39 protein-coding genes and 1 tRNA gene (1 of these 40 running past the window's edge) are annotated in these 57,671 nt (G+C 55.0%); 23 read left to right on the top strand and 17 right to left on the bottom strand.

What is annotated here, in order from left to right; translation table 11 throughout:
* The 3 genes from ACR3ZL_RS08125 to ACR3ZL_RS08115 form a co-directional block, all read left to right on the top strand.
* Position 1, top strand: a 1-nt sliver of a protein-coding gene (locus tag ACR3ZL_RS08125) for a 2-oxoacid:ferredoxin oxidoreductase subunit beta (RefSeq protein WP_473648380.1). The gene continues 1,010 nt to the left of window position 1, outside the view; only 1 of the gene's 1,011 nt is visible here; its start codon lies beyond the left edge, outside the window; only part of the stop codon is in view: it crosses the left edge, with 1 base visible at position 1.
* A 246-nt stretch (positions 2-247) separates the two neighbouring features.
* Positions 248-1,189, top strand: coding sequence for a cysteine synthase A (gene cysK / locus ACR3ZL_RS08120; protein ID WP_486173358.1), 942 nt, complete (start codon positions 248-250; stop codon positions 1,187-1,189).
* Between the two features lie 113 nt (positions 1,190-1,302).
* On the top strand, positions 1,303-1,491 hold the full coding sequence (locus tag ACR3ZL_RS08115) for a hypothetical protein (RefSeq protein WP_473648382.1): 189 nt from the start codon (positions 1,303-1,305) through the stop codon (positions 1,489-1,491).
* A gap of 47 nt (positions 1,492-1,538) precedes the next feature.
* On the opposite strand, the gene ACR3ZL_RS08110 is transcribed toward ACR3ZL_RS08115, so the two are convergent.
* Together ACR3ZL_RS08110 and ACR3ZL_RS08105 are read right to left on the bottom strand one after the other, a co-directional pair.
* Positions 1,539-3,071, bottom strand: coding sequence for a glycoside hydrolase family 88 protein (locus ACR3ZL_RS08110; RefSeq protein WP_473648383.1), 1,533 nt, complete (start codon positions 3,069-3,071; stop codon positions 1,539-1,541).
* Between the two features lie 34 nt (positions 3,072-3,105).
* Positions 3,106-4,572, bottom strand: coding sequence for an alpha-L-fucosidase (locus ACR3ZL_RS08105; RefSeq protein WP_473648384.1), 1,467 nt, complete (start codon positions 4,570-4,572; stop codon positions 3,106-3,108).
* 246 nt (positions 4,573-4,818) lie between these two features.
* Between ACR3ZL_RS08105 and ACR3ZL_RS08100 the strand changes: the two genes are divergently transcribed.
* From ACR3ZL_RS08100 to ACR3ZL_RS08090, 3 genes are all read left to right on the top strand, one after another.
* Entirely contained in the window at positions 4,819-6,141 is a 1,323-nt protein-coding gene (locus ACR3ZL_RS08100) for an SGNH/GDSL hydrolase family protein (RefSeq protein WP_473648385.1), read from the top strand.
* A gap of 2 nt (positions 6,142-6,143) precedes the next feature.
* Positions 6,144-8,528 carry an SGNH/GDSL hydrolase family protein gene (locus tag ACR3ZL_RS08095; RefSeq protein ID WP_473648386.1) on the top strand — a complete coding sequence of 795 codons (2,385 nt, stop codon included), beginning with the start codon at positions 6,144-6,146 and terminating at the stop codon, positions 8,526-8,528.
* Between the two features lie 503 nt (positions 8,529-9,031).
* Positions 9,032-10,456, top strand: coding sequence for a GDSL-type esterase/lipase family protein (locus ACR3ZL_RS08090; protein ID WP_486173357.1), 1,425 nt, complete (start codon positions 9,032-9,034; stop codon positions 10,454-10,456).
* A gap of 162 nt (positions 10,457-10,618) precedes the next feature.
* On the opposite strand, the gene ACR3ZL_RS08085 is transcribed toward ACR3ZL_RS08090, so the two are convergent.
* The 5 genes from ACR3ZL_RS08085 to ACR3ZL_RS08065 form a co-directional block, all read right to left on the bottom strand.
* On the bottom strand, positions 10,619-12,127 hold the full coding sequence (locus ACR3ZL_RS08085; RefSeq protein ID WP_473648388.1) for a sulfatase: 1,509 nt from the start codon (positions 12,125-12,127) through the stop codon (positions 10,619-10,621).
* On the bottom strand, positions 12,124-13,653 hold the full coding sequence (locus ACR3ZL_RS08080; protein WP_473648389.1) for an arylsulfatase: 1,530 nt from the start codon (positions 13,651-13,653) through the stop codon (positions 12,124-12,126). The genes ACR3ZL_RS08085 and ACR3ZL_RS08080 overlap by 4 nt, the downstream gene beginning before the upstream one ends.
* Positions 13,650-14,366 carry a hypothetical protein gene (locus ACR3ZL_RS08075; protein WP_473648390.1) on the bottom strand — a complete coding sequence of 239 codons (717 nt, stop codon included), beginning with the start codon at positions 14,364-14,366 and terminating at the stop codon, positions 13,650-13,652. The genes ACR3ZL_RS08080 and ACR3ZL_RS08075 overlap by 4 nt, the downstream gene beginning before the upstream one ends.
* A 12-nt stretch (positions 14,367-14,378) precedes the next feature.
* On the bottom strand, positions 14,379-15,320 hold the full coding sequence (locus ACR3ZL_RS08070; RefSeq protein ID WP_486173356.1) for a glycoside hydrolase family protein: 942 nt from the start codon (positions 15,318-15,320) through the stop codon (positions 14,379-14,381).
* A 325-nt stretch (positions 15,321-15,645) separates the two neighbouring features.
* A complete protein-coding gene (locus tag ACR3ZL_RS08065) occupies positions 15,646-16,383 on the bottom strand; it encodes a PAS domain-containing protein (RefSeq protein WP_473648392.1) in 738 nt (245 codons plus the stop codon).
* Between the two features lie 242 nt (positions 16,384-16,625).
* Here ACR3ZL_RS08065 and ACR3ZL_RS08060 point away from each other — a divergent pair, with 242 nt between their 5' ends.
* The 3 genes from ACR3ZL_RS08060 (at position 16,626) to ACR3ZL_RS08050 (ending at position 22,211) form a co-directional block, all read left to right on the top strand.
* Positions 16,626-19,799, top strand: a complete 3,174-nt coding sequence (locus ACR3ZL_RS08060) for a DUF1553 domain-containing protein (RefSeq protein ID WP_486173355.1) — start codon at positions 16,626-16,628, stop codon at positions 19,797-19,799.
* Between the two features lie 95 nt (positions 19,800-19,894).
* Positions 19,895-21,340 carry a DUF1501 domain-containing protein gene (locus ACR3ZL_RS08055; RefSeq protein ID WP_473648395.1) on the top strand — a complete coding sequence of 482 codons (1,446 nt, stop codon included), beginning with the start codon at positions 19,895-19,897 and terminating at the stop codon, positions 21,338-21,340.
* Positions 21,341-21,377: 37 nt separating this feature from the next.
* Entirely contained in the window at positions 21,378-22,211 is an 834-nt protein-coding gene (locus ACR3ZL_RS08050) for a phytanoyl-CoA dioxygenase family protein (RefSeq protein WP_473648396.1), read from the top strand.
* Here the strand turns inward: ACR3ZL_RS08050 and ACR3ZL_RS08045 are convergent.
* The 4 genes from ACR3ZL_RS08045 to ACR3ZL_RS08030 form a co-directional block, all read right to left on the bottom strand.
* Complete coding sequence (locus ACR3ZL_RS08045) at positions 22,208-23,161, bottom strand: alpha/beta hydrolase family protein (RefSeq protein ID WP_473648397.1); 954 nt, start codon at positions 23,159-23,161, stop codon at positions 22,208-22,210. The two genes, ACR3ZL_RS08050 and ACR3ZL_RS08045, sit on opposite strands and share 4 nt — an antisense overlap.
* A 146-nt stretch (positions 23,162-23,307) precedes the next feature.
* Positions 23,308-23,817, bottom strand: a complete 510-nt coding sequence (locus ACR3ZL_RS08040; RefSeq protein WP_473648398.1) for a P-loop nucleotide/nucleoside kinase family protein — start codon at positions 23,815-23,817, stop codon at positions 23,308-23,310.
* Positions 23,818-24,028: 211 nt separating this feature from the next.
* A complete protein-coding gene (locus tag ACR3ZL_RS08035) occupies positions 24,029-26,770 on the bottom strand; it encodes a tetratricopeptide repeat protein (protein ID WP_473648399.1) in 2,742 nt (913 codons plus the stop codon).
* Between the two features lie 445 nt (positions 26,771-27,215).
* Positions 27,216-31,028, bottom strand: coding sequence for a circumsporozoite protein-membrane associated protein (locus tag ACR3ZL_RS08030; RefSeq protein WP_486173354.1), 3,813 nt, complete (start codon positions 31,026-31,028; stop codon positions 27,216-27,218).
* Positions 31,029-31,438: 410 nt separating this feature from the next.
* Between ACR3ZL_RS08030 and ACR3ZL_RS08025 the strand changes: the two genes are divergently transcribed.
* From ACR3ZL_RS08025 to ACR3ZL_RS08015, 3 genes are all read left to right on the top strand, one after another.
* Complete coding sequence (locus ACR3ZL_RS08025) at positions 31,439-32,590, top strand: helix-turn-helix domain-containing protein (RefSeq protein ID WP_486173353.1); 1,152 nt, start codon at positions 31,439-31,441, stop codon at positions 32,588-32,590.
* A gap of 147 nt (positions 32,591-32,737) precedes the next feature.
* Positions 32,738-33,763: an aspartate-semialdehyde dehydrogenase gene (locus ACR3ZL_RS08020; protein WP_473648402.1), complete on the top strand. Its 1,026-nt coding sequence runs from the start codon at positions 32,738-32,740 to the stop codon at positions 33,761-33,763.
* A 5-nt stretch (positions 33,764-33,768) separates the two neighbouring features.
* Positions 33,769-34,071 carry a P-II family nitrogen regulator gene (locus ACR3ZL_RS08015; RefSeq protein WP_473648403.1) on the top strand — a complete coding sequence of 101 codons (303 nt, stop codon included), beginning with the start codon at positions 33,769-33,771 and terminating at the stop codon, positions 34,069-34,071.
* A 73-nt stretch (positions 34,072-34,144) separates the two neighbouring features.
* On the opposite strand, the gene ACR3ZL_RS08010 is transcribed toward ACR3ZL_RS08015, so the two are convergent.
* Both ACR3ZL_RS08010 and ACR3ZL_RS08005 read right to left on the bottom strand, forming a co-directional pair.
* Positions 34,145-36,475, bottom strand: coding sequence for a transglutaminase-like domain-containing protein (locus tag ACR3ZL_RS08010; RefSeq protein WP_473648404.1), 2,331 nt, complete (start codon positions 36,473-36,475; stop codon positions 34,145-34,147).
* Between the two features lie 171 nt (positions 36,476-36,646).
* Complete coding sequence (locus tag ACR3ZL_RS08005; protein WP_473648405.1) at positions 36,647-37,597, bottom strand: hypothetical protein; 951 nt, start codon at positions 37,595-37,597, stop codon at positions 36,647-36,649.
* 375 nt (positions 37,598-37,972) lie between these two features.
* On the opposite strand from ACR3ZL_RS08005, the gene ACR3ZL_RS08000 reads away from it, so the two are divergent.
* From ACR3ZL_RS08000 to ACR3ZL_RS07980, 5 genes are all read left to right on the top strand, one after another.
* Positions 37,973-38,650, top strand: coding sequence for a hypothetical protein (locus ACR3ZL_RS08000; protein WP_473648406.1), 678 nt, complete (start codon positions 37,973-37,975; stop codon positions 38,648-38,650).
* 284 nt (positions 38,651-38,934) lie between these two features.
* On the top strand, positions 38,935-39,633 hold the full coding sequence (locus ACR3ZL_RS07995; protein WP_473648407.1) for a metal-dependent hydrolase: 699 nt from the start codon (positions 38,935-38,937) through the stop codon (positions 39,631-39,633).
* 20 nt (positions 39,634-39,653) lie between these two features.
* Positions 39,654-40,712 (top strand): histidinol-phosphate transaminase, encoded by a 1,059-nt coding sequence (gene hisC / locus ACR3ZL_RS07990; RefSeq protein ID WP_473653371.1) that lies wholly within the window; start codon positions 39,654-39,656, stop codon positions 40,710-40,712.
* 7 nt (positions 40,713-40,719) lie between these two features.
* Positions 40,720-41,307, top strand: coding sequence for an imidazoleglycerol-phosphate dehydratase HisB (gene hisB, locus ACR3ZL_RS07985; RefSeq protein ID WP_473648408.1), 588 nt, complete (start codon positions 40,720-40,722; stop codon positions 41,305-41,307).
* Positions 41,273-41,551, top strand: a complete 279-nt coding sequence (locus ACR3ZL_RS07980; RefSeq protein WP_473648409.1) for a hypothetical protein — start codon at positions 41,273-41,275, stop codon at positions 41,549-41,551. The genes hisB and ACR3ZL_RS07980 overlap by 35 nt, the downstream gene beginning before the upstream one ends.
* Before the next feature lie 32 nt (positions 41,552-41,583).
* On the opposite strand, the gene hisG is transcribed toward ACR3ZL_RS07980, so the two are convergent.
* The 3 genes from hisG to ACR3ZL_RS07965 form a co-directional block, all read right to left on the bottom strand.
* Positions 41,584-42,444 (bottom strand): ATP phosphoribosyltransferase, encoded by an 861-nt coding sequence (gene hisG / locus ACR3ZL_RS07975; RefSeq protein ID WP_486173352.1) that lies wholly within the window; start codon positions 42,442-42,444, stop codon positions 41,584-41,586.
* 1 nt (position 42,445) lies between these two features.
* Positions 42,446-42,802 carry a phosphoribosyl-ATP diphosphatase gene (locus tag ACR3ZL_RS07970; RefSeq protein WP_473648411.1) on the bottom strand — a complete coding sequence of 119 codons (357 nt, stop codon included), beginning with the start codon at positions 42,800-42,802 and terminating at the stop codon, positions 42,446-42,448.
* Positions 42,803-43,262: 460 nt separating this feature from the next.
* Positions 43,263-44,282 carry an RDD family protein gene (locus ACR3ZL_RS07965; RefSeq protein WP_473648412.1) on the bottom strand — a complete coding sequence of 340 codons (1,020 nt, stop codon included), beginning with the start codon at positions 44,280-44,282 and terminating at the stop codon, positions 43,263-43,265.
* Positions 44,283-44,592: 310 nt separating this feature from the next.
* On the opposite strand from ACR3ZL_RS07965, the gene ACR3ZL_RS07960 reads away from it, so the two are divergent.
* The 5 genes from ACR3ZL_RS07960 to ACR3ZL_RS07940 all read left to right on the top strand — a co-directional run bounded on the left by ACR3ZL_RS07960 (position 44,593) and on the right by ACR3ZL_RS07940 (position 49,727).
* Positions 44,593-45,558, top strand: coding sequence for an ABC transporter ATP-binding protein (locus tag ACR3ZL_RS07960; RefSeq protein WP_473648413.1), 966 nt, complete (start codon positions 44,593-44,595; stop codon positions 45,556-45,558).
* A gap of 3 nt (positions 45,559-45,561) precedes the next feature.
* Positions 45,562-46,845, top strand: coding sequence for an ABC transporter permease (locus tag ACR3ZL_RS07955; protein ID WP_473648414.1), 1,284 nt, complete (start codon positions 45,562-45,564; stop codon positions 46,843-46,845).
* Positions 46,846-46,997: 152 nt separating this feature from the next.
* A complete protein-coding gene (locus ACR3ZL_RS07950; RefSeq protein ID WP_473648415.1) occupies positions 46,998-47,387 on the top strand; it encodes a hypothetical protein in 390 nt (129 codons plus the stop codon).
* Positions 47,388-48,206: 819 nt separating this feature from the next.
* A complete protein-coding gene (gene rho / locus ACR3ZL_RS07945) occupies positions 48,207-49,562 on the top strand; it encodes a transcription termination factor Rho (protein ID WP_473648416.1) in 1,356 nt (451 codons plus the stop codon).
* 82 nt (positions 49,563-49,644) lie between these two features.
* Positions 49,645-49,727, top strand: a tRNA-Ser gene (locus ACR3ZL_RS07940).
* A 132-nt stretch (positions 49,728-49,859) separates the two neighbouring features.
* On the opposite strand, the gene ACR3ZL_RS07935 is transcribed toward ACR3ZL_RS07940, so the two are convergent.
* Positions 49,860-51,128 (bottom strand): OmpP1/FadL family transporter, encoded by a 1,269-nt coding sequence (locus ACR3ZL_RS07935; protein ID WP_473648417.1) that lies wholly within the window; start codon positions 51,126-51,128, stop codon positions 49,860-49,862.
* Between the two features lie 528 nt (positions 51,129-51,656).
* Here ACR3ZL_RS07935 and ACR3ZL_RS07930 point away from each other — a divergent pair.
* On the top strand, positions 51,657-57,590 hold the full coding sequence (locus ACR3ZL_RS07930; protein WP_486173351.1) for an ATP-binding protein: 5,934 nt from the start codon (positions 51,657-51,659) through the stop codon (positions 57,588-57,590).
* The last annotated feature ends 81 nt before the right edge of the window (positions 57,591-57,671 follow it).

Raw genomic sequence — 57,671 nt, 5'->3', positions numbered from 1 at the left:
AGCGTCTAACGCCAATCAACCGACGCGGCGACCTCTGCCTGAACTTGGCATCGCGGCACGCCAATACAGTGACGTAGCGTTCGATCGCTCCAACGCCAGAACAGTCTTTGAAGAAACGAAACGACGAAGAAACTAAGCAACTCGGTCGGATGACTGATCGTTGACAAGAGGATTCGAGCGGCCATGAAGGCTCGCCCGACATCGGTCATCCGGTATTCGAATATCTAAGCTCCTAAGGAGATTCACCATGCCCCGTGGAAAAACGTACGACAACATTACTCGCGCGATTGGTGACACGCCGATGGTGCAGATCAATCGTCTTGTCCCTGCGGGCGATGCGACTGTGTTTGCGAAATGCGAATTCTTCCAGCCGCTTAACAGCGTGAAGGATCGTATCGGCGTGGCCATGATCGAGGCCGGTGAACGTGACGGACGGATCAACTCGACAACCCACATCATCGAACCAACCAGCGGTAACACCGGCATCGCACTCGCTTTTGTGTGCGCCGCCAAAGGTTACAAGCTGACTCTGACGATGCCTGAATCCATGTCGGTCGAACGACGTGCTTTGTTGCGTGCAATGGGCGCGAACCTGGTACTGACGCCCGCTGGCGACGGGATGAAGGGTGCCATCGACACGGCACAAAACTTGGTCGACAAGACCGACAACGCGTTCATGCCACAGCAGTTTGAAAACCCGGCCAACCCAGCCATCCACGAAGCCACGACGGGTCCGGAAATTTGGGCCGATAGCGGTCAAAAGATCGATGCGATTGTCGCCGGCGTCGGAACCGGCGGAACAATTACAGGCGTCGCCCGATTCCTTAAGAGCGTAAACCCAGACTTCAAAGCCTACGCTGTCGAGCCGACTCATTCGGCCGTTATCAGTGGCGGATCGCCGGGCAAACACCGCATTCAAGGCATCGGTGCCGGCTTCATCCCTGGCAACTTGGACACATCCATCATTGATGACGTCATCCAAGTCGAAGACGAAGACGCTTTCGCATGGGGCCGCAAACTGGCCAAAGAAGAAGGCATCGTCGGCGGAATCAGCAGTGGTGCCAACATGTGCGCCGCCGCAGCACTGGCCGCCCGTCCAGAAATGAAGGGCAAACGAATCGTCACTGTGATGTGCAGCCTCGGCGAACGCTACCTGAGCACCCCGCTGTTCGGCGACTTGGCTCTGTAGAAGACGGAATCCATAGGATTCCTAGTTTGGCTGCCTCATAATGGACGAGGCAACGATCCTTTTACACCACTCAAGGCAATTACAACTCATTGCCTGCGATTAAGAACTTCGTCTTGAGCAAGCCGAAGGCGTTCGTCTTTAGCCTTACCCTGACGACGATGGCGTTCGAGACGAACGCAAAACCAGATGTGGTCGACGCATCCAATGCCCTAAGCAATGGATATCGCCCTGAGCATTGGATACCGATTGAGAACTGGATGGGACGCTTGTTTCTCATCCAGTTCCAATATCTAACCATCTGACTTCGCGTTAGGCAGCGAGAGTGGCCACTTGGTTAGCCTTGACCGGACTACTCTTCTAACGCTGCCAAAAGCTGAGCGGCCAGCCCCATTCCCACTGGGAAGATCACACGTTTGTTGCTCTGCGCTTCCGGGGACCGGTTGCTCGGCGTGCCGTGACTCAGTAAGCCGTCCGCAGTCAGGTAATCGGCTAGCCCAGCCTTCGTTTTCATCGCGGCGGTCCGTGCCTTTTCAGGCAATATGCCTTCGGCAGCTCCGATCGCTAACGCCGCTGCGATCCCCGCTGAACCGGAGGTATCGACGGACTGTTCTGGCAGATCAAACAAATTTCGCCACAACCCATTGTCCTGTTGATGGCGAATCGCAAACTCCATCACACGAACTGCCTCCTCGCGAAGATCGCTCGTATCCGTCCCCTCAGGAGCTTCCGCGATTCCCCGGACGAGGCCAAGGAAATACCACGTCACGCCGCGAGCCCAGTTCTTCATGTGCCGACGACCATTGGAATTCCGCAACCAAATGCCACCGTCTTCATCAACCAGCAACTTCTTCCGAAGCCGAAACTGGTCCAACGCCATCTCAATTAACTTCGGATCGTTGCGCAAGGCGGCAACGTGCATGAGTGGATAACCCACCGTGTACGAACCCTCGGCGCTGCACAGCCCACCGTCTTGAATACAGCCTTCGGCGAAGCCGGATTTGCGACGATGATCCTTCCAGAAATCGATCGCCAACTGAATACTAGGATGCTCTGGATGAACCCGAGCAATGGCGGCGAAGGGCAACGAATCCTCAATGCCACAAACTCGGTTGTCAGCAGGAACACTCTTGGGATCTTCATACACCAACTGATCACCACGCAGATACAACCCCATCCGGTCATGAAAGCCTTTGGTCAGTTTGCCGTTATTTGAAACCTGACTTAGATCCCATATCCCATCCAGCAAGGCACCTTCCATCCAACCGAATGGCTGGATCGTATCGACACCTTCCATCCGAGTCATGTACTCCGCCCATCGATCTGTCTTATCCGCAACCATCAAGTGCGGCTGCAATACATCGGGGATACCGTTTTGATTTTTCAAACTTGTCGCAGAGGCATCCGTGGTAACCCCAAACAGGCGAACTGGAGCATCGCCGACCGTGCGAGTGATCTCGATCCCTTCGTCCAACACCCGCTTTGCCTGAACACGGTTGAGGTTCAGTTCAACGATTTGAAAAACTGGTGAGAAGTTAAAATCGAATGCCCCAAACGGCTCAACGTCGCCGGGGAAACGAACCTCCAACAACAGCTTTTCGCGAGAATCCAAAGCATTGGCGAAGCGCAATCGAATCGTATCCCCAGGCGGAAGCTCGTTGACGGACCAACGAAGATGTGTTGGTGAACCATCACTGGCCGGTGCGATTGCCATCGTGGGCCAAGCGAACGGAACACGCTTACCCGCTGGAACGGGAAGATCTGGGGCCTGCACCGTCGCGGCCGGTAGGTGAATCGCTTCAGCGAAACTGACTGGACTCGCAATGAACAAGCCAAACGAAAAGACTACCATCACGGCAATCAGCTTCAAACGACGAAGGGTCATGGGGATTCTCTCTGCAGTAAATAAATTCGGAATGCTACTCAGGCGAACGATAAGCTTCTAAGGTGCTGAGTGTGGGGCAAGCTCGACTATCCAGAATCCGAACTCGCAAACCGTTCGTGGTGACCGGAGCAAAACGAAGAATTTTTCGGACCCCGATGGTAGTCCCCGCCGCGATTTCCTCCCACTGATTTCCGATTTTGGCATCAACAGCAAACCTTTTGATTCGCTGTCCCAATGGGATGTATTCCTGAATCCGCAACCGATCGATGTTTCTCGCCTTACCCAAATCGATCTCTAGATTCGCCTGCAAAACCCCATCGTCCGCCGCCCAATAAGTATTGCGATCTCCATCGGTGAGATGCGCGGCGGTATACCGAACCGAGTTACCCCGAGTGTTGCTACTGCTGACGACGGTTTGCTTTGCTAAATCGTTGGCGAATGTTTGCGTTATCACTTGGTGAAATTCCTTCAATCGCTGAGCATCCGTCTCATGAAAACGGCCACGGCGATCCGGCGGTACGTTCAACAGCAGGTTCGCACCATTTCCAATACTGCTGTAATAGATTTCCACCAATTGATCCACTGACTTCACCTGAGCGTCTTGGTCGGAATGGTAGAACCAACCGGGACGAATCGAAACATCGACTTCGGCAGGCATCCAGCGAGTGCCGTCGTCCTGACCAACTGGCAAAATCTCGAGCTTTGCTTTTTGCGACTCGAAATCTTCGTCTCGCATCATCGCCCAGTTAGTCTCGCTGCCCGCTCCCGACTCATTGCCTACCCAACGAACATCCGGCCCCCGATCACTGAACATGACGGCCATCGGCTGCTTTTCACGCACGATTGCCCAAGTTTTCGCCCATTCGTAGTACGACTTCGCGTCAATCTTTCTGGTTTCGTTCGCACCACCATAAAATCCATCGCCGCCATTGGCCCCGTCAAACCAAACCTCGAATAGCGGTCCATAGTTAGTCGTCAGTTCACGCAGTTGGTTGCGGTAATACTGCACGTAATCTGCGGTCGCGTATCCGGCATGGTTGCGATCCCAGGGTGATAAATAGACACCGAACAGAATCCCATTCTCTTCGCAGCCCTTCGCCATCTCACCCACAAGATCTCCGCGACCGTTCTTGTAAGGCGAAGCCTCAACATCGTGCTCGGTGTAGCGACTGGGCCACAGACAGAATCCATCATGGTGCTTGGCAGTGATGATCAGCCCTTTCATCCCCACTTCGTTGGCGACCTTCGCCATCGAGGCTGCATCACAATCCGTTGGATTGAACACCTCGGGCGACTCATCGCCATACCCCCATTCTTTATCGGTGAACGTGTTGGTCGTGAAATGCACAAATCCGTAGTACTCCAATTCGTGCCAACGAAGCTGCCGTTCCGTCGGAACAGGCAGCAACGGCGGTGGTGGCTCCACTGCGATCCCTTCGTTCGCACTGAAGGCAAGGATCATTCCCAACAGCCATACGCCTGCGATTACCGTCGTCTTCATAAGCTTCCATTCGTGGAGTGAGATTCATGGTGGCCCAACACAGCCGCCCTATTGGTCGCAGTCATGCGCGTCGGCCGCGTATCGGAGTTTCGAGTGCCGCAAGGCCCTTCGCCAGACGGGGCCTAAAAAAGTTTGGCCGAAACACCAGGATTTTCAGTCCAAAAAGGCGTAAACGGTCACTCTTAAAGGCCCACCCTTGCTAACGTCCTTCGAAAGATTTGCGAACGCAATTTCGCTGAACATTCCATGAAAAATCACAGAATTCTGCTATCGCTAGCAGTACTCCTCGTTTGTTCGGTCGCCCCCAACACCCTGCTTGCGGATTCTCCACAACCCATTTGGGAACTGGGTCACGATTCAATTGAATCGCAACTGATGCAGGGAAATATCGATCCGCTTTCGAATATTGTCGAGGTTGACGGGGCTAATTCCTTCGGGTTACCAGCAAGTGTACTTGGGGCACAAGTTAACTATACAATCCAATTTGAAGTCAAGCGCCCCGCCGAAATGCAATCCGGCCACGGAGTTGTTCTTGTTTCCAACTCCGATCCAGATTCCAACGCTGGAATCAAACTGTCCTATCATCCACCGTCATACAACGCCGGTTGGGTGCACTGCAATGGTTATCGAACTATCGAACAGCGAGGATTCTTAAGCGATAAGTTCACCAAATTGACACTCGTCGTGAAAGACAAGCGACTTTCACTCTTTCGCGACGGACTGATTTTGGCGGTAACCGACGAAATTCGACCCAGTCGCTTACCGTTGACCTTCGGTGGCGCACAAAGTGATCAACGGATGCCGCAAAGCTACCAATTGCGGAACGTTAAAATCTACGACCAAGCGGTCTACCCAACGGATTTTGATCCAAGTGTGAAAAGGATGAGAAATTTCAGTGGCGATCAATACGTCATGCAAAGAGCGGAAATCGAAGATCCGACACTGCCACGCATCCTGGTTGTCGGCGATTCGATTTCAATGGGCTACCGGCGGTTCATTACGGAACATTTCGCAAACCGGGCTTATGTTGATTACTGGGTTGGTTCGGGCGTCGAGTGGTACGGCAAAGACATTCACGCGCCGAATGCAGAGGCAGCGCGTGCCTGGACCGGAGTTTTGTCGCAAGGTCCCTACGACGTGATTTCTTGGAACGCGATGACCCTGCACTGGTGGCATACCCAACAAACCAATCGTTGCCCCGAAGACTCATTGGCCCGCAACATCGGGGATGCGGTCGACTTTTTGAAAGAGAAAGCACCTGACACAGACATCCTTTGGGTCCGCTGCACTCCGATCCGTTCTAACCTCGCCGACGGCACCCCAACGCTTGACAACCCCAACAACGAACGCGTGAAACGATACAACCAAATGGTCGACGAGGTAATGCAGAGCAAAGGTATCCCCGAAATCGATCTAAACCCGATCGCTGCAAAACAACTGCACACGATCGCAAAAGGCTCCAGTGACACACTGCACTGGGGTCTGGAGAACTCTCGATTGTTTGCCAACGAAATCATTGCAAAGATCGAATCCACCCTGGCTAAGCGACACCCCACCCAAGGACAATAACAATGATGCACCGATCTATGATCCATCAAACAACGATTGCAGCCCTCACGCTGGGATGCATCCTGCTCGGTACACCGACCCATCGAAACAACGCGCACGCCGACAAAACGGTTCAATTAGCGGAAACGGATGCACTTGCTCTCGAAACATCGCTGACCGTCGGTGAACCGTTTGCCGATGGAGAAGTGGTGTGCTTTCTCGGTGACAGCATCACCGCCGGCGGCTACGTCCAAACGATTGTTTCGGACTACTACTCGACACGCTTCCCAGATCGAAAAATCGAATTCGTCAACGCGGGTCGTTCAGGCGATACAGCCAGCGGGTCATTGAAACGACTTCAAGAAGATGTCATCGATAAGCACCCAACCACGGTGATCATCAATTTTGGAATGAACGACGTTAACCGTGGTGCCTATGTTGAAAACCCCAGCGAAAGCAAACTAGCGGCCCAGCAACAGGCTCTTGATCGCTATCGATCTAAGATGGAAGAATTGATAGCTCGCATCCGCACGGAAGCGAACGAGCCCAAATTGTATCTCGTGACACCTTCGCCGTTTGACGACAAAGTGATCCTGGATCGCGACAACAATCAGCCTGGCTGCAACGATGGACTAGGCCGCTGCGGTGACATCGTCCGTGACTTAGCGAAACAAAACGGCGCCGTCTTCGTGGACCTACATACCCCGATGAACAAGCTGAACCAGCAGCAACAAAAACTTGATCCGAAGTGGACAATTATTGGCCCCGATCGCGTTCACCCCGGTGACCCAGGCCGTCTCATGATGGCGTGGCTGTTCTTGAAGTCGCAAGGAGTGCCATCGGTGATCTCTAAAACCGTCATCGACGCTGAGACCGCGAAAGCAATCGAGAGTGTCAACGTCAAAGTCTCGAACATCTCCATTGACGAACATGGGCTGAACTTTACCGCCGTTGAATCGGCATTGCCGATGCCAATCAATAACGGTCCAGCAAAGATGTTGGAGTTGCTCCCCATTGAAAGCGATCTCTTTCAACAAACGCTTTCCGTGACCGGACTGGCTTACGGGATCTACGAACTGCAAATTGACGACAAAGCGATTGGTCAGTTCCAAGCGTCCCAGCTACACGAAGGCGTCAACCTCGCGTTCAATAAAGCCACACCTCAATACAAGCAAGGCCGCACCGTCGTCGATCTCAACTCGAAACGCCGCAACGCGGAAGCACAGGCTTGTAGCTTGCTCAATACCCGTCGCTGGATGCAAAGTTATTACAAGGTCGACGTGGACGATCCCGAAGCTGTCCAAAAGCATTACGACCATTTCGAAGACAAGACCCAGTACAGTGCCGGGATGGCCAAACGCTACATTCGCGATTGGCCTAAGTACACCGAACTTCGTAACCAAGTTCCAGAGCTTGAACAAGCCGTCATCCAGGCTCGCCAGCCCGTGCCGCACACCTACCGGCTACGGCGAATCAGCCCAATCGCTTCGACGCCCGGCGTCGCAACTGGTGATCAAACGGTTATTGAACAGACGCCCGGCTTAGTCGGTTTCTGGACGTTTAGCGAAACGCCCGGCCAGCCAAGGTTTTCGGTAGGCACTGAAGCGTCGCTGCCTTTGACAGAAGTCGGCGGTCCCATTGCACGTGACAACGCGGGACCGTATTCGGGATACTCAGCGAAGCTTGACGGCAAGCACTACTTCAAGATCCCGTACGCCGAAACCGGCAAACTGAATATTTCCGGCCCCGACGCGCAAGTCAGCATGTTCTCGGTCGTCCGAATTGAAAACCTGCATCACAGCCGGACCATTGCTGGTATGTGGAGCGAAGGCAAAGGAAGCAACGACGACACAGGCACCCGGCAATACAGTTTGCTAATGAACATGCCAACCTACGGCGGTCCACGTCAACTCGTGCCCCATATCTCTAGCGAAGGCGGGGTGACCCGGCGAGCGGACGGAAGCTCCTTCCCTTGGTGTGCCGACTATGCCGCTTCGGTCAGCGAAGTGCCCGAAGAAACCTGGTGCACGCTCGGATTCACCTATGACAGCGAATACATTCGCGCTTATATCAACGGGGTGATGGAACCGCGAGCACTGAATCCTAAACAAGATCGTCGCAACGATCGCTACTTCACCCAAGAAGGCCCCAACGGCGGCGACCGAGGAATGAACCCTTATTACCACGGGCGTGGCATTTTCGAATACGACCCAGCCAAACACGCGGAAACCAAACCGGACGGTGGAGCCGACTTCACCGTTGGCGCCAGGTACGCGGTAGGCTCGTACACCCGTGAATCGACGATCGGCAATTTTGGTGGCTTAGCCGTTTTCGATCGTGCTCTTTCCGATGACGAAATGAAGCGTCTGCACGACTCAGCAAACATCGATTCGCTTAACCAAAACTGAACTCCAAAGCAAAACCTCACCCGTCGATCGGTTACCCCGATCCAGCGGAAGGGAGATTCCCGATCACGTCTGGTCAGTGCAATTTCAGTTCAACCGTAATGGACGAGGAAACGAGTCCTGCAATTGATCGTATTAAGCGAGGCAACGAACTCAGCACCGATCCGGTCCACTGCTTTAGCTATCCGGTCGTGACGTGGTTCGCTAGTCACCAGACCGGATCACCCTTAGCGGCGGGGAAAACAAAGAACAACTTTGAACGTCCTAGCCCTGGATCAAAATGCTGGAAGTCGCTTACCGGATCACAAGTCGCACAAAGGTCACTCGTGAGCAATATCGGCAACGCAGTCAACTAGCGGCGGAAGCGTATCGATTAGTCGACGTCTATTCTGCATGCGAATTTAAAAGTTGCTCCTACTGAAGTACTTAGCATAGCTGCTAACCAGTCTTTTCGATCCATCGCACACGCCCGCAAGTTCCCTCAGTCCAACCAATTCAGCAATCACATGAAGCCAACCTTCCTATATTTTGTCTTGCTCGCGTGTCTCACTTCACAACCGACCTGGGGGCAGACCACGACACTGGAGGAGCCACCGACAGACGTGTCGTTTAAGAACAATGCCATCATCCCCGTTCCGAAACTGGAGCGAGATTTCTATGACTGGCATGATCGTCACCGTGATGTGATCGATGCGATTAAAGCGAAACCGGTTGACCTCATCTTCATCGGCGACTCCATCACCCACATGTTCGGTGGTACCCCCAAGTCGTCAGTCGCTCGGGGTCGCGAAACGTGGGATCGTCACTTTGCTCATCGAAACGCAATCAATCTAGGCTTTGGTTGGGACCGGACTCAAAATGTGCTGTGGCGTCTAAAAAATGGCGAACTGGACGGCATTCGTCCCAAAGTGGCAGTGGTACTTATTGGAACTAACAACCTGACCGGTACGAAAAACGCACGCTCGAACAGCCCGAAGGAAATCGCTGCTGGCGTCGAAGCGATCTGCCAAACGATCCATGAAAAGCAGCCTCAATGTCAGATTCTTCTGCTGAGTGTTTTGCCACGATCACCCGAACGATTTATCGAGCCGATTCGAGAGATCAACCGCTTCATCTCGCCGCTCGGTCAACGAGACTTCATCACATTTCTAGACTTGACAAAACCATTCGCCAATTCAAACGGCCTTCCTAAGCCGGAATTGATGCATGATGGCGTGCACCCGAATGCCAATGGCTACGCGTTGTGGGCAAATGAGATGGAACCGGTGCTTGCAAACCTACTAGGTGATCGCCCGGTGCTATCAAAGAAAAGCGATAAGATCAAAGTTAAGGTTGTCCAGTGCTGGGACGACAGCATGACCACCGACATTCCCCTGGTCGCCCTACTGAAGAAGCATCACGCCAAAGCGACGTTCAACATTATCCCGCGTGAGAAACGCAATAAGTTCTTCGTGAAGAAAAAGACGGATGGCGACCGTGTGCTATTTTCGTTTCTTCGCAAAGACGATTCACGCGAGGGGGCACTTGAGGTTCAACATCTTGCCAACAGCGAAATGCCGGCGATTTACAAGGGATTCAGCATAGCGGCACATTGCGGTTTTCCGTTGGGTGATACGCCGGGCGAGTCCGAGGTTCGCCTACGAACCTTGCTAAAAACAAAAGCTCAAATCAAAAACGACTTCAATCAACCCGTGTGCGGATTCGTGTATCCCGGCGGTAACTACAGCCCCGTCGCCATGATCGACGTTCAAAAAGCGGGTTACCTTTATGCGCACAACCCGCAACGTAGAACCACCTTTGCCTCTAAACAATCCAATGGCTCAGCCTTCGACCTGCCACTGGAGCCATCGCAAATTCTGGGACCGCTACGAAGCGGCCAAAGAGAATGGAGGTGTGTTCTACTTCTGGGGACACTCGTGCGAACTTGGTGACGATCCCGAGTTATGGTCATGGCTGGAATCGATTTACCAACGCATCTCAGCGGACCCCGAAGCCGAATGGGCCGACGTCATCGATCTATTCTCAATGCAACCTGCTTCCACTGAGAATGACGTTGTGGATGCCGTCTCGCTAACCCATTAAGTCGCCCAAACCTAGCGAAGCGACGATTCCGGCGGCAACGGCACGTCGTTCGCTTCTCGCCAAGCGACTAACTCTTTTAACAACGCCTGACATTGCTCTGGATTCGTTTCCGCAAGATTATGTTCTTCACGCGGATCGTTTTTGAGATCATAGAGTTCCAACTTCCCATCCGCCAGGAATTGAATCAACTTCTTATCGTGCTTACGAATCACCGAGCACGTACCGTGTTTGTACCGACTCGCAAGGTGCCAAAAGAGCGGTCGATCTTTGAGCGATTCGGGTTCTCCTTGGAACAGGCCCGTGATCGAATCACCATCGAGGACACCGTCGTAGTCAATACCGGCGACATCCATGAAGGTGGGAAACAGGTCGAGACCCGCGACAGCGGTTTGCGTCCGGCGTGCGTCAATCCTTCCCTGCCAATTCATGCAAGTTGGGACTCGAATACCGCCTTCGTAGATATAGCCCTTCTTACCGCGTAGCTGATCATTGCTTCCTACGTTTTGACCGTTGTCGGACGTAAAAACAATCAGCGTGTTTTCACGCAAATCATTTTCGTCTAAGAACTGAACGATCCGCCCGACGTTGTCATCAAGCGATTCAATCATCGTCGCGTACTGAGCCTCACGCTCCTTATCCTTGCCGCGGCCCATTCCTTGTCCTGTAACGGGATCACCCGGCTTGTCGCGATACTTTTGAACAAGGTCTTCACTGCGTCCGCGGATCGGGCGATGCACGGTGTAATAATGCATGTTGATAAAAAATGGGCCCTCTCGATGTTCGTCCATGAATTCGATGGCTTCGTCAGTCAATCGATCGGTCAACCATTCATCATCTGGCTTCGGTTCGATGAACGGATTGCTAAAGGGAGCGAAGTAACCACCCGTTTCACCTTTGTACCCACCCACTTCGAGCGCCGGATCGCCACGATAGGTTCCGCCAACATTCTTGAGGTAGCCGCGGCCTTCGGGGTAATACTTTTGGCAATGTTCTTTGTGATACGCAGCCCAACTGAAGTCCGACGGATCAGGCTGCCCTAGCTTTCTCTTCAACGGGAACTTCATCGCCATTTCCTTTTCTGGGTAAGGCCCGACCAGGTGCCACTTACCCAAATGGATCGATTTGTATCCTGCCTCGGCCAAGGGTTGGCTGTACATGATGTGTTCTTCGCCAACAGTCCATCGCGAGAAAATATTCTGTTGGTGGTTCCCAGATTCAAGAACCGGAACGGTGTACACACCCGTTCGAAAGGATTGTTTCCCGGTAGCCAATGCCGTCCGCGACGGCGAACACGTGGGATACATGTACGCGTTTTCAAACACCAAACCGGTTCGCGCGAGCGCATCGATGTGGGGAGTTTCGTAATAGGTCGAACCGTTGAACCCAACATCCGCGTTGCCGAGATCGTCGACCAGGATGAAGACGATGTTCGGTTTGACGTCGCCCCATGCTTGAGACACGCAACCAAACACAACGCAGACCATCGCGATCAGCGCACGAAACCGTTCTTGGAATCTCATCGTAAATCCGGTCGTAGAGAATTGATTTCTTGTTGAAGCAGTTTCTTTAAACTCGCAACCTTTTCAGGGTACTGCGCGGCTAGATTGAAACGTTCTTCGTTATCTTTGTGAATGTTGTAAAGCTGAAAAACACTGTCTTTCTTATTAGCTTCCACCAATTTGAATCCATCGCTAGCGATCAGAGCACTGCTTCCCATCGACGTGTTTCGATTGTTGACGACGACAAACTCGTGTTTGTTCAATTGCGGCTTACCCAACAACGTCGGCAAATACGATATACCATCCTTCCCGGCGGGCTTCTCTTCACCAACGATATCAGTCAACGTGGCGAGGAAGTCATAATGCGAACTCAATAGGTCCGTCTCGGTACCACCAGCAATATTACCAGGCCAGCGTACCAACAGTGGACACTGCATGCCGCCCTGATAGCCGCTACGCTTCAAACCCGCTCGCCCACCCGCACCATCAAACACGTCGCCACACTCGGACGTTCGCCACTTCTTATCCGTCAAGTTTGCTCGATCTCCGTTCGGTAAACGCTGTTTTCGATAAGCGGGCTTGGGGCCATAGTAAAGCTCGTGCCCATTGTCCGATGCGAACGCCACGATCGTATGGTCATCCATGCCAAGCTTTACCAGTTCGTCCAAAATTAGGCCGACGTGATCGTCGAGCATCTTAACCATGGATGCAAACTTCTTTTCCGCAAGACTCATCGTCGGATGATCTGCAAAGTCCGGGTGCAACTCTGGGATCGCGACTGGGCCGTGCGGCAACTGAGTCGGATGGTACAGAAAGAACGGCTCGTCAGTATGGGAACGCAGGTATTTTAAGATACCTTCGATGAAAACGTTTTGTGAATAGGTTTCGCCACCGTATCCAACCGGTTCGTCACCTTGCTCGCTTGTCTTGCCACAATCCGCCATCGCGTTGCCCGGCAAGTCAAAACGCTCTCCGTTACGCCATAAATAGGGCGGATAAAAACCGTGACAACGCTGGTGATCGTAGTAGCCTTCATAGAAATCCCAGCCAAAACGTTTCACGCGTTCATGCCAGGTGAGGAAGCCACGATCGAGTTTGCCGAACTGTGCGGTTTGGTAACCAGCCGACTGAGCGACTTGAGCTAGGAAGACTTCATCGTCTGCGATTGGGTTCGAGTTTGCTTTATGTGCGGCCAACCGTTTTTGGTACTCCGCCTCCGTGATTTTTCCCGAATCTCGCAAGATCGGAAGCCCAGCACGGTTATGGGCCCAACCGCCAAGACGACCATCGCGCATTCCCGTCAATAACGTCCACCGCGCCGGCGCACAAAACACGCCTCCGTAGTAGTTCGTGAACTTCATCCCCTCGGCCGCCAACCGATCGATGTTGGGCGTCTTGACAACTTCCTGGCCGTAGCAGCCCAACATTCCCGGGCCAAGATCATCCGCAAAAATGAGAATCACATTGGGACGATCCGCGGCATGACCAAACCGCGTGCCGCCGATCAACGTCAGCAGTACGAATAGCAGGGAGGCGACCGACTTCATCTCATGTTCTCACTTGGCAAGGTGATGCTTTTGGTAAACGTCTCGGTGGGGAACGACTCGCTGATTAACCGCACGGTAACATCATGCTGGCTACTCGGCTGAAGATCACGACTGCACACCAACCGAACCATTGATGTTTCAAAGGGCCTAAGTGGACGCACCGAACCGGATGCGATCACCTCGTCGCCGATAGAAACCTCGACAACCGATCGCGAAGATTTCGCCTGACCAAAATTTTGGACTTCGACGTAAGTCTCAAGTCCTTCACCAGTGTATTCGAACTTAGGTGCCAGGGAAGAAAGCATTGGATTAACGAATGACACCCCGGGCAATCTCGCCCAACCGATCAACAATTTCCCCTGACTTGTCTTACCCTGCAACTTGCCCGCGAAGTTGTCCGCGGTAATACCGTTCCCGCGTCCATCAAACACGAGAATCAGGTCTTCGCCAGCTCGCTCGGTCGCAAGGAGTGCACTGCCCCCTCCGTAGCTAACTTCGTGTGAAGCGTCAAAAAGCAGCGAATCCAATTCGATGTCGGTGTGAGGATCGAAACCGTCTTCGGCTTGGATCTTTACCCGAATCTGTTCGGTATCGGCCGTGATCGGTTGCTTGTTCTCGATCTCCAACAAACGCTCCACTGTCAATGGAATGACAATGTGTTTGGAACTGTGTTCGTCGTCAGGCAAGTCCGTATGCTTTTCGCTATCGATCACGGCGAAGTGTGCCTAGACCGCTCGGCCGTGTTGGTCCTGCAAAACCCGCATGCGTTCGTACTTGTACCAATCCGGGGCGGTCCCATCTACATATCGGTCGATGCCTGGCGCGTAAGCTTCGCCCGGTTCGGTAACCCAGTGAATGCCGTCTTTGGATCGCATGTAATACGCGATCCGTCCCTTCCAGTCATTGGCGATCAAATGGAACTGAACCTCGTCTTTCCATATCAGCGGATCTTCAAAAATCCCTTCGACCTTGGGATAGACCGATTCCGGTGAAACGAGGTACCAATCTTTCAATCCGTCAGGGCTCACCCATGCCAGACCACGCCGGGAAATGGCTGTGACGGAACCGTCGTCGCGCGGCGCGAAGGTGAAACTCACACGGCGTTGAACACACCAGCGCTCGCGTTTGTGAAAATCGAAAGCGTTCAGCTTCCACGGACCGTTCAAGTTTTTCGAGATATAAAATTTCCCAACACAGTAGATCACATAGCCTTTTCGGGTCTGGTACAGAGTAGGGTTGTGTCCGTGACCAATCGTATCGCGATACTGATAAGGCCCCATCGGATCATTCGCGACGGCATGAACAACCACCGAGTTGTGATAATCGAAGTGACCGTGTTCAGCGTCCTCGGGCCAACGGCAAACGTACAAGTGGTACTTGCCGTCGTCGCCTTGCACAGCGTTACCACCCCAATATGACCACTGCGGATCTTCGATACCGTTGAGCACGTCTCGGGGCAACACATTGTCACCACCCCACGCATCACGCATTACTTCACCGCGAGGAACGACCGGCTCAAAACGGTCCTTGAACTGACCTCCCCACACAAGACGCCCCCACTCCGCCGGACGCTCTCGATTTACATCGTCGGCAAGCACTTCAGACGTTGAACTAACGAGGGCACCGCCAAGCAACATGAGTGTGAACAAAATACTTTGTCGATTCATCGCTCGCCTGATTCGCCATGCGTAATTCCAGGGGCCTAGAAACGTTCTAAAAGACCCGACAAGGAGATACGGTTCGACTGCCTGAATTAGACAAAATACTGGACGGCCACGCGACTTTCGCCCTGTTCAGCGAGGATGTTTACACATCTGCTTGCCTGCAGGTCAGCCGACCAGGACGAGCACCATTTCCGGTTCAACCTAGTGCTTCATCCAGATTCAAGTTGGGGGTAGTGGGCGAGGCGACGAGCCCGTCTGGTCGGTGAGTGGATAGGATTCGTCGCCTCATCCACTACGATCAACCCCAAAATGACATGTAGATGAAGCACTAGCGACTTTGTCGGTACTGCGACGGCGACAAATTCATCATCCGCCGAAAGCTGCGGCTGAAGTGCGCGTGATCGTAAAAGCCGCATGCATGAGCGATTACCGAAACGGTCTTTTCTGTTTCTCGCAGCAACTTCGCGGCATGTTCAACCCGGATGCGAACCAAATATTGCCGCGGCGATGCCCCAAACGCATGCCGGAACCGCCGTTCGAAATGGCTCACCGATAACCCCGCCATCTCGGCAAGCTGCTCGGTCGAAAGGCTGTCGGCGAAATGCGTGTGCAAGTGCTCCATCACATTGGCGAAAGCGTCAACGGAACCTGATGGTGTTTGAATCCGCTCGATCTGTCTCGAGATCCCAGCCACCCCAATCACTCGCCCCTTGCGATCACGAAGCGGAACCTTGCTGGTCATGACCAGACGAGGTGACCCGGCGTCTTCGGGAGCACTTTCGACCCGATTGGAAATCGGTTCACCCGAGTCCATCACGATGGCATCATCGGCGCGATATTCATCCGCTCGTGATTTGGGAAAGAAGTCATAGTCCGTCTTACCGATCGCTTCGGATTCGAAGGTCACACCACAGTACTCACACCCGCGCCGATTCAACGCCATGAAACGACCCTGTCGATCCTTAACAAAGAAGTTCAGGCCTGGCAGATGATCAAATAATGCGAAAACTTGATCGCTCGGCCCCAGTTGAGCGAAAAACTTCCTTTGGACACCGGTATTTTCCATGGCCGCATTTTACACACGAATGAGCATTCTGTGCAAGACACGCCTACCGACGCTGCTATGATACAAGTCGGTCAGGAAGCAAATCACCCGGCGACAACGGGCTGTCATACGTGTGTCTTGAAGCGTTTCGACGCTGCCCGCCAGCCAATCTCCGGTTTTCCTTTCAGCCGATCCCCACCCTTCCGGTCCTACCGCGTGACCTCGTGCGTCGGACTGCCTCAAACCAACCGATACGGAACCGAATGCGACTCTCCCCATTCCTGTGTCTGCTCCTTACTCTCGGTGCCTCCATTTCTGGGACTGCCAAGGAAATTGATTTCAATCGTGACATCCGACCAATCCTGTCGGACAAATGTTACTTTTGCCACGGTCCCGACGAGAACACTCGGGAAGCCGGCATGCGATTGGATTCCCGAGAGGACGCGATCGATGTGATTGAGTCCGGCGATTTGATGGAACGGATCCTCAGCGAAGATGAGGACATGTTGATGCCGCCACCGGCATCGAAAATCGAATTGACCCAACAAGAAAAGGAAACCCTACAAACCTGGATCGAACAGGGTGCCGCCTACGAAGGACATTGGGCTTTTGAGTTGCTTCCTGAAACGGTAGAGGTCCCGAGCGTCAGCGTTCCAGAATGGCCCCGCCAAACACTAGACAATTTCGTCTTAGCCCGGCTGGAAGAGAATGATTTGGCCCCTAGCCCCGAAGCCGACCCGTTGCGTTGGTTGCGGCGAGCGACGCTTGACCTGACGGGACTGCCACCGACGCCGCAAGAAATCGTGTCCTTCGAATCGGCATTCGCCACGTCAGGCGAGGCCGCATACCAGGAAGCAGCGAAAAGACTTTTGAACTCTCCCTCGTTCGGTGAGCACATGGCAGTCGCATGGCTGGACGCTGCTCGGTACGCGGATTCGTACGGCTATCAATCTGACAAGCTGAACACGCAATGGCCCTACCGTGACTGGGTTGTTGACGCAATGAATAAGAACTTGCCGTATGACAAATTCTTGACGTGGCAAATTGCCGGTGACTTGTTGAACAATCCCACACGGGAACAACAGGTGGCAACCGCGTTCAATCGCATCCACCGTTTGAACAATGAAGGTGGCGCTGTCTTTGAAGAGTGGCGTCTGGAAAACGTCGCCGACCGGGTCCACACCTTTGGAACCGCCGTGCTGGGTCTGACGATGGAGTGCTGCCGTTGCCATGACCACAAATACGATCCGATCCCGGCAAAGGACTACTATTCCCTGTCCGCATTCTTTAACTCGATCGACGAAAGCGGCGTGTACGACCGCACCGAAAAGGTGCCATGCCCATCGGTGCTGCTACCCACACCCGAACAACAATCAGCGTTGGACCAAGCCAAGTCCGAACTCGAAAAGGCGGAACAACTTCGTCAACAAACGCTTGCCGAGGCCCGCAAACGTTGGGAATCCTGGACGCCTGATCCTTCCACTCCGCTATCGATTCCAGATCTCCGTTTGGCGTTGTCCTTTGATCGCAATTTCGACAACTCGATGAAGGCGACCTTTCATCCATCGCAAGGCGACCGAGGCTGGGCCGAGATGCCCGATTTGGTCGAGGTCACCGATACTCCGTTGGCGCGATTGGAAGCAAAGTCCGCCGCCGACCTTGACGAGTCACACGACCTGCCAAAACGGCGAGCTCTCACGCTTGACGGCGAACGCGGCATCACCACGACTGGCATCACCCCGTTTGATCGATGGTTACCCATGTCGGTGGTTGTCTCGATGCGTGAAACGAAACGTTCACCGCTGCGAAGCTTGATCGCGCACCACACTCGTGGCACCGATTGCGGATACAACGGCTGGGACCTGACGATTGAAGATGGGCATCTCGAATCACGTATGGCCCGAGTTTGGCCGGGCAACGCGATCAGCGTCCGCACGATCAACCGTATCCCGGTCGACACATGGCACCAAGTCACCGCGACGTACGACGGTTCGTCCAAGGCGACCGGTTTGAAGCTTTACTTGAACGGCAAATTGTTAGAGACCGAGGTGGTTCGCGACAACCTCAAGAAGAGCTGCAACGTGCTGGTCGACCATGGCGGAGAGTTTGTCGTTGGACAACGATTTCGAGCCCGCGGATTCACTGGCGGCTTGATCGACGATGTGCGTGTCTACGAGCGAGCGTTGACTGCGATTGAATTGCGAACGTTGGCAAACGGCAGTGCTAAACACAATTCCAACAAACCTGATTTTGAATACTTCGTCTCCGCCATCGACGCTCCCTCGCGGTCTTCGCTTGAAGCATTAACCCAAGCTCGAGAAGCGTTTGTTATGGCGGAAGAGGTGATGAATGAAATCCCGGTCATGCGGGAAATGCCCGAGCAGCGGCCCGCTCACGTGTTGGCCCGAGGCGAATACAGCGCCCCCAAGAACGACAAGACGTTGGTCAACCGGGAAACACTATCGGGCTTGCCATTGCCGTTTCCTGAAAACGCTCCGAGAGACCGACTGGGCCTGGCCCAATGGGTAACCGATCCACAACATCCGTTGACCGCCCGAGTCGCAGTGAACCGGATTTGGGGCAACTTCTTTTCATCGCCCTTGGTGGGCACGCCAGAAAACTTCGGCTCACAAGGCGATCTACCCACGCATCCCAAACTACTTGACTGGCTATCTCGGGACTTTGTCAGCAACGGATGGGAAGTTAAACGTTTGTGCGAATCGATTGTGCTCTCAGCGACGTATCGACAAGACTCGGCCGCTAGCCCTGCAAAGCTGGAAGCCGACCCCAACAATAAACTATTGGCACGAGGTCCTGCCTATCGATTGGCGGCCGAACAGATCCGTGACGTCGCGTTGGCTGCATCAGGGCTGATGAACGACCAACGAGGCGGCCCGCCGGTATCCCCTTACCAACCCGGCGAAGATCTTTGGAAAGAGTCCAATAGCATGTCACCGCCCTTCAAACAGTCCGTTGGCAAAGCACTGTACCGTCGGTCCCTTTATTCGGTTTGGAAAAGGACCGCACCGCTTCCCAACATGATGGCATTCGATTCGACCACGCGAGAAGTTTGCTCGGTAAAACGTTCTCGCACCAACACACCGCTACAAGCACTCGTGCTACTCAACGATGTGCAATTCATTGAAGCGTCACGCGTCATGGCGGAAGAAATACTTCGCAGCGAAACCGATAACGCGATTGAGCTAGCGTTCTTAAAACTCACCGGGTCCAAGCCTGACGAGATCGAACGCATGACTCTACAGCAGTTGCTGGAAGACGAGCGAGCGTTTTATGCCGACCATCCGGATGCCGCGAAGGAGTTGGCCCAGATCGGTGAGTCAACGGTGGATGGGAACCGCAACGCGATCGAACTGGCCGCATTCACGAACGTTTGCCAGGCGATTTTGAACCTCGATGCCACCATTTGGAAACGGTAGCAGATACTCGGCACCGGACGTTTCTCACACTCCGGAATGCATGAGCATCCACCAACGCAAACCGAACATTCAACTTGAATAAAAAGAGCAATAGCATGAGTCTCCCCACACCTCACGACGCTTTCGCACACAACCGTCGAGTCTTCCTCAAAAACAGCGCATCGAGCGTCGGCACCGCCGCGCTGGCCAGCCTGCTTGCCAGCGATTCCAGTTCAGCGGCAACCGCCACACCCGGCCTCGCTACCGGCACACATTTTCCAGCCAAAGCGAAACGAATCATTTATCTGTTTCAGTCCGGTGGCCCCGCCCAGCAAGACTTGTTTGATCACAAGCCGTTACTCAACGAGATGAACGGCAAAGAACTGCCCGCCGAGGTTCGTGGCGAGCAACGTTTGACTGGCATGTCGGTCAACCAATCGTCACTCCCAATCGCTGGCTCTCACTTTAAGTTTTCACAACACGGCGAGTCCGGTGCTTGGCTGAGTGATTTGTTACCGTACCACCGTGACATTGTCGACGACGTGTGTTTCATCAAATCGATGCACACCGAAGCGATCAACCACGATCCAGCGATCACGATGTTCCAAACCGGCTCACAGATCGCTGGCCGCCCGTCGCTTGGATCTTGGCTGTCGTATGGACTCGGTAGCGAAAACAAAGACCTGCCCGCGTTCATCGTATTGGTTTCCGCCGGTCAAGGCGGTCAACCACTCTACGCGCGGCTTTGGGGTAACGGCTTCTTGGATTCCAAATATCAAGGCGTGCAGTTCCGCGGCGGCAACGATCCGGTGCTGTACCTATCCAATCCCAAGGGAATCCCCTCGACTCGCCGCCGCGCACAACTGGATGCGATCAACTCGCTGAACCAACACCAATTCTCACAAGAACACGATCCCGAAATCGAATCGCGAATTGCGCAGTACGAAATGGCGTACCGAATGCAAACCAGCGTCCCCGATGCGGCTGACTTTTCCGACGAGCCTGAATCGACCTTTGAACTCTACGGCGAAGACGCGAAGAAACCCGGCACGTTCGCGGCAAACTGTCTGCTGGCTCGCCGATTGGCCCAACGCGACGTGCGTTTCATTCAGCTCTACCATCAAGGATGGGACCAACACTCCAACCTGCCTAAACAAATCCGAGGCCAAGCGAAGGAAACCGATCAAGCTTCCGCAGCGTTGGTCAAAGACCTGAAACAACTCGGTTTGCTCGACGATACACTCGTGATTTGGGGCGGCGAATTCGGACGCACGTCGTACACCCAAGGTGTTTTGACGAACGACAATTACGGGCGAGATCACCATCCACGATGTTTCACGACCTGGATGGCTGGTGGCGGAATCAAGCCGGGGATCAGTTACGGCAGCACTGACGAATTTGGCTACAACGTAGTCGAAAATGGTGTGCACGTGCACGACTTCAACGCGACCGTCTTACACTTGATGGGGATCGATCACGAGCGTCTGAATTACCGCTATCAAGGACGCCGTTTCCGATTAACCGACGTCCACGGCGAAGTGCTCAAGAACATCATCGCCTAAGTCGCGTTATCGATTTCCCCATCGTTAGGTTTCTGCCATGAACACGAGCGTCGACGACATCCCGAACCCTTCCCCAAGCCAGCTAGCCGCACTGCCGCGGCAAATGGGATTTGTTCCCGCCGAAACCGCTTCACCTGGGCTACTCACCGCGGCACAAATCGACCAGTACAACGCGACAGGCTATTTGATGCCTTTCGACGGGCTCGATCCAACCGAGGCCGCTGAAACCAGAGCATTTTTCGACGGGGTGCTCGCTGCGTTCATTGAACTGGGACGGACCAGCTATTCGATCAGCACGGCGCATCTGCGATTCGCTCGCATTTATGAACTCGTGCAAAACCCACATATCGTCAACGCCGTAGCGGACCTGCTCGGCCCCAACGTGGTCTGCTGGGGCTCGCACTTCTTTTGCAAAATGCCGGGCGACGGAAAACACGTTCCCTGGCATCAAGACAGTACTTATTGGCCACTCAGTCCAACGAAGACGGTGACCGTTTGGCTAGCGATCGACGACGCCGATCCTGATAACGCGAACATGAAGTTCATTCCGCGTTCGCATTCCCATGGGCTAATTGATTACGACGAAACCCAAGACGCGGACACGGTCTTGAACCTCGCAGTTCAAAACCCAGAATCGTATGGCGATGAAGCGGTCGATGTCACATTGAAGGCGGGTCAGTTCTCAATGCACTCGGACTTGCTGCTACACGGATCCGAAGCCAATCAATCCGACCGCCGTCGCTGTGGATTGACGATCCGATACGCCGCTGCCGACGTGACAACTTGGTACGACTGGCACAAGAAAGGATTCCTAGTTCGTGGCGAAGACGCAAACGGCCACTGGGCGAACCCGCCCCGTCCCACTCACTAGCGAGTTATGAAATCCAACAAAGTTTCCTCATCGACTGCTCGCGTTGCACCGTGTCCTTCGCCGGAAACTTTATAATGGACGACGTCGCCGCCTAGGTAACTGAAAATTTCTAGTCGGCCGTCGATTCGGCTTGGACTGGTAAGTTTGTTGCCTTGGTAGCCCATCGCTTTCGCCCACAGAAAGATCGACTCTTCGGCGTCGACAAAACCCAGCTTGCCGCCTTTCGCGGGAATGCCGCGGGAAAGTCCCCCGCGATAGGGGACCAGCCGATCATTCGTTCCCGAGATGCTCATCAGCCGCTTGCCCGACAGCGGAATCACCACGGTCTGGTAGTTGTTGTCGTCGCCCTTTGCTCTGAAATTCTGACCATCGTGCTGGAACACATTCAGCGGACTAACGCCAGTCACGTAACAGCGAATGTGCGGCAGCCTGCATTCGATCGCCAACTGATTCACCAACGCCGAACCGTTGGACGTGCCCATGATGGTGAAATTGTCTTTCTGGACGTTGTCATACGCTGACAGCCTTTGAACGATCTCTTCAATAAAACGACGGTCGTCAGCTTCCGACTGTTCCGCCACGATGTTCCAAGATTTTCGGTAGCCATCCGGGAACACCATGACATAGCGTGCCGCCATGGCTGGATGAGTTCTTAGAAAGCCATGCATCGTCGCCTGTCCACTTCCGCCATTGCCATGTAAGAACACGAAAACTGGAAACGGACCTGAGCTGGGACCTCTGTCCTCGTTACGTGCCGATGACGCGTTACCGAGAGGTAACTTCATCGCACCAGCGGGAACGTTCACGTAGTACGGCCGCTGAAAGTCCGTTTCCTGCGACCACGACATTGAAACGGAATACTTGCCCGACGTCAGGTCATCCCCCACTGTGACAAGCGGAACCATGCTGCAGGCAAGCATCACGACAACTATCAAAACAAATCGTCTCAAAATCATTCCTTCAAGAGAAGCATCAAATTGGCTGGCCAATCATTTGGGAATTCGCCACACACTGATCAACCGATCATCAAAGGATACCGTCAAAAGCAATAGCAAAACGGCGGCAAACCATCTTCGTCATTTGGGTTGGACTGTATTCAAGTCGAACGAGTGTCGACCAGATTGACTTCGAACGCTGGCTTTGCGATCGGCGCGTCTTGAAGGTGCTGCTGCCAATCGATCAGTTTCGCCTGATCTCTCGGATTGCCTCGTTTTTCGATCCGGCTACGTCGAGTCGCATCGTCACAGGTTAGAAACCAGACTGTGGGTTGCACACCGAAACGCTCACGTAGCCGATCGGGCCATTCACCGTCATTCAACTCGCGCGAAAACGGCCCCACGATCACCACGCTCACATGCGATAAGTTATCCCCGGCCGTCTGGTACAAGCATTCGTAAACTGCATCACGAAAAATCCGCTTATATTCAGGGCTATCTCGATCCGTCGCCGGCATCCCCGCCGCAGCCAATCCTGCACGGACAACAGGTTCGGTCATGGTGTCACTATCGAGCAAGACCGCCGCATGCTCGGCAGCCAACCTTTTAGCAAACGTGCTTTTACCAACACCAGCAGCCCCGGTCACAAGATGAAGACTGTGCACACTCATTTACAAACAACTGACATGGGAGAATCTAGACGCCAAAAAAATGGCCTCGCGTGCCGCTATCTGAACGTGCTCTACGCAATATAGTCAACGCCACCACATCACGCTGTTAACGTTCGCACAGATCAATACCAACCACGACGGTTCATCTTTCTATCGGCACTGGAACCGTGCCATTTGTGCCGATGACGCTACTCGCTACTCTTGGTCGAACTTACGGATTGGAAAGTTGTGCAAGCAGTTGCCTCGCCTGAGTTGCTTTGTGGTCGGTGGTTGCTAGCGACATCGCGTTTTTGAGTGATTCCTTGGCTTGATCGGTGCGGCCTAACGCGATTTGGGCTTTTGCCAGTGCGATGTACGATCCGGAATGTTTGTGTTTGCTGAGCACTTCCTTGGCCAATGCCAACGCACGTGTCAGGTTGTCTTTGTTTTTGGGATCCGATGTCGCCAGAAACTCGATCATATCGCAGGCCGCTCCGTAGCCGAAAGTCGCATGCGCTGAACTGGGCTTTTCAGGGATACTGCGATACAACGCCATCAACGTTTCCTCGCCGAGTTGGTCTTGGCCCGTTTTCAAATGACAATTACCGATCAAATATTCGGTCCATAGATTGGCGTTAACGTGTAATTTGCCACGCACTGCCAGCAAATCGACGATCGCTGGATCCCAATGCTCTAAACCATAATACGCAACGCCGCGTTGACGCTGATAGTCGAGGCGATGTGGATAACGCCGCATTGCATTTGAAAAGTATTCGACTCGAGCCGAGTCATTCTCCAGCGGAGGCGGAGCGTCGTAGGGAATACGGCGGACTCGAAATTTGCGAAACGACGCCTCGTATTTCCCGTTCCGCCAAAAGAATTGTCCCAACCCAACAACGTTAGCATCGTCACTGAGTATGGGCAGTTGGTGGCTGGGAACCATTACACCGTTGACGCGAAACTCAACGTATTGTTTCCCCCAGCTCATGACTTCAATTTTTTGCGGTGGCGGCGTTTTGAACTTCCCGTAAGCCAATTTCCAATTGCTCATCGCGGCGGTGCCGCCACGAAGGGGCGAGCCAAAAACAACCCACTTCGCGATTCCTTGGTTAGGACTAGCACGCAAGATCCCCAACGGCATCGCCATACGTTTGGGAGCATCGATCTGCACTTCCATTTCAATCGGGTCCGGAAACACGCTCTTGGAATGCATGAAGGTCAGATGGTCGCCCAACAAATTGTTCACCTTGACCATGTTCTTGCCAACAAACTTCCAGTTACCGTGCTTCGCCCACGTATTGACCGAATTATCGAATTTCAGACTCACCCATTTGCCGCTGTGGTACGCCATTTCTTGTTCAGTGATTCGCACCCAGGTTTCTAGATATCGGCGTGCTTCCGGTGGTCCTCTCACCAACAGATCACGATAGACTTCGTTGACCGCTTTGGAAATTTCCGGCCCGGTCGTTCGCTCATTCGTCAATGGTTCGATCGTTTTCAAGACGTCAGAGAACTCGCTGAACGCACAACCGCGAGACTTTTCATAGAGCGGTTCGATGTGAAGACGTTCGAAGATCATCGCCGCCTCCATCGACGCAGCCTCATTGCCCAGTTCGTCCCAAAGCTGCTTTGCATCGTTAAACTGATCGGCACGAATCGCATTAACCAATGCGTTTACAAGAAACTGCACCTGCTGTCCACTTTTCCCATCAGCAGACTTCCGAAGCGGAGCATCGGCCAACCCTCGCAAGCACTCTTGCACGGTCGCATACATACCTAAATCCGCTCTCAAACGCCCTGACGACGCGTTTATTGGCCCAAGGTCAGCCACGAAGTGAACGTAGACCAACGGAATTTCTGTGTCGTACCGTTGGGTATCGGCACATTGCCTGGCAAACGCAGCACGACTTGTTTCGCTGCCTCCCCAACGGGGTTGCAATGCGGATAAGACCGCATGATAGGCCGGCAAGTAATCGACTTCGGCGTCAATGCACCGCTGAAACCAATCCCACATCGATTCGCCGGCATCGTAGCCCTCTTGAATTCCCCGCAAGATCCCCTCGGCCGCCTCCGGACGCTCGGGATGCAAAGCATAGGCGGCACGATACTGCCGCATTGCCAGATCGCGATGTTTTTCAAAGGTCGCCCAATTCCTGGGATCGATCTTGTAAACGTAGCTGTTTCCACGAGCGGTCCACGCTACATCGTGGTGTCGCTTGCCCATCAACATCAACGCGAGCCACTCATCTTTGTTTTCCAGTTCGGTGTATTTCCGAACCCACTGGCGAAACATTTTGTCGGGTCGAATTTTACTGGATCGAAATTTCAACTGCATATCGGCGATCAGATTGTGATACACCGCACGCTCACACCCGGATTGTTGCATCGCCCACTGCAAATACGCTGGCATTGTCCGGTGCATCGTCTCCAGTACCGGTGCCAGATTCTTCAGCTTCGATCGGTGCTTGATTACTTTGAAATTGGCGACGGCATACTTCGTGCGAAAGACTTGTGGGTAACCGGACGCACCGAACCTTTCAATCGCCGAATCGATACGTTTGGTAAGCAAGTCATCTTCGACCTCGTTCATGAGTGTGATCACGCTGTATCGCAACACCAGTGGGTCCGTTGAACCAGCCTCAAGGGTCTTCTTCGCTAATGCAATGATATCCGCAACTCGGGTACGATCAGGACAAAGGCTTGCTGGCATGCCAGCCTCCCAATGCGCAACTCGGGTCAGGTACTGCATTGCTAGTTCTTGAACCACTGGATCGTCTTGCGTGTGCTCGGGGTAAAGATTGATTTCAGCCATCGCGAGAGCCAGCATTTGTTTGCTGAACTGGGTCGACGTCGGCGCATCCGGTTTCAAGATCAGTGGCGGCACATCGACTTGGTCGGCAATCACTAGCCTCGAATCAACGAGGCTGCCTAAGACAGGGAACACAAGCAACGCGAATACAGCCTGGAATCTCATTTCAGTTTTCCCTGAATCTTCCAAATATCGTTTTGCCGTGCGCGAAGACGTCCGATGATTTCTTCAAAGCGATCTTCGCCAGGGCCAACGCGTTTGTTTTCGAATCGGCCAGGCTTCTAATCACCGAAGCAATCTCAACGTCTGAGCCAGCAGTGTCCGCGAGTGAAAATACCACGGGCAATGCGGGCTCAGACTTAGCAGCACGATTTCGCAACCACATGCCATTCCCCAACCGCGAGCTGGCGTGAAGTAAAACGATCTCGGTGTATCGATGAGGAACGCGACCCGAAGAAAACCATCGCTACATTATGCGACCCACCCATGCGGGCTGCAAGTTTGCGAAACGGGCGAGATCGTTCAGAAAGCTCGAACAATCACCTGCGATGCCTCCGTGGCTTGCCTCAATCTACATGACATCAGGGTTTTGGAGCCAAATCCGATTCGGTTACGGAGTCGCGAGGCCTCGGCGGAAAGCTTCAAAAGCGTCACGAATCGCGGGCGGAGCTTGTCGGCGGTTGCCGGAATCACGCAGCCCACGAATGGAATCCGCGGTATCTCGACGCGACGACTCAGTCGATTTTGGTTGTCGCATCCCCAAACTTCGCAATGCTTCACGCATGTCATCCGACAAAGGCAAATCCGAAGCACCGCTGGGTTCGGTTCGCTGCAGGTCTTGCCAGCGGTCTTGAAAACGCTGCAGGTCCTGCTCCGACCATTTCAATCGGTCCAGCAATTCTGGATCAGGGTTCTGTCGTGTTTCTTTCAAGTAGTCCAGCACCAAATCCGTTGCCTTTTTGGTGTATTCCAAGTCGACCGGATCAGGCAGCTTCAAATCATCCGCTTCGCCTTCCTCGCCCTGCCCGCCACCGGACGATCCAGTCCCGCCGCCACGCGACGAACCCTCGGCTTGATTGGAATCGGAGTCTGAGCGTGATGGATCGGAGTTAGACGGATCGGCATTCGCATCGGAAGCACCCGAGTTACCTGACGGTGCACCAGAGGAGTCTGACGAACTGGACGCTCCCGATGATTGCTCCGAGGACGCTTCATCATTTGGGCCTGAAGATTTGTCTCCGGCAGCCTGATTTTCTTGTTTGGCCTGTCCCGAGGAAGGATCACCGGATTGCTCGCCCATACCGCTTGGATCACCCTGGCCAGATTGGTCGCCGTTACCAGTTGGGTCGTTTTGGTCAGATTGCCCCTGCCCATTGTCGGATCCCTGTTTGCCCGACTGGCCGCTTTCACTGGACGAATCACTGCCAGCGGATTGGTTATCGTTGTCAGGTGAATTGCCATCTGCAGCATCTCCTTGGCTCGATGAGTCCGATTCACCCATCCCGTCTTGGTTGCCATCTTCAGCCTGCTCGCCGTTGCGACTCTGGGCCGAGTCGCTTCCCTTCTCGCCCGCACCTGATTGCTGTCCTTGCGACGGGTCCGCGCTCGCACCCTCGTCGCCACCAGTCCCGCTGCCCTCAGACTCATTACGACTACCAGATTCACCGGAGTCATTCGATTCACTGGGGTCACTCGAATCTCCTGCTTCGTCTTGATCGCCAGTTTGCCCCTGCTCACCCGACCGACCCTGTTCGCCAGTTTGGTTGGACTGGCCTGGGTCATTCATTTTCGACGGGTCACCGCCAGTTTGTTGCGAGGGATTACCTTGTTGCGACTTTGGATCTGGTTGCCGACCGGCATTTTCATTACCGGCACCTTCGCTTCCGCCGCTCTGACGACTGCCGTCGCCTTGAGGCGAGCTCGAATCACCGGACTGATCGCCCGACTGCCCTGACTGATCCTGTTGATTTTCAAGATACTCCTTGATCCGTTCAAAAGCCTCTGCATCGTCTTGTGGAGGCTGATTGGAATCAGTCGCACCTTGCGAATCACCAGACTGTGCACCGGAACGGCCCCCACCACCCTGCTGCCCGTTGGTCTGTTCTCCGCCGGCGTTCTGATTTCCCGCTTGTTGACCTCCGGTTTGTTGGTTTCCAGATCCCTCGCTTCCGGTACTTTGACTTCCGGTTCTTTGACTTTCGGAATCTGGATCTCCTGCTTCTTGATCGCGGTTGCCTTCGTCACTGGGATCGGATGCATCCATCTCACCGCCGGAGGATCCATCACTAGAAGATCCGCCATTGGAACTGGAACCGTCGTTGCCAGCGTTTCCACCGTCCGGTTCTGATTGCTCACCGTTCTGTTCGTCTCCACCTTGGCTCTCTTGCGGATCCGAAGAGGAGTCACCTTGCTGGCCCTCGCCTGATTGACCTTCGCCTTGCTGACCTTCCGCTTTTTCTCCGTCGCCCTGTTTGCCGCCTTGCCCAGGCTCGCCGCCTTCACCATCACCGGATTGCGATTGAGAAGCTTCGCCGCCCTGGCCACCACCCTGTTGTCCCTGCTCTCCTTGACCGTTATTGGACTGCGGCGTCGATCGGGGATCACTCTTGGACGGGTTTGACGGATCTTCCTTGGATGATGGATCGGCTTGCGTTCCAGCGACGATTCGCAACCGAACCGGTGGTGTCGTGGTCACGCCCGGCACGATCGACGAGTCATTTTCATCATTTCGATTATCGACCGCGATCGCCACCACTTCGACTTCGTCACCAACATTCAATCGACCACCGCGAACGGTAAGCATGCGTGAGGGCCGGAAGCGATACTCCACAACCTGCTTGCCCAAAATGGGCTTAAACGGTTCGCCTTCAGTTTGCGCATCAGTTGCTTTCCAAACGGTCGCTCGCGCGATCCGGTCAATCCCCCGTCGCACCTCGACTTCGATTTCGGCCAACCCAAAATCAACATCAGCGGCATGGATTTCAAAAAGCTGCTCCGCATCAATGGATACGTCCTTGGGTGAAATCTGCGGCACCACGATTGCGATTTCGGGCGGCAGGTCTTCAATAATCTTGATTGGATAGACGATCGGCTCGGCATTGGTTTGGTCCGCATCATCCCAAACCCGGATACGATAATCCTGTAGAGCAATCGTCCCCTTGCCGGTGCGGTGTCGCAGCACAAACGTGTGTTCTACTTGGCGGCCATCGGATGACACCGACAGTTCGCTGGCACCTGCGGTCGCGCGGATTTCTTGCCCAACCAACTTCGGATTCAATTCAATGGTTGCGCGCGTGATGGGACGGTTCACCTCCCCGATGATTCGCACTCGCGTTCCATCGACCGCCGAGATCGATCCATTGCGACGCGTGTGCGGTTTCTGGCCGGTGTAGGCGGGCGGTTGGTAATGCACACTGGCGACTTGAACGACGGGAGTGTCCCGAATGGACAATTCAAACGGACCTGCGGATGCGTCGCCAGCAACAATGCGGTAGGGCTGCACACCGTGGGCATGATGGGGAATCCGCACGGCAGCAGAAAATCGATCGCCTTGCCTCGAATCAGAGTCTGTCTGAGTTGCACCAAGTGCCACCCGGCCCAAATCATCTCCGGTGCTTCGCATGGCATCCAGGTTTTCCCAAACCAAGTAGGTAACCTCATCATCACTAAGCCCTTTGATCGTCGCGGCAAAATTGACGCTGCGACCAGCCAAAGATTCGGCATTCCCAGGAACCACGTCCGAGATACGAACGCGACGGGGAGCGTCGAGCGTTGCCAACGGCCGAAATATTCGCTCCGTTGACTGGACAATCGATTTGGGCGAAGCCGCGGAGTAGACCGCCAACAACGCGATCAGTCCGATCGTTGTTGCCCACCAAGTTGTCAAACCCGTCGCCTCGCTCGGCGGCGCATCGATGCGTCGCAATTTGGCCGCCGCTTCGGCTCCGATGGTTTGCAACACCCGGACATTCAAAGCGGGTTTACCGGATTTTGGCTGGCCGAGTTGCTGCTGACTCGCTTGCTGTTTCAAACTGACGTAGCTGGATAGCGCGTGTCCCAGTTCCGGGTGATCTCGCTCCAACGACCGGGCGGCGTAATCGGCTCGGATCCGCAAATGCAGAACCGGCCACAATCGCATCCATCCGTAGTAAACCACATTGACGAAACCCAGTACCACCAATACCGAACGTCCGACCACACCCGGTGACCAGATCCATTGGTCAACGATCCACCAAACCAGCAACCCACCCAATAGAGCGATGACCAAAGCTAGCCCTCGCCGAACACATTCCGCTTTCCAGAGCGCAGCTTGAGCTGCACTAATTCGCTGATTGACGAATTGGTCGACCGAATCAGTTCGAGCAGCGTCAGGCTGGGCGACAGTTTGACGCGAGCGTGTTGCCTGAGCGGTAACTTGATTCAATTGAACTCCCTTATGAATGGGCGAAACACGCCCCCGACCTAATCAAAATGCCATTTCGGTACCGAAATTCGGGCGTCCCGAAATCATCATCCGGGATGAGGCATCGACGCCTGACCTTGCCATTATTTTAGCGGCCCAGATCCTTTAGAGGGAACAAACCCACCTTCGCCCCCCCACAAATTAGAAGATTCGACGGAAAATACGCCGCTTCTTCCGACTAAAGGGATTCATCTCCCGCTAGACTGTTTCCAGTGTTCATTTTCAACAGACGACTTCCACTTTCGACTAAGTTGATGCAAGATGTCTTGAACGCTTAGTGGTGTGATTTTCAACATCCCGTTTTTGAATCACAGGCGAGACTGCAACGCGTCTCAAATCAACCCTCTTCCAAACTTGAAAAATAGTTCATTATGAGATACGCCTTCCGGCTCGCAGAGATTCTTGGCCACACCCCTGATCGCCGTAAACGGCCTGGGACGATCAAGGCGATCGTTGAACACACGGGACTGGATCGCCACCAGGTCGCCTCGTTGCTAAAGAACGAAGCCAAGTACATTCCATTGGACGCACTTTCGCGACTTTGTGACTACTTGATCGATCAAGGGCACGCCACGGCCGAAGAGTTGCCGGGAGCCTTGTTTGCAATCAACGCCGAAAACTTCTGGGAACTGCTCGCCCGCCGCAGCGACATCGAAATCGTCGTCGGCGTTCGTCAAGGCGAAGGCGAAGCTTCACCTGAAAACGCCATGGTCGTGGCCAGTGACTCTGTCTTGGTCGGCGAACTGCTTAACGGAATCTCCACCCTTGGGGGTGTCGCGAAGTACCTCGCTGAATCAAGTGCTCAAGACCCGACGGCTCGGTCGACCGAAGTCCCGATGCCCGATCGCATTCAACAATCGTTGGTGTGGAGCCCCGGTCAGGTCACTCTGGACGACGCTCGCGCCCGAGCGACGGAAGTCTTCGACGGCTTCGAAAACGCCACTGGCGATCGCGGGATCGTTTGCATTGGTAGCGTCAAAAGTAACCCGACGGTCGAACTGCTGTTCTCCGAAGCTTTCGGCTGCACTCCTTTCGTGACCGAAGATGACGTAGATGACGTGTCGGCTCGGTCCTGTCCGTTCTTCTTGCGTTACCGCGATAACGACCCGAAACCTGACGGGGCGTCTGCTGGAATGCGACTGAGCAAGAACGAAGACGCACCGCACCCCGGTTTCTATTACGAAAAAGACGATGGCACCTGGGAATTCGCTGGCGAAAACGGCAAAGACACCGCTTTGGTGTTCTACCTGTTCCGCGAAGCTCTTGGCCGACTCGATATGGTCTTAAGCGGTTTCTCAGGACGCGCGACTCGTTTGCTCGCCAAGACCCTGGCGATTCGCGGCGAAGAATTTTGGCCACCTGTCTACGAAGAAAACGGGATCCAGGTCGGTGCGTTCTTGGTCAAATACGACGACGCCGATGGCAAACCCAACCGGGACGACCTGCTGCACAACACCGGTGGCGGTGCCCAGATCACGCCATTGCCGCGTGAAGCGATCGCCCGCCGAATGGCTCGCCGCTAGTTCAGCGAGATTCCTGATTTCGGTCGGATCGCCAATTTAATTCCCGCTGCATAGAATGCAGCGGTCGCTTTTAATCACCGGTTACCCGCCGGTGATTTTTTCTCGGCATGCTTTCACGGCGCGCCATCCCCTTTTAACCGTCCTTTCATGTTTGATTGCGTAGCTCTTGTCGGTGCCACCGGTGCGGTAGGCCGAATCGTTCTGGACCAACTTCACGAACGTAAGTTCCCCATGCGGAAATTGCGTTTGCTAGCCTCCTCACGCAGTGCCGGTACAAAAGTTCGCTACGGTGACGAGGAAATCACGGTCGAACTGCTTGAGCCATCCGCATTCGCAGGCGTCGATCTGGTCATCGCCAGCACTCCCGATGAAGTTTCCGCCGAGTTCGCGAAGTGGGCCGTCGATGCGGGCGCGATCGTTGTTGACGAGAGTGCTTATTGGCGGATGGACCCGAACGTTCCGTTGGTCATTCCGGAAGTCAATCCTGACGCGATCGACAATCACCAAGGCATTATCGCCAGCCCCAACTGCAGCACGACTCAAATGGTTGTTGCACTCGCACCAATTCATCGAGCGGTCGGCATCCGCCGAGTCGTGGTCAGCACCTACCAAGCGACCAGCGGCGCAGGCCTGGCCGGCAACGTCGAACTTGAATCCAGCACCAAAGCGGCACTGGACGGACAAACCCACACCCCGGAAACGTTTCAGCACCCAATCGGCTTCAACCTGATCCCGCAAATTGGCTCACAAAAACACAAGGGATACACCAGCGAAGAAATGAAGATGGTGTACGAAACCCAAAAGATCTTGGGCGACGATTCCATTGCCGTTTGCCCAACCGCGGTCCGCGTACCAGTTGCGATCGGGCACAGCGAATCGATCTTGATCGAAACCAACAAACCCATCACTGCGGCCCAGGCCCGGGAACTTTGGGAACAGGCCGACGGTGTGACCGTGGTCGACGATTTGGACAACCAGTCCTACCCCATGCCGCGTGATTGCGACGGACGCGACGATGTCTTTGTAGGCCGCATCCGCGAAGACATCAGCTCCGATTGCGGTATCGCGTTTTGGTGCGTCAGCGACAACCTTCGCAAGGGTGCCGCGACCAACGCCGTTCAAATTGCAGAGCTACTCGCTCGCAAGCACGCCGAGAAGCAACAAACGGCTTAATCCAGATGAAGCAGGTGGTAACCGTCGTCGCTCCTCACTTGGCCGAACAGGTCTTGCTAGCGCTACGTCGGGCACCGCTGGAAGGGCTCAGCGTTCTGGAGGTCAAAGGCTACGGCCGGCAAAAGAGCTACCTCGACCAATACCAGGACACTGAGTACTCCGAAGCCTTCGTGCCCAAGGTGGAGATCACCCTTTGGGTCGACGATCTTCGCCTGGAAGAAGTCATGGACAAAATCGTTTCGGTCACGCGTACCGGACGTATCGGCGATGGCAAGATCATCGTACTGCCTGTTGCCGACTTCCAATAAGCCACGCGACCCGACCCTCTCGCGTCAACTCAGCGATGCTGTGGCAATCAAGCAGCGCAGCTTTGGGATTTTGCTAAGCCCCACCTTCAAGTGCAACGCTTGGTACACCGCTGTACAACTCCGTTGCATGACGCCGATACCAATTCGACGCCGCCTGCAACTCTTCGAAACGCGGGTGATCGCTCGGCTCCGATTGCAAACGGTCCGCAAATTGGTGCAGTGTTTCGGTCGCACGACGCCCCCAACCCAGTCGACGCCAACGTCGGTCCATCCGGCGAAGTTCCCGGGCCAATCGCAGCTCGTTTTCATCTTCGACATACCGGTGCCGACGCCACCACAACCAACCGACTAACCCGATCAGCAACGGTAATTGCAGCGTTTGGAATAGGACCGAAAGCGTGTCGGTCAAACGCAGCGAAGCGAGATAACCCACCACCTCATCGATCCAGCCCGAAGCCGCCACGAAGTCCTCTTGGCCATCTTCGGAATGACTATCGACCGAATTGGACGAGTCGACTTCCGTTAACGTGCGGTAAGACCTCCCCGGCGTGGACTCCAACGAAAACCATTGCTGTGACGACTCATCGTAATACTCCACCCAGGCGTGAGCATCGCGGTTGCGAGCCAAGTAGTAATCCTGCGAGTCGGACAGTTCGTCCATCACATAGCCGGTCACGTAACGCGTCGGCACGCCCAGCGAACGCAACATCAAAGCGGAAGCGGATGCGAACAGTTCGCAGTGCGCAGGATGCTTGGTTTCCAGAAAGTGAACGATCGGATCGACGCCCGCCGGTGCGGTTTCCGTTTGCAAGGTGTAAAGATAAGTGGACTGAAAATAGCCGGCAACCAAAGCGGCTTTCTGCTGCGACGTGGCCGCATTGCCAGCCACTTCCTGGGCCACCCGCTCCACCGTGGACCGTAACGGAGGATCGACCCATTGCATGATTCCACGTTCCGCCGACGTCAACGGTTCTTTGATTGGCTCACCACCGACGCCAACGATCCAGGGCTGCGTCGAGTCAACACCGCGGTCGATTAATCGATGCGGCGTGATACCAATTCGCTGACCACGCACCTCAATCCAAAGCGACTTGGCGGGAAAGAACAATTGCCGTCCCCGATCCGGCTCTCCATAGATTTCCAAAGTGCCCACTACCGGCGGATCCACCGGTGCCGATTTATCCCAAGGATTCAGCGAAAACCGATCACGAGCGGGAACGACGCTCTTTTTAGTCGGAATGCGAGCGTGCGAAAGACGATCCGCCAACGTCGCGACAAGCTGGGTCCCATCGCTGCGCACCCAGCGTCGCTGGCAATACCAACGCCCGTCCAGATAGTCATCAAACACATTCCCACGCAGGTACCCCGGGGGCCGATCGCAATATCCACGCAATGCCAAACCCGCGGGATCATTCAACAAGCCAGAACGAATTTGGCCGATCCGATCGCCAACCACATAACGACCGCTGGCCATCAAACCCATCGCGGTCGCATCTTCAAAACGATCCTTCAACTGCGAAAACACTTCCGCTTGCACCGACGGCAACATCGTGTCGGTGACCCGAGCGGTCGCCGATCCGACAATCAGCACAACTGAAATGGTGAGCAGCGAAAGCCACCACCCCTGGGTGGCAAAACTCAACCGCTCATCACTCGAGTTACCAATCGCCGCGAGCGAAATCCGCACATTGCCGTCCGCGGCGCCCTTACCCGCGTCGACAACCCGGCCAGCACCGTCACGCGGCACACCACCATCAAGACGCCCCACCTTCACCAAACTTGCTTTACCAGTCGTAGGCATCTGGGCGTTTGCCAAGAAGCGGCTAGCAGTGAGCCGCGCCAACCCGCGAGACAAGATGATCTGGGCCGCCAAAAGAAACCCAATGCTCGACGCCAACCCCATCGCGGTCTGCGCCGTCAACGTGGTACTGACTCCACCGCCAGCGACCGCCATTAACACCGCCAGCATTCCGAAACCCAGCATCAGCAAATGGCCGCGTGCCGATCGGATGGCCCAAAGCAAACACACCAAGGCAACAAACAAATGCGACAGGGAATCAACAGCCAACATCAGCAAACTGATGGAGTCATTCCGCTGCATCACGAACCGCCACTGGAAGACCACGACCAACACGATCGCGGTACCGACCAACAGCAAACCGGTACCCAAGGCTCGCACACCCCAATGACGCGACGCGGGGGTTAGCTGGAAGTCAGAATCCGAGGTCCCGCGACGACCGAGGCTGCGTACCAGCGACGCACCTAAGCAAGCCAGCAACACCCACGTCAGACAGACAACAAGCGTGTCATAGGTGGTCCCTACAAAGCCAGCGATACAAAGCAGGACGCCGCCCAGGACAACTCGATCATCACCAAACCATCTTCGCAAGCGACTGGCCAACACGACTCACGTTCCTTCACAATAGGCAGCAACACGGCAGACAACTCACTACAGCATAACGGCCCGATAACCCAGCGACTGGCATGCATAGAAACCGCGCAGCCCCGTTAGGAAAACTCGCAATCGCGCACCACGGTTGGCCCACCCGCTAGCAAGACAGTCGATCAGTCCGTGCTATTTCTCTAGCAAGATCGATTGTAAACGATCGATCGACGCCTGAGTTTGCTCGGGCGTTCGCAGCGGAGGGATCCGTTGCAAGAACTTCGCGCCGACACCTTTACTGCGCAAATACCGCTGGACCTCTCGTGGGTCTCCGTCACGCAGTCGTTCGGCGTCGTGATACAAACGCGGGCCAAAAGTCGCATCCACAAGGCGTTCAATCACGGTCGTCCACCAGTTCAACCAATCTTGGTTGCCAGGCGGATCGTCCCCGTTTTGCTCCACATCACCAGCCAGCGATCGGAGCTGTTTTTGGATTGCCGGCGGCAAGCACGAATCCAATGTGGTGGCTTCAAATTGCAACGCCCCCAACAAACTGTCTTTCGGACATCGCTGCACATAAGCGTCCAACAACGTTGCACGCCATGTTCCCTTTTGGATGGGCGTTCCCGCGGTGATTTCCATCGCGATCAAATCGGCCAGTTCCACGTAGACGGCTTCGATAGTGGCTTCAAAGATGGCGGATGCTGGCGGTGCTGGACGGGCCGTTAAGATCGACGCCGAAACCCGCTCTAGCAACCAAATTCGTTGCTCCGGTTCCCACATCGAAAACCAATGCGGCGTCTCGAACCCAAACCCTTCTTCGAACCCTAAATCGTCCTCGTCGGGATTTTGCCCACTCGCATCTAGGTTGCCGGAATCAATCAGCTCGGCACCGAAGTCGTCGGTCGGCAATTCGGCTGGCTCTTCCGGTGCGAGATCCACCCAATCCGGCAATTCGCCCATCTGCGCAGCCAAGGGCTGGTCGTCCATCGTGGCCGACAGCTCATCTTCGATCGAATCGAAATCAGCCGGATCCGAATTCAACTCGATGATCGTCTGGTCGAGCATCATACCGACCACATTTCGAAACAAGATCGCCTCGTCGCCTTCGAGACATTGCAAGCCGTTTGTTAATGGCCACATGTGCGTATAAACCGGGGCTGTGGAAGGATTGGCAAATTCAACTTGGGACGTCACCGACGCTGTGAAACTCCTCCTGAGCTTCACTCCCTACCTTACTTAGTCATGCAGGCGTTCGCATTCAACGAAAGTCAGGGCAACTTCCGCTACCGGTATTCGCAAGATAACAGGCCGTCTGTTAAGGTCTACCTCACAAATCGCCTGAACGCAAAGCGTCGCGAGGTTATCCGATGGACCGGATCAGACGTTCATTCCGGTTATCCTGACTCGCCACGATGCATTTGTCCACAACATGCCCCTCGGTTGTGGTGAGTGCCAGCGGGATGGTTATGTTAATGGAACCACGTCCCTTTTTCGATCATTGACGAAAGCCCCCCGATGAAACGATTCTTCGCCCCGGTTTGCATGTTCTCTCTTGCAATCGCCGCCAGTGTTTCGCTTGCCAACTTCGCGGTCGCCCAGGATTCCAGTAAAGCGGAACCTGCCAAAGCCGTCCCTACCAAGGCGGAACCGACCAAAGCGGCACCCCCAAAGGCCGCCAAGGCGACACCCAGTGTTCGCCCACTAAGCGTAACCGTCGGACTGGTCAGCAACAACGAAATCGAAGGCACGCTGACCGATACCACTCAACTTCAAATGCAAACTTCGTTCGGCACCGCTAGCATCCCGTTGTCCGAAGTTGCTGGCGTTCGATTTGCATCCGCCAACGATGCGACCACCACCGTCGTTATGCTCAATGGCGACTCCATCACAGGCGCTACCGACGTCAAGCTAATCACAGTTGAAACGGAATGGGGAACCGCATCGATCAACGGTCCTAGCATCGCATCGATCATGTTCGTTCCTGGTTTGAAGTGGAATCCACAAACAGGCCTAAACGGCAAACGTTGGAGTCTGTCGGATGAAAAACCATCTGCACCAACGACCTCGTCGACACCTCAACGCACGCCGCCTCAAACCAATCGCAGCACATCGTCGTCCAGCACCCAGTCGACGCCACAAAGCTTTCCTTCGCAAAGCTTTAACAACAACGGCCAGTTCTTCCAGAACCGCTAGTGCATCTGCACAGTTGAGCTGGAACCATACGCACTGCTGAATCCGGCAGTGCGGCCAAGCCGACTGCGTAGCGAAACGAATTGCGTTGCAAGTCACACAGCGCCAGGATGCACTTCGGATCGGACGCATGCCAAGCTGGACATATGCCGGGTCGAGTAAATGCCAGACGCGACAAATGCCGTGTCGAGCAAATGCCGGGTTGGATAAACCCGGCCGATCGGTCACGATTCAGGGACCATTCACCTTGAATCGTTTCCCCCTATCAAAGCTTGCCGGAGAAGCTCATGGCCCTTGCCCTTACCTGGCTATCGCACGCATCGTGGTTGATCGAAATCGACTCCCATCGCATCTTGCTGGATCCGTTTTTCACGGATAACCCTGCTACCCAAACAACCGCTGATTCGTGGGATTCGATCGCGCATGTGCTGGTCTCACACGGGCACTTTGATCACGTCAATGATGTCGAAGCTATCGCCCGGCGCAACGCGTGCCCCATCGTATGCAACTTCGAAATTTCACAGTGGTATGGCGACAAGGGATTCGGTAGCGGTGACTTGCCGTCCCCCATTGGGATGAACATCGGCGGTCAAGTGGAACTTCCCTTCGGTCATTTAAAAATGGTTCCAGCGGTCCACTCCAGTACGCTACCCGACGGCAGCGCCGGAGGAACGGCGGCCGGCTTTGTGCTGACCGCTGGATCCAAACGCGTGTACTTTGCCTGCGACACGGCTTTCTACAGCGACATGAAACACTACGCTCACGGGGTCGACGTGGCAGTGCTACCGATTGGCGACCTCTATACAATGGGCGTCGAAGACTGCTTGCACGCAATCCAAGCGATTGAACCTCAAGCGGTACTGCCGACTCACTATGGAACCTGGCCGCCGATCGCCCAGGATCCTCAAAACTGGGCCGAACAGGTCCGCGACCAAACATCAGCCAAACCGATCGTGCTCGGAATTGGCGAGCGATACGAGATCTGAACGTGACCCAATCCACCGGTCTGGCTTACCGCAAAGCCCTTTCATTGATGAAACCGTACACCCCCGGCGAACAACCGCCGCCGGGCAAGTTCATCAAATTGAACACCAACGAAAATCCCTACCCGCCACCTCCAGCGGTCGTCGACGCCATTCGCAGTGCCGCCACCGGCCCGCTGAATCGGTACCCCGATCCAGTAGCGACCAGTTTTCGCCGAGCTGCCGCCGAAGCCCTTGGCTTGCCCGGTCCGGAGTGGGTTCTTGCCGGTAACGGTAGCGATGAAATCTTGACTCTGCTGGTACGTGGATTCGTCGGCGAAGGCGAACGGCTGCGTCTGCCCTATCCAAGCTACATCCTGTACCGCACGCTGGCCGACATCCAAGGTGCCGCTTGGGAACAAACCCCCTTCGTCGACGACTGGAAGCTCCCCGCCGCGTTCGGACAATCCGCCGATGACCTGAAACTGGTCTTGTTGCCCAACCCGAACTCGCCCAGCGGCACGGTCGTTCCGCCGGATGAAATCGCCCAAATCGCGAAAACGCTGACCTGCCCTTTGGTCGTCGATGAAGCCTATGCAGACTTTGCCGAGCAAAACTGTATCGACCTCGTTCAATCCTGCGATAACGTGCTGGTCACCCGCACGTTGTCGAAGTCTTACGGCCTAGCTGGGATGCGATTCGGGTTCCTGGTCGCCCAGCCTGACGTGGTCGCCGAACTGGGCAAGATCAAGGACAGCTACAATTGCGACGCGATTTCGATCGCCGCCGCGACTGCCGCCATGCACTCGCAAGATTGGCTGGCGGACGTGGTCGCCAAAATGAACCAAACACGCGACCGGATGACGACCGAACTCGCCAAGCTGGGTTTCAACGTCACCCCATCCCACGCCAATTTCGTTTGGTGCCAACACCCCAGCGGCCGGCACGCTGAAATTTACGAATACCTCAAACGCAATCAAATCCTGATCCGCTACATGGACTTTCCCGACTGGGGTGACGGGCTACGCATCAGCGTCGGCACGGACGACCAAATGGATGCCTGTTTGCTAATGATCTCCCGCGCCATCCAGAACTTCGCCTAAGAACATCATGCCCCGCACCGCTTCAATCGAACGCCGCACCGGCGAAACCCAAATTAAACTGTCCGTTGACCTTGATGGCAACGGCGGTGGTCAACGCACCACCGGCATTGGATTCCTGGACCACATGTTGGACCTGTTCGCCAAGCACTCACTGATCGACCTGAACGTTCAGGCCACCGGTGACTTGCACGTTGACGATCACCACACCACCGAAGACATCGGCATTGCACTGGGCCTTGCCGTCGATGAGGCATTGGCGGACCGCGCCGGCGTGTGTCGCTACGGCCACTTCACGCTTCCGATGGACGAGTGCTTAGTCACGTCAGCGGTGGACATGGGCGGCCGGTACGCGTTCGAGTACCACGCCCCGATCACGGCATCCAAGATCGGTACCTTCGATAGCGAATTGGTCGAGCATTTCTGGCAATCGTTCGCCGCCAACGCCAAGTGCAACCTGCACGTCGTGCTGCACCACGGACGCAACGCTCACCACATTTCGGAATGCGTCTTCAAGGCAACCGCCCGAGCGATCCGCATGGCTGTGCAAAGCGACCCTCGCAGTGACGCCATCCCTAGCACCAAAGGCGTGCTGTAAACGAAACACGCCCCAAGCCATAAGCACTCCACCGCCACGAGATGTCGAGCCCAGCAACAAATTGGTGGGCTGTGCCTTACTGGCGTCCTGCCTAGTGGGGCTAACGGCGGCAATTGGTGGCGTCGCAGCCATGCTCGACACTCAAGAAGATGTCGATACTCAAAACGATGTCGGTGGTGGAGTCCTGCTGTTTGCCTCGGCGGTCAGCTTCGGACTGCTCCTGAACGCTCTGCTGCGTTCATAGACCATTCATCAATAGGCCGCCGGGCGACGACTCTACAACCGGCAGTTGTTCAGCGTCATCTCAAAGATCGCTGTCGCACCAATCGCCTTGAGTTGGTCCATGGTGTCAACGACATCTTTGCGTTTGACCATAACCTGGATCCCGCACCATTCCGAGTTCTCCAAGGAATTGACGGTGGGAGAATTAAACCCAGGCGTGACCTTTTCAGCCAAGGGCAGCTTCGCTCGGGGAATGTTGTATTCCACCAATGAGTAGTCACGCGCGATCACAACGCCCTTGAGTCGCTCGACCAATCGATCGGCAATCTCGCCATGACGCTTGTGGTGGTTTTGAATCAGGACGGTTTCATAGTTCCCGATCTCTTCGAGAATTCGCAAACGGTTAGCCGCCAGCGTGCTGCCGGTTTCCACCAAGTCCACGATCGCGTCGGCGACACCGAGCTGGATCATCGCTTCCACGCTACCGGCCAGCGATACAAGATGCGACGCGGCGTCTCGCTTGGATAGATATTTCCGCGTGACATGCGGAAAGCTGGTCGCGATTCGCTTGCCATCCAACTCGGCCGCATTTTTGATCGGTGCATCGTCCGGCACACAGAACGCCAGACGGCAACGCCCGACTCCAAACTTCATCCGTTCTTCAACATCCGCACCGGCTTCTTCAACAAGGTCGCTGCCGGTGATACCCATGTCGATCGCACCTTCGGCGCAAAGCGTGGGAATGTCGTCGGTACGCAAATAAATCAGATCGATCGACAGGCCGCTGACCCGAGCGAACAAACCACGATTTTGACGGCGGAAGCGCAACCCCGCTTGAGTTAGCAAGTCGGTCGCCAGATCGCTCAGTCGGCCCTTGCTGGGGATGCCTAGACGCAGGTGTGTTTCGGAGATCACGTCAGTTGTTTCCTTTCTTGCGAGCGGCTTTTTCAGCCAACCCCGAGGTGCCTTCACGCCGCGCCAGTTCAGCGGCAACTTCATCCAAATGAATGCCGCGATGGGCGAGCATAACCAGCGTGTGATAGATCAAATCGCCGGCTTCATAGACTGCATGCTTCCGGCCTTCGTCGCCGTCTTCGTCGACCGCTTCGATCAACTCCTCCGCTTCCTCTCGGATTTTCTTGCCGATCGCTTCCGTACCGCCATCAAGCAATTTCGTAGTATACGAGCCCGGCGGGCGGGTGACCGCACGCTCCGCGAGCGTCGTCATCAGTCGGCTAAGCGGCAACAGCGGGTCAGACGAGGGGGCAGTCACGGCAAATTTATTTAATTACGAGGATCGCGGGCGAACGCAGATAGTAATCTGACCACGAATAATCGCCAACCACGTTCCCAACGACAGGGATCCCGCCGACGCCACCTTCCGGAGTTCTGCTATCGCCGCACAACCAAATTTCATCCACCAAATTTCATCCACTAAATTTCATCCACTACCCAAAACTACAATATCGCCGGTGCACTAATGCTTCGGCTACATTTCATTTTGGGGTTAATCGTAGTGGATGAGGCGAGGAATCCCATCCACTCACCAACCAGACGGACTCGTCGCCTCGCCCAATACCCCCCAAAGTTGAATATGGATGAAGCACTAATGCTCCGGCTACTTTTCATTTCGGGGTTGGTCGTAGTGGATGAGGCGACGAATCCCATCCGCTCACCAACCAGACGGACTCGTCGCCTCGCCCAATACCCCTAACTTGAATCTGGATGAAGCACTAGCCGGTTTGCATCGGACTGGAGCCGTTTTGCGTAGAGGCATTGCGTAGGGGGCTGTACCCCGCCAAAACCCCGAGATCGGCAGGTTCCTGAGACGGATCGGCGATAAACGTCTTGTGATACAACGCCATCATCAATAAATCCGCGTCCACTTTGGGGTCAAAATCAAACCGATCGAGCAGCGGCACCGTCAAATGCCGAGCGATCTCGACACGGCGAGCCGGGGTCAAATAATGCCGGCGTTCGATGTAAATGGCCAAGGTCCGGGCCATGCTTCGCGAGATGGCGTAGTCCCCCGGGATGAACGTCGCCAGCGGCGCCACGCGAGGATCGTCCACTTTCGCGGAGGGCAGACGCCACGCCTTTTCGTCGATAATCACCATCGTTCCTGCCGCGATGTCCCCCAAACGCTGCATCCGGCTCGTGCAAATCACACAAATCAGCCCCACCATTCCCGTGGGGATAAAAAACACCGGCGGCACGTCCTCGCCCATCGAACTCAACGCCGCCAACGGTGCCAAATCGGCGATCCGTAGCAAATTGCGGATGATCGCGCGGCGGCCGGTAATCGGACACCCGTCGACATCAATCACGCGAATCCCGCAGCTCCACTTCCCCACCGTGCGACCGTTGAAATAGGTCTCCATACCGGCCCCGTAGAACCAACTGATCAGGAAATAACTGACCAGCCCAAAGCCGATCGCAAACGCCCCCAACGTGTCCCAAGCGATCATGCCCACGATGAACATCAACGCGATGCACATGAGGATGATGATCGTGTAGCGGACAATCACGTCGATCAGGTAGGCCGGCAACCGCCGGAAGGGCCCCGCGAGTTGGTATTCAAAGGCAATGTTTTCCGGGGTGACGACTTCCGTGGTCGTATCCAGCGGGCGATCGGGGAGCGAATCGACATGCGGGGAACCAGCCCGAGAGGCGGGCTTTCGGCCGGTTCCGGAATCTGGAGCGGATCCGGAATTTCGAGCGGGCGGTGCGGTGTTCATTGAGGCGGTCGACATGAGGACACTTTAACGCATCTTTCGTCAGGACGCTTTGACGTTTCGGCGAGTCTGGCTGATGGAGTAAGTTAAGCCAAGCCGCTATCAGCCCCAGCCGCCGCCAACTTCGCCAACGCCAGCCTAGACGGGACAAGCCTTTTCGGATGATTTGCCTTTCCTGGCCAGCTCGCTAGTGTGCCTTTAGCCGCAGCTTCGCTCTGGCTGCAGCATCGCCCTGGTTGTAGCATTGCCCCGGCTGTAGCATCGCCCTGGCCGTAGCATCGCCCTGGCCGTAGCATCGATTGTCAACGCCTCGTGATCGAGAAGTATTTTGATTTCGCCGCCCACGGATGCCATCGCCGTCTCGGAGCTTCGCAAGAGCTACCGACGGGGCTCGGCTTCGCATACCGCGCTGGACGGCATCACGTTTCAATTGCGACACGGCGAGCGACTGGCGTATCTCGGCCCCAACGGCGCTGGCAAAACGACCATGATCCGCTGCCTTTCGGGACGCACCCGCCCAGACTCCGGCACGGTTGAATTGATGGGGCGGCCCGCCAACGAGGCGTCGGCCCGCGATTGTGTCGGCCTCGTTCCTCAAGAAATCGCGTTGTATGGCGACCTCACCACCCGAGAAAACTTATCCGCATTCGGTCGCTTTCACGGACTCACCGGCAAGCAGCTCAAACAACAAGTTCAGTGGGCGTTGAAGTGGACCGGCCTAGCGGATCGGAGCGACGATCTCGTCAACACCTTTTCAGGCGGGATGAAGCGTCGTATCAATCTCGCTTGTGGCGTGCTGCATCAGCCCGAGGTGCTCTTGCTGGACGAACCCAGCGTGGGTGTGGATCCGCAAAGCCGACAACGCATTTTCTCGATGCTTGGTGAACTCAGCGCAAGTGGAACCTCGATCTTGTTGACGACCCACCATTTGGACGAAGCCGAAACCCAGTGCGATCGAATCGTGATCGTGGATCACGGGCGTGTCGTCGCAACAGGAACATTTGACGAACTGGTGCGGCAAACCGTCGGCGTTGATCGCAAAGTCACGATCCGGCTTGATCAATCTCTTCGTGGCAGTGGCAATGAACCGCTGGCATCAACGGAAACTCAATTGGTAGCCCGGCCCGGCCAAGACCACCTGGACGCTCGAATTCACGATGTCGCGGCCGAGTTACCTCGCTTGATCGATGCTGTTCGCGCCGCTGGCTACGGTGTGGTGGACGTGGATGTCCAAAACCCGACACTGCATCATGTCTTCCTGCACCTGACCGGCCATGAACTGCGAGACGGGTGAAGCATGATCTGGAAAGTCATCGAAATCCACCTTCAAAGGTTGCGACACAACCGCGTCGAATGGCTGTTGACGTTTGTGGTTCCGATCGCATTCTTCACCATTTTCGCTTTGATCTTCACCCGCGGCGTGGGATCGACCCCGCGAGTCAAAATTGTGCTGGTAGACGAAACGATCGCCTCACCGGAACAACCTGCTAGCGAGGGCGCACCAAGCGTTACACCAGACCCTCCCGCCAGCAACTCCAGCCGCGTACTCGACCAACTTCGTCAAAGTGAAGGCCTGAAGATCATTCGCGGGGCAGGCGACCGTGACACCGTGGACCGGACAACCGCCGAAATGATGGTTCGTCGTGGAACCGCGACAATCGCCGTTGTCCTAAGTGAGACCGAAGGCGATCTATCCGCCGAACTGCTTAACGATGCGTCCGATCAAGTAGCCAGCCAAGTCGTGACCGCCTTGCTATCCCGGGCAATGATGATCAGTGCTGCGAAATCAGCTGCGCCCCCGATCCCCAACCAACCTGGAACGCCACCACGCAACGACACGTCGGGTCCGGACAACAATTCTGAATTCGCCAGCTTCATTGAACGGGTTGCGGAGAAAAATGTTGGCGGGGCCGATCAGGTGCCAGCGATGAAACCACCCCAAATCGAAGTGGTCAACTTGATCGGCAAAGACAAATCCAACCCGGTCGTCAGTGTTTACGCGGCCGGAATCGCGGTGATGTTCTTGCTATTCGGAGCAACGAGCGGAGGCGGGGTCCTGCTGGAAGAACGCGAAAACCAGACACTGGAACGATTGCTTGCGACGCAAATGACGATGGACCACCTACTACTGGGCAAGTGGTTTTACCTGACCCTGCTGGGCTGCGTTCAGGTGACGGTCATGTTCATCTGGGCACAACTTGTCTTCGGGCTCGATCTGTTCCGGCATTTTGATGGTTTCGCCATTATGACCCTGGCGACATCCGCGGCCGCAGCCTCGTTTGGCCTGTTTTTGGCAACCCTATGCTCAACTCGTGGGCAGCTTAATGGTTTGTCCGTCGTGGCTGTCCTGAGCATGAGCGCTTTGGGCGGTTCGATGGTGCCGCGTTACGTAATGAGCGAAAGTTTGCGAGAAGCTGGACTTTGGACGTTTAACGCCTGGGCACTGGACGGATACGACAAGGTTTTCTGGCGAGGACTTCCGCCTAGCGAACTCGGACCCCAGCTAACTGTCCTATTAGGCACTGCGTTTGCACTCCTAGTACTGGCAAGATTGCTAGCCTTCCGCTGGGAGACCGCCTAGACACCCTAAGCAACCCAGGATACGGAGCATTGGCCTAACAACAACGCGGAATAACGGGCATATTTTACCCCACCCCCCATTCCGGCTGCTATAATTTACTGCAAGACAGGGCCCGAGACGGGACACCCTTCGAATCAACCAGGTGCAACAAGATGGCTTACCAGACTTTTCTCGATACTTTACGCCCTACCCTCAACCCATTGTGGACCCAAGGACTGGGCGTTTTTTCAACGCAATGGCGAGTCGGCGATTGGGCGATTTATCGCAAAAGTAAGCGAAGTACGCACCCAGGCCGCCGCGCTGTCGAAGTCAAAGCTGACCGAAAAGGCGAAACATATGCCTACGTAGTCGATAAATTCTGGGTCGTTGACGAGATTCTGGCCGATGGCACGATCGTTCTACGGACCGCTCGTGGGAAGTTGCATTCGATTTCCCCGGATGATCGCAATCTAGTACGTCCAAGTTTGTGGACCCGGCTGCGATGGACTGAACGCTTTAAGGCGATCCAAGAGAGCACATCCGACTCGGCATCCGCGGCCTAAGCGTTTTTGCCGCCTTACGACGCTGGTGGACAGCAGCAAATCCTGGTCGATTTCCGCCCAGACGTTGCATTGCATTGACCGATTAGCAACCGCCTCGTTTGCGAACGTTTCTCCGCTAGCAAATCAAATATGACGGGACCGTGGCTCGCCTAGGAAGAGCCATCGAGAGTGGACATCAGAACAATTGATGAGCCACTTCTTTGAAAAGAACCGGCTAAACCGCCTTGACAGGCTTCAACGGCGACCTATATTTTCGTCAGTAGTGAATATCTCGACGGCGAACTACGGCAAGACTGTATTGTTCACCGTTTGATCTTACGATGGCCCCCGAAGACTCGGAATCGTTTTCAGAGTGAGGCCAAGCCCAGTACCTTTTGGGCTTCCTCTCGGGATTCGAAACATCGCCTTACGGCTCCTCTCCTTTCACTGATCATGACTTGCCACTTCGGCATTTCGAGATCGTCTGTTTTGAGTGGTTGTCTTGGTGACGGATCATTGGGTGTCGTTGGGGCAATGCAGGCATCTTCCTGTACTTGTTCGATGGGAATCTTTCGGCAAGGAATTGCCACGGATGTAAGTTCTCGAATTTCGTGAACTTCAATAGTCGCGTCGTGGGTGTTACCGCCACCCGCATCGCTCCAGACTTCACGTTCAGTTTTCAAACGCGGTTCCTCTTGTTGGTTACCTCAATCGACTTGGTGACTTCGATTTTTTGGCTTTGTTGTGTGCGATTTCAAATCACAACAAGTGTTCACTTCGATCGAACGTTTTCACCGAATCACCCCATGCGGGCGTCAGTTGCGGGTCCAGGAATGACAGATGGCAAAAAAGAAGCGTTCACCTCGCAGCCGGGGTGGTTACGGCGGCTCTCAAAACGGCAATGGCAACGGCTCTGGAAACGGGGGCGGCGCCGGCGGTGGAGCACCTAACGGTGGCGGTGGCAGCAAGCCTCGATCGCGGCGTCGACGACGCGGCGGTGGTGGAGGAGGCGGAAACGGTGGCCAAGGTGGCAACGGAGAACCAGCCGACTTCGTCAGCGATGCACCACTCGAAGAGTGGGCCGGTGTCCTCGAGATGCACCCCAATGGTTACGGCTTCTTACGCAGCCCAACAAACAATTACATTCGCGAACGCACCGACCCCTTTGTGCCTGGCACGATGGTTGAAAAGTTCGGACTTCGCCAAGGCGTCATGTTGCACACAATGGTGCAACAAGCCAAACGTCAACAGGGCCCACGGGTCCGCGAGATCCTCGACGTCGATGGCACACCGCCTGAAAAGTACATCGAAGCACCTCACTTCGATAACCTGACGGCAATCAATCCTGAAGTGCCGCTGAAGCTCGAAAAAGGCAAACTGCCGTTAACCAACCGGGTCATCGACCTGTTGGCGCCGATGGGCAAGGGCCAGCGAGCGTTGATCGTTGCACCGCCACGAAGCGGTAAAACGATCATGCTTCAGCACATTGCCGAAGGGATCGCTCAAAACCATCCTGATTTGAAATTGATGGTTCTACTGATCGACGAACGCCCCGAAGAAGTGACCGACATGCGTCGTAGCATCACGGGCGGGGAAGTGATCGCGAGTAGCCTGGACATGGATATCGAAAGCCATGTGCGTCTTAGCCAATTGGCGATCGACCGAGCCAAACGCCTTGCCGAATCGGGCCAAGACGTTTTCTTGATGCTCGATTCGATTACCCGTCTTGCCCGTGCGTTTAACAAATGGGTTGGCAAGTCAGGACGCGGTGGAGCCACCGGTACCGGTGGCTTGGATATCCGAGCGATGGACATCCCGAAGAAACTCTTCGCAACCGCTCGTGCATTCCAAGAAGGCGGTTCGTTAACGATCGTGGGCACATGCCTCGTCGACACGAATTCGCGAATGGACGAAGCCATTTTCCAAGAGTTCAAGGGAACCGGCAACATGGAAGTCGTGCTAGATCGCAAACTCGCTGACCGGCGAGTTTATCCGGCGATTGACATTTCCATGTCCGGAACACGTCGCGAGGAATTGCTGCTGGACGAGGAAACCTACGAAACGGTTTCCATGTTGCGGCGAACGCTTAGCGAGATGCATCCCGTTGACGCTATGGAACAACTCACGAAACAATTAGGACGTTTCGATGACAACGAGGGTTTCCTGAAGCTGATCTCTGGCGCAAAACTGGCCTAGACGACCAGCAACACCGGTTGCCAAAAAGCAGCCAATAATAGAAACTAGGAAAGCTTCGGATACTCACCCATCCGAAGCACCCGGAGGATAAGCGAATTGGTGAGCGGCCTCACTGGAACTGAGGTACCCCGCAAGGGGCTGCGAGTTCGAGTCTCGTGTCCTCCGCTACAATTGAAGCCCCCGCATACAGATTGTTTGCGGGGGCTTTTTTCGTGGAATTTCGCTCACCGACACAACTGCCGTTTGAACAGTTCACCCCATTCGATCGGCTAGGCGTCGCTGCTTTTCGACAGACAACTACTGCTGCATCACGATCCCGAAGCTCAGGAAATCGGCCGAGACCGTATTGGTGACCGATGAATCGGCGACCACGCCGGTAGGCGGCGCGATCGGCCCAGTTCGCGTGTTTTCAAAGTAGTGTGAATAACCCGCGTTGATCGCAAGCTTTTCATTGAGCTTGTAAGATCCACCGCAGCTAAGAATGTGCTCATAGATCAATGGCGATGCGACATTATAGAACGACTCGCTGTTCTTGATCGGATTCTGGTTGTACGAGTAACCGACGCGCAACAACATGCGTTCGGTTAGCGCACGCTGTGCACCGAAAGCGAAAGCGAAAACGCTACTCCAATCCAGACCGTCTAGCTTGCCAGTACCGTCGTACGTCGCGTCATCTCCAAAGCCATCGCAGTTCGCGTAGTCAATAAACCGAACATCCGCAGCCAGCACCCAATCATCCCAACCCCGAAAGCCAGCACCCCACGAGAGAATCATGGGTAGATCCAAATCAGCGGTGAGCGTGCGAGGCAGTCCCGCATCATCGACGCCATCGAACTCGTATGTTTCCATCCAAGCCGGGGTCTTGATCGACGCACCAAAATTCCAGTTCTCGTTGAGAATGTAAAACAGCCCCGCTTGCGCACCACCGCCCCAGTGATATCGCGACGCTTGCCCGCTCGTGTATCCACCGGCATTGGGCGAATCGAACACGAATGGCTGGATACTCACTTGCCCTGTCGTAATGACTGGCCCTGCAGCAAACGACAAGCGATCCGTCGCCTCGAAACTGGCCACGGGCGAGATCTGCATGAACGATGCTTCTGAACTGACTTGCCCCAAGCCAGTCGGCTGCGGTGTTAACACAGGGTTAGTCGCACTGGAAGGCAGATTGGTTTTGAAACCGCCGACTGAATTAACCCCAAGCCCTAGCGTCCACCTTGAATCTTCCAACCGATGAACGAAGCCAAAGTTAGGGACCGGGAATGTGCCGGGGTCGGCCTCCGTCGAATCGCCCACTCCACTGACCGATGAAGACAGCGTGTGCTGGGTAAAAAGCAGATCGACACCCACTTCAAGCTCCGAGCTTTCGAAGCCGCTGATCGTGGCTGGGTTCCAATAGAGCGCCCCCAGTGCACTGACCGGCGCCGCCGTCGATGCGCCTCCCATCCCTCGATGGACCGGCCCAGCGGATGAAATAATCACTCCCTGGGAATACGCTAACTCACCCATCGCTAGGGTCAGAACCAGCAATGCCAGCCCCACCCGCGTCCAACTTGACTCTCTCATCCAATCTGCCCCACCGAAATACGCCCCTATCGTCTTGGTACGAATGTACCCAATGCAATAATAATGTCGGTCGCTCCAAGGCCTCATATTCGCGCAAAAGCTAACCGCCAGCAAAGTAGTTGGATAATGCGCACAAGCGCAGAAACTTTCGTACACCATATCTACTAGTCACAACACGCCGCGATTTACGCTGTAAAGTCCATGTAGCCCCACTCTCGAAGCGCACAATTTCACCAACGCCCCCTCCTTAGAGCCGCTCATAATTCATCCCTTCTGGGCTGTTTGAAGCAGTGTTAACGATTGCAATCCAAACAGTCTGCGTAACAAGCATCTGTTAACGCGAGCATTCGTTGAAACAAGCCATTTCCAAGGGAGGCGCACGCTACAGCGCACTACAGTTCTCTGGGCAACACCGCTTTGGTTCGCATTGTGCGATAAGTGCTGCCCATAGGCACATGTGACTCCTGCCCCGAGGTCTCATGCGTCCTAGTACCTATATGGCTAGACAATATCGAGATCGAGGCACGAGTGAGTTCCGTTCCGTTACACGACCGCGAAACTCAATGCTTAGTGCGCTACCGCGTTCTTGAGGAACTCTCTGGCACCGACGTTGTCTCTTGCATACTGGCGGAAGACACCGCTAACGGCGGCAAGGTTGTCATTCGGCAGGTCCCCAAGAACTTCTTTCAAAACAGCGGCTGCCAAAGGTTCAAGACCGAAGCTCGCCTGACTTCGGCGATTCAGTGTGAAAACTACTCCAGCCCAATCGACTTTCAGGTTGGTGAAAAGAAACTGCGGGTGGTCTATCCCTACGTGGAAGGCAAACCGCTCTCTGCCATTTTTCAAGCCGCACCGGTTAGCGCACAACGCGCGATGGAAATTGCCAACGACCTACTCGTTGCATTCCAACAAGTGCACGCGACCGGATGCATCCACCGCGACGTTCGACCATCGAACATCATCGTTCAACCAAACGGTCGTGCCGTTGTTTGTGGCTACTCCCCACTGTGGTGCCCTGAACTGTTCGGCAAGAACGACCACTTGGCCCGTGAGTGCGCGTCTTACGCATCACCAGAGTTGCTGGGGATCATCGACCACGATATCGGTGAAACATCGGATCTCTATTCGGTTGGACATATTCTCTATGCCGCACTCACCGGCACGCCCGCGTTCGATGGTGACGTTAGCGAATTACTCTATCAACACCTAACGACCGATCCGGATGCCATGCGGTATCCCAGCGAGACACCTCGCTGCGTCATCGAACTGATTGACAAACTACTTCGCAAAGAACCACGCGATCGTTACCAAAGCGCCCAAGCCGCTTTGCATGACGTGAAGGTGATCTCCCAATCGTTCACCGATCAGTCAGCCTTGACTGACTTTGTCATCGGCTCGGCGGATCACCGCACCGTGGTGATGGACCCAGCGTTAGTCGGACGCGATTCCCAGATCAAGCTAATAGACGACTCATTGAATGAAGTCTGCGCAGGCGGCTACAAAAAGATGTTGCTTGCCAGCGAGTCTGGCATGGGCAAGTCGCGGATCCTCAATGAGTTTGCTCGTATCGCTTCGCGAAAGCGGTACCTCGTTTTGCGTGGTCGAGCCAACCAACGTGCCGCTCAACAACCCAGCGCCGTTTGGCTGCAGGCGATCGATCAACTCGTCAAGGTACTCGCCACCGACTCCACTCTGCTGTCGGTAACGAAACGGCGGATGGAAGATTATCGCCAGGAAGTCACCACCGCGATGCCGCAACTGGCATCCGTCTTTGGCTGGGAAGGGCAGCGTTTGCTCGGGCCCGAAGAACTTGGCCTGGGGCGAATTGTCTCGGCCTTCCGAGCACTGATGCTGGGACTGGGCACACCGGAACGTGCAGTCGCGATCACTCTCGACGATTGCCAGTGGATGGACGACCAGTCCGCGCGGATTCTATCCGAAGTCTGCCAGCACCAATCGAAACATTGCTTCCTACTTGCGGTGACTCGACCGAACGAAGGCATCAGCAATTACCTGCAAACCGAACTCGATCTCTCACTCGATTTGACGTTAAGCCCACTCGACGATCACGCTGTCAAACAGCTTGCGGAATCCATGGCGGGGCAACTTCCCACGCAAGCCGTCGAGGTCGTACAACGCTTCGCCGGCGGCAGCCCTTTCATGGCGTCCGCCGTTGTGCGCGGAATGGTTGAATCCAACGCGCTTGTGGTCAACGGCAACGCGTGGGAAATCGACAGTGAAAAACTCGCGACATTCCAAGCGGCTGACGACGCAAGTCAACTGCTGGTGGATCGCCTATCCCGCTTGCCTGCAAACACACGGGAATTGCTAGTCGCTGCCGCCGTGATTGGTCGTGACTTCAACCTTGACATCGCCGCCGACCTAGTTGGCATCAGTCTCGCCGAAGCGCACTCCGCGATCCAACCCGCTCGGGCGCAACGTTTGGTTTGGAGCCGCCCTGACCGTGTTATCTCCTTCGTTCACGACAAGATTCGTGAAGCGATCCTGAAAGAGATGTCATCGGACCGGATCCGATGCATGCACGGCCAAATCGGTCGCTACATCCAAAAGCACGAACCAACCGAGTACTTCAAACTCGCCTACCACTTCGATGCGGCACACCTGAACGAACAGGCGTTGCCCTATGCGATCCGGGCAGCCGAGACCGCGCGTGCTAGTTTTTCGCTAGGCAATGCAAAAGTCCAACTGCAGATCGCTGACCGAGCGATGGCCTACGCCAGCCAAGCGGTACAACACCGTATCGAGATGCTCAATAGTGACGTCGCGTTGCTACTCGGCGAATACGACCAGGCGCAATCTTGGCTGGACCGCGCCGAAAAGACAGCCGCTTCGGACATGGGACAGGCTCGCGTTCTTATCAAACGGGGTGAACTGCACTTCAAGCGAGGCAGTAAGGACCTTGCCGCGAGTATCTTCGAAGAGTCGCTAAGGCTACTCGGCCAACCAGTCTATGACGGCTATGTCCGATTGGCGTTTGGCATCGTACTGGAATCGCTGAAGCAAACTCGCAATACACTTTTTCCGGATTTGCGTGGGCGAGAAGGACGTGAACCTTCCGAACGCGAATTGATGGCAATTTCGCTGTACGGGCAAATTGCGCATGCGTATTGGTACACTCGCGGCAAGTACCACACGCTATGGGCCCACCTGCACAGCATGAATGCTGCGGAACGGTTCTTACCAACGCGGGTCTTGGCAAAGCTGTACTCTGACCACGGCCCCGCGATGACGTTGCTGGGGCTCGAAAAACGTGGCACTGAATACGTGAAAAGTTCTTTACGGCTTCGCGAAAAAATGGGCGACGTCTGGGGGCAAGGGCAATCGCGGAATTACCTCAGCATCATCCTGTATTCGTTTGCTCGATACGACGCTTGCATCGACCAAGCCAGCCAAGCCGTTGAGATTTTGGAACGAACCGGTGATTTCTGGGAAGTCCACATCGCACGATATCAATGCGCCGCATCCCACTACCGAATCGGAAACTACAAGCGTGCAATCGAACTGGCTCGCATCAATTACCAGTCGGCACAAAAACGAGGCGACCTCCAAGGCACCGGTAACATCATCGACGTTTGGGCTAGAGCGTCCCAGGGTCGGATTCCCCAACACGTCATCGATACCGAACTTGCTCGAGATGTCTGCGACGCTCAACGCACCTCCCAGGTTTACCTAGCCAAGGGAGTTCGCGAGTTCTACCAAGACCAGTTTGATGAGGCGATTAAGTCCTTCAAGAACTCGCTGTCCATTGCTGATGAATCCAAGGTCAGCAACGTCTACGTCAGCTCCGCCAGCTCTTGGCTCGCATCGGCCGAACGTCGATCGTTGGAGCATTCCATTCCGCGCAGTGCGAAAGCTCGCCACCAACTGGTACACAAGCTGGTTCGCACCGCAAAGGCTGCCGTTCAAGTTGCCCAAAAGTTCACTCCCGAACGACCGCACGCGTGGCGTGAATACGGTGCGGCACTCGCGTTGGCCGGCAAAACTCGTCGAGCACGAAAGGCTTTCAAGCGAAGCTTGGCCTACGCACTTTCACAGAACGCCGAGATCGAACACGCCGAAACCGTCGTTCTGCATGCCGCCTATGCCGAAGCGTACAATTGGCCAATCGATCAAGACACGCTGGAATTGGCCAAAGAAAAAATTCAAAAACTGGAAGAGGGAGACGACAGCAACGTTAACCAAAGCGCTTCACTATCGCTGCTGAATCGATTCGATGCGTTGCTTGCTGGCGGTCGAAGAATCTCGACCAGCACGCTGCCCGACCAGATTTTCGACGAAGTGTTGCACGCGGCTAACCGAATCGTACTGGGCGAACAAGTTTTCTTGGTCTTCAGTGATGGCGAACAGGAACCGCAAACGAGTCCGCCAGGTCAAGCCTTCGACGCTACCATCGTTGAACAGACCCGCGACACGCAACAAACGGTTGTTTGCAAACGCGATGAACAAGATACCGTCGACGGTCTGACCGAGTCAGCAGGCACACACTTGTGCAGCCCGATCGATGTTAACGAGGACACCAATGTGTTCCTTTACGTTGTCAATCGTCGCTTCACCGCCGACTTCGGCGAAGACGACATCCGAATAGCGGACTACCTTGCGAGTGCTGCTGGTGCCGCGCTCGAAAAGGCTGATAGTTTTCAAAAGCTGCAAGACCTAAACCTGAACCTGGAACAGAAGGTTCGCGACCGCACCGAGTCCGAAGTTCGCCGAACGCGTGAACTCGAACTGACCGCGAAAGAACTCACCGAAACCCAAAAAGACCTTCAACTCGCCAAAACCATTGCGGAAGATGCAAGCAATGCCAAAAGCCAGTTCCTCGCGCGGATGAGCCACGAAATCCGTACGCCACTGACCGGCATTTTAGGATTCTCCGAACTATTACTTCGCGGTGTAGTGACTGACGCCGAAGAGCACGAATCTCACCTCAAAACGATCCACTCCAACGGTGCTCACCTGCTTGAGTTGCTTAACGACATTCTGGACATCTCCAAAATCGAAGCCAACAAGATTGAAGTCGAAAGCGTTCCGTGCGATCCAACCGGGGTGATCAACGATGTCATCGCGTCGCTCCGATCCAAAGCGATCCAGAAAGGCATCTACCTCGATCGACAAGTCGCCGACAACGTCCCCGAAACGATCCACAGCGATCCGACTCGATTGCGTCAAATTTTGACCAACTTGATTGGAAATGCGATCAAGTTCACCGACCAAGGCGGGGTCAGCGTTCGAATTCAATTGACCGGTTCGAATCAGCTTCAGATCGCGGTAACCGACACCGGCATCGGCATGGCTCCCGACAAACTGGAAAGTGTCTTTGAACCATTCACGCAAGCCGACTCAACCACCACGCGAAATTACGGCGGCACCGGTCTTGGTCTTACGATCAGTAAACGCTTAGCCGAAGCATTGGACTCAACGCTAGAACTGTCCAGCGAAGTGAATGTCGGTACAACGATGACGCTGTGCATGAACGTGCATGGAATGGAACCAGCACAACCGATCCCAACGATGGACTCCAACCAAGCTCCTACTTATCCGAAACCGGATAAATCGAATCGCCCCGATCTGTCGGGCGTTCGAGTCTTGATCACCGACGATTGCGAGGCTAACCGACGTTTGATGTCACTGCTTCTAAAGAGCGCGGGTGCAGAAATCCAAACCGCCTGCAACGGTCTCGAAGCGACCGAAGAACTGTTGGCAAATCCAGACGCATATGACCTCGTTTTAATGGACATGCAGATGCCAGTAATGGATGGCTACACCGCAGCAACCGAACTACGCAAGCAAGGTTATGCACGCCCTATCATCGCGTTGACCGCCAACGTGATGGCCGGCGACGAGATCCGTTGCCGCGAAGCAGGTTGCTCAGGCTACCTAGCCAAACCTATCGACTTCGATGCCATGCTTAGCACCGTCGCGAACAACGCCCCGAAAGCCACCGCTTTAGCGGACTCCGATGCGTCAACGACCTCCGATGCGTCGCTTCCATCAACACCGCCCGCCACGCCAATTCCTACCGAGGCCCCGAAGGGAACCGTGATCGAACCAGCAATCGCTTCTAAATCCGAACCAGAATCAATCGAGACTTCGATTCCGGATGAAGTCCAATCCGATGAAAGCAGCATCTTTGCATACGATTGGCGATTTCCTTTTGCATGCGACCTGATCGATCGCATCGATGATTTCCTGCCCGAGATGCTGGACGCATACGACACCGGCGACATCAAACGCGTGGCGGATCGCTTGCATCAAATGCGTGGCTCAGGCGGCTCAGTGGGTCTGACTCGCTTGACTGAAATTGCTGCGAAGGGCGAACAAGCGATCAAGGCAACGGAGTTGGATCAACTCTGTGCGACGCTAACCGAACTCCAAGATTACGTCAAAACGGCGAAGACGGAGAAGGAAAACAGCACCTTCGAGCCAGCCGACGAAATGGCCTAATGCACGCCCAATCGGTATGCAAGGAAACCAATTGCCCCACCTCGGCCAAGTCGCAGCGACGATTTCTGCAATCGTCCGTTG

It is taken from the genome of Rhodopirellula sp. J20-39 (assembly GCF_057365095.1).
The sequence above is the reverse complement of the archived record's forward strand: the minus strand, read 5'-3'. Positions and strand labels throughout refer to the sequence as shown.

Excerpts from the sequence above, each read along its gene's own strand:
- cysK (WP_486173358.1), top strand. The coding sequence starts at position 248 with ATGCCCCGTGGAAAAACGTACGACAACATTACTCGCGCGATTGGTGAC.
- ACR3ZL_RS08110 (WP_473648383.1), bottom strand. The coding sequence starts at position 3,071 with ATGACCCTTCGTCGTTTGAAGCTGATTGCCGTGATGGTAGTCTTTTCG.
- ACR3ZL_RS08105 (WP_473648384.1), bottom strand. The coding sequence starts at position 4,572 with ATGAAGACGACGGTAATCGCAGGCGTATGGCTGTTGGGAATGATCCTT.
- ACR3ZL_RS08100 (WP_473648385.1), top strand. The coding sequence starts at position 4,819 with ATGAAAAATCACAGAATTCTGCTATCGCTAGCAGTACTCCTCGTTTGT.
- ACR3ZL_RS08095 (WP_473648386.1), top strand. The coding sequence starts at position 6,144 with ATGATGCACCGATCTATGATCCATCAAACAACGATTGCAGCCCTCACG.
- ACR3ZL_RS08090 (WP_486173357.1), top strand. The coding sequence starts at position 9,032 with ATGAAGCCAACCTTCCTATATTTTGTCTTGCTCGCGTGTCTCACTTCA.
- ACR3ZL_RS08085 (WP_473648388.1), bottom strand. The coding sequence starts at position 12,127 with ATGAGATTCCAAGAACGGTTTCGTGCGCTGATCGCGATGGTCTGCGTT.
- ACR3ZL_RS08080 (WP_473648389.1), bottom strand. The coding sequence starts at position 13,653 with ATGAAGTCGGTCGCCTCCCTGCTATTCGTACTGCTGACGTTGATCGGC.
- ACR3ZL_RS08070 (WP_486173356.1), bottom strand. The coding sequence starts at position 15,320 with ATGAATCGACAAAGTATTTTGTTCACACTCATGTTGCTTGGCGGTGCC.
- ACR3ZL_RS08065 (WP_473648392.1), bottom strand. The coding sequence starts at position 16,383 with ATGGAAAATACCGGTGTCCAAAGGAAGTTTTTCGCTCAACTGGGGCCG.
- ACR3ZL_RS08060 (WP_486173355.1), top strand. The coding sequence starts at position 16,626 with ATGCGACTCTCCCCATTCCTGTGTCTGCTCCTTACTCTCGGTGCCTCC.
- ACR3ZL_RS08055 (WP_473648395.1), top strand. The coding sequence starts at position 19,895 with ATGAGTCTCCCCACACCTCACGACGCTTTCGCACACAACCGTCGAGTC.
- ACR3ZL_RS08050 (WP_473648396.1), top strand. The coding sequence starts at position 21,378 with ATGAACACGAGCGTCGACGACATCCCGAACCCTTCCCCAAGCCAGCTA.
- ACR3ZL_RS08040 (WP_473648398.1), bottom strand. The coding sequence starts at position 23,817 with ATGAGTGTGCACAGTCTTCATCTTGTGACCGGGGCTGCTGGTGTTGGT.
- ACR3ZL_RS08035 (WP_473648399.1), bottom strand. The coding sequence starts at position 26,770 with ATGAGATTCCAGGCTGTATTCGCGTTGCTTGTGTTCCCTGTCTTAGGC.
- ACR3ZL_RS08025 (WP_486173353.1), top strand. The coding sequence starts at position 31,439 with ATGAGATACGCCTTCCGGCTCGCAGAGATTCTTGGCCACACCCCTGAT.
- ACR3ZL_RS08020 (WP_473648402.1), top strand. The coding sequence starts at position 32,738 with ATGTTTGATTGCGTAGCTCTTGTCGGTGCCACCGGTGCGGTAGGCCGA.
- ACR3ZL_RS08015 (WP_473648403.1), top strand. The coding sequence starts at position 33,769 with ATGAAGCAGGTGGTAACCGTCGTCGCTCCTCACTTGGCCGAACAGGTC.
- ACR3ZL_RS08005 (WP_473648405.1), bottom strand. The coding sequence starts at position 37,597 with ATGTGGCCATTAACAAACGGCTTGCAATGTCTCGAAGGCGACGAGGCG.
- ACR3ZL_RS08000 (WP_473648406.1), top strand. The coding sequence starts at position 37,973 with ATGAAACGATTCTTCGCCCCGGTTTGCATGTTCTCTCTTGCAATCGCC.
- ACR3ZL_RS07995 (WP_473648407.1), top strand. The coding sequence starts at position 38,935 with ATGGCCCTTGCCCTTACCTGGCTATCGCACGCATCGTGGTTGATCGAA.
- hisB (WP_473648408.1), top strand. The coding sequence starts at position 40,720 with ATGCCCCGCACCGCTTCAATCGAACGCCGCACCGGCGAAACCCAAATT.
- ACR3ZL_RS07965 (WP_473648412.1), bottom strand. The coding sequence starts at position 44,282 with ATGTCGACCGCCTCAATGAACACCGCACCGCCCGCTCGAAATTCCGGA.
- ACR3ZL_RS07955 (WP_473648414.1), top strand. The coding sequence starts at position 45,562 with ATGATCTGGAAAGTCATCGAAATCCACCTTCAAAGGTTGCGACACAAC.
- ACR3ZL_RS07950 (WP_473648415.1), top strand. The coding sequence starts at position 46,998 with ATGGCTTACCAGACTTTTCTCGATACTTTACGCCCTACCCTCAACCCA.
- rho (WP_473648416.1), top strand. The coding sequence starts at position 48,207 with ATGGCAAAAAAGAAGCGTTCACCTCGCAGCCGGGGTGGTTACGGCGGC.
- ACR3ZL_RS07935 (WP_473648417.1), bottom strand. The coding sequence starts at position 51,128 with ATGAGAGAGTCAAGTTGGACGCGGGTGGGGCTGGCATTGCTGGTTCTG.